Consider the following 51,378-nt stretch of genomic DNA (forward strand, 5'->3'; position numbering starts at 1 on the left):
CAATTTTATTGTAGGTTTGTTTACCATACAATAAAAAATTCAAACTTATATAATTTTCAAAGAGCGAGCAATTCTATGAAAAATCAAGCTATTTTTTCATATCAACTTAACAGATTCTGGTAATTATATCATAATTGTTAACTTCGAGAAAGAGTTAAATAAATTACAACTTAATTTAGCATTGCAAATAAAGGAAAGTGAGAGGCAATTTGGTTGAAGGTGGGCTGTGCAAAGGGGAAAATCAGTTAAAGCTGAAAGGAAAATATCACTGACGTAACAGAGAAACCATTGCCAACAGCAATAGAGAAAATATATATATATTGCTACTTTCACTGCAATGACACTAGCATTTTCTCTTTAACATAGTTACCTTTCCATATACGATAGTAGTATTTCCCCTTCGACACAGTCGACTTTTCACCTGTGAATTTCACTCATATTTTATTTAGTTGTATTTACATACATGTATTTCATCTACTGTGCTTCTTAGCATATCAAGTCCGCTGCTCCCACCTGTACCTTCTACAGTATCTTTACTTATTCTCTTTATCTGTCCATAGGATTTAGTTAGAGATAATTCTTCTTTACCTGTTAATACCCAAATTGTATTTTTATTTATTGGTCTTATTTCTAATTCTTTTTCCCCCACACCATCAGTAAAGTAAATTAATATTACATTTCTCATATTATTAGATTTAATGTACTTAAATACTGGAGAAAACTTTGTAGATCCGTTATTACTTTTCCTCTTTTTAATATCTTTAATAGAATTAATTTTATATATTCTTCTTATCTCATCATCACATTCTATAACAGTAATTATATTACCTCTTGATTTTGAAATTTCTAAAATTTCTATCATAATCTTATTTATTTCTTCATCAGTCATTGAAGCACTTATATCTATAGCCACTAATATTTCCGGTATATTATTAGGTAGCTCTCCCTTAAGGTCAAGTCTATCTGGCTGTCTTCTATTTCTTCTAGTTATACTCTTTTTTGCTCCTGCTCTAAGAGACGGAATCATTTTTTTTAATAACTTCTGCCACGATATTTCAGCTTTTTCTTCGTAGCCTAGTATAATTTGTCCTATTTCATCTGGAGCTTTTCCATTATAAGAGTTCGTTGCTACAGTTTTTGCTAAGTTTCTACTTATTTCCTGGGAAATTGATGATTGCCACCATAAATCATGTGCATTTTTTATATTTATCTCACTTTTATCTTTTGTATCTATCTTTAAAGGTTCTTTCTTGTCATTTATAGCTTTATGAAGTATCTCTGCATAATACTCGCAACTCATATTTTCTTTTAAGTCTAAATTATATTTCATATTTATATTATGAATTCTTGTATATTCCATAGGAATATTTTTTATAAATTGATTTATAGAAATATCTAAAGCTATATTAACAGCTAACTTATCATATCTTTGTCTTAAATCTCTTTCACGCTCATAATGATTAAACATAATATGATATATTTCATGTTTTATTAAAGCCTTCATTTCACTTTTATTATATGATAAAAAACTTTTAGGATTAAAACTCATTTTAAATCCATCGGTTACAGGTATTGTTACAATTGGCCATTCAATAGTAAAATCAACATTCCTCTTTGTCTGAACCATAAAAGAACCAAAAAAAGCATCTTCATTTTCCATCATTTCAATAACTAATACTTCTATTAAACTCAAAAATTTCTTATCAAAATCAGATTTAGTATTTAACTCTATACAATCTTTAATAAGCTCAGCTTTAAATGCATCATAGTTCATAATAATCCCTCTATTCGTAGATGTCGAAGAAAGCTTCTATAAATGTATCTTGTCTTAAAATTTCTTTATATAATCCACCATTATAATCTTCTTTTATATCCTTCATAACACCTAATCTTAAATCTTTAGGATAGCACATTAAAACTTCTCCTAATAACTTAATCTTATCTCTATTTTCTTCTTCATTTAATAATTGCACTAATCTCTTTGCTAACATATATAGTCTTGAATGATTTTCTTTTTGAATAATTTCCTTAATTTCATATGGTATAAAATCATAATCTAGAAGCTTTTCTGCTTTTATAAGTGGACTATTAAAGTTTCTAGCAAACCCAATAAAGTCTGTAGCTATTCCTCCACCTACATTACCTTTTACTACATTAAAAATAATAGATTCACTGTACTTATCTTTATTATTTTTGTACATTTTAAATGCTTTCGATACTCTCTCCCAGCTTCTAGGAGTTGGTTTTATATTTTCATTTGCATAAGGCATATGAAGATAATTTGGAAATTGTGATATAAACTCTATTACCTCTTCTTCAATATCAGCTTCATCAGTCATAGCCCACTTAATCCACTCTTTGCTATCTGAATCTACTTCAACCCATACAAATCTATCTTCTTGAGCCGCATCCATATCAATAACTTGGTAATCACTATTTTCAAAGTTATCATACTTATTTGATGGATTCATTGCTGCAATTATTTTTACTGATGAATCAAGCCTGTATCCATTTATTTCTCTGTTTAAAATTAAATTCATTAACTCTTGTTGAACTGCATGCTCACATCTATTTAATTCATCTATAAATAATATTACACCATTATATTTAGTATCTTCTAATAAAGACGATACTTCTGTCAACTTATAATGTGTAGCATATTCAGTTCTTCCATTATTAACAAATGGAAGTCCACCAATTTCTCCTTCTTTTAAAAGATTAGCATCTATATTTACTATAGCTAAGTTATTATTCTTAGCTATTTGTCTTACCATAGAAGTTTTACCTATACCACTTTCCCCTATTATTAGTGGAACATCATCAGTCATTGTTACTAATTCAATAGTATTCATCGCTTCTGTAAAATTCATATCTATCTGCTCCTTATTTACTTACTAAAGCCCTAATTTATAATCTATTAATATCATCTTTGCATTTTTACTTCCGTAGTTTTTAACAAAGTCTACCTTATCCATCTCTAAAACTTCTAACTCCAAGAAGTCTCTCATATATTTATTATCTATATCATCTTTACATATTTTTTCTTTTATAATTTCTAATATTGTATCTATATCTATTGAATCATAAACATACTTTACTATATTGATGTTATCACCGATAAATATCTTTAAATCATCAAAATCATAGTTCATAATATAATTTATTGATTCTTCATCTATTTTTATAGCACATCTTCTAGCTTCTAATGTAGGATTATCTATAAATCTTATAGCCCCCCAATATTTTTCTATAGCTCTTATTTGAACCTCTTCACTTGGATTCTTTATGTATTTTATTGCATCAAAATCTTTTTCTACTGCTAAAAGCTTAATCTCTTCTGATGGATTCTCTATAAATTGAATAGCCCATCCCTTAGATTTAACAGCTTCTCTCATAATATTATCATTTAAATTCTTTACATATTTTATAGAGTTCCATAAAAGCTGAACTGCTAATATTGCTAATTCCTCCGATAAATATTCTATATGTTCTATACATAATGGATTATTTAAAATTGCTTCTCTTTTAACATCTTCTGATGGATTATTTATAAACCTTATAACCATCCCATTTCTTTTTACCGCTTCAATTTGCTCATCCTTTGTAGGATTTTCAATATTTCTTATATATAGTGGATCATTATATAACTTTTTAATATTATTACTCATAACTTCACCTTCAAAATCTTAATATATAAACTATTATATATTATCTAATAATTATTATCAATTATAATTAAGTGTTTACTTAACCAAAATATGCATTCCACGTAGAGAAATGTTTTGCTTTGCAAAAAATAAAAATATGCCTTCGGCATAGATACTTCTATCTACCGAAGGCATACTCCTTTGTAGCTTTAGCTACACATCTCTCTTGATTTTGCCAATATTTATCTTAACGTAGTCAACATTTCTCCTACTAGCTTTGCTAGTAATAATTACTTTGCTTCTTTAAAACTAAACTTTTGCCAAGGCTTAATATAATCTAAGATAAATATCTCTTCTTCTCTTATATGTCCAACTACATTTGTTTTTCCGCTGTTAACCATATCTCTTAAAGCTATTTGAAGCTCTCCTGCATAATGACCATATTCACTACTTTCTATTATTACATCTCCTCTTCTTATTATTTCCGGAGCATTAAATAATGCAAAATAATGACCTTTATATTTAACACGACTTTGTGTTGATCTTAAGAAATTATCTGAATAGTCTCCTCTATGATAATGCATTTCTTCAAAAAGGATTTTTCTTTCTATTTCTGGTGTGTTTTCATTTAATATAATATCAAATGTTACCATGTCTTTTCTCATAGATCCTAAAGCTTCTAATTCTTGATCTGTAGGATAGCAATTAGAAATTATAATATCATTTATATTATCTAAAGCAATTAGATGCTTAGCCTGAACATCTACTGGTAAATTACGATGCATCTCTAAAGTTGGTAATCCATCAGTTACAGGCCATGGTCCAAATGTATTATCATTTTGACTTGTTATAAATGCTGCTGTTTTTAAGCCATATTTATTAAACTTTTCTGTACATCTCATAAAGTGTTCAAAATTTAATCCACTATAATTATGAGGATAGAAGTTATGACAAGCTATTAGCTTTTCTTTATTAGGCATATAATCCATTATTGTATCAATATAATGTGTGTAGTTACTCATATTAATTTCAATCTTTAGTCCTTCAGGATTAAATGTCATTATTGATTCTTGTGACCCACCAAAACCTTCATCTAATCTTACTCCATCAGCTCCTATTTCTTTAAAGAAGCTTAAGTCGTCATAGCTTATTCCTAACTTACTAAATACAGCTGGACTTACATCAACTATTATTTCAAAGCCTTTACTTTTTGCATATTCGTTAGTATTTTTAAACTTTTTAACTATCTCTTCCCTACTTTCATCTACTGATAGAAGACAAGAAAATATTCTAGAAAAACCATTTTCAGCAGCTTTATCTATATATCTTAAAATTTCCTCTTCTGTTGACTTCTCTTGATAAATAGAAATTCCTAATTTACCCATAATCACTACTCCCAACTTTAATTTCTTATATTATGATTCCCTATTTAAATAAAATTTATTTTAAAGTTCATCTTATTAACATATATACATTATATTATATATGTATATACATTCTAACTCAATATAATCTTTCATTACTTAATCTATTTTTTTATACCTTAACCTTATTATCTTTATCATTTTATCTTTGCTAGACTTCCCTAAAATTTAAGTAAATATCTCTTCTTAGTAAATAAAAAATATACCTATAGTAATTAATATCTATCTTCTACTAGATAAACATTTACTATAGGTATATTATAACAATTGGCTATTTTATTATTTATCGTATTGGCTCATTCTCTTAATAACTGTTTCAGTATATCCACTTCCACTTTCAATATAAGCTAATAGACACGCGCCTAAATGCGGTGGTAGTACCGGTGGTATAAGCCTCACGTTATACTCTTTTAATTCACTTCTTATCGGCTCTAAAACAAGCTCTCCAGACTTAAATACTCCTCCAGTATATGAAAGTAAAACTTCTTCATCCTTATTAAAGTTTTTTAAAAGAACTTTTGCAATTTCAGCTAATTCTTCTCCTGCTTCTTTAAATATATTTATAGCATTTTCATCACCCTTTAAAGCAGCCACTGAACAAATATATGCAAGCTTTGCAATTTCTCCTCTATCATTTTTAATTTCATCATTTAAAAAAGTAATTATTTTATTCTCATCTTCCAACTTAAGTTCCGTCATAAACATATCATAAAGAGCGCCTTTTTTAAATCTTCCATCACACTCTTTGCTAAATGCTTGAATTGCTTTTTTTCCGATCCAAAAAGCTGATCCTTCATCTCCTATAGAAGCTCCCCAGCCTCCACATCTGTTTATTTTATCACAATTTATAGAAAGTCCAATAGAACCCGTTCCTGAAATTATATTAATTCCGTCTCTCCCACTTAGTGCACCTGCTATAGCTACTCTAATATCACTATCTACAGTATAAGATAATTCATCAAAAACTTTTTTTGCAGCATTCTCTATTTTAGGTTTAGCTTCTTCAACTTTACCGTACCCTGCTAATCCTAAAAATGAATGTTTAATTTCTTCCTTTTTAATATTAGCTCCATATACTATTTCGCTTAATCCTTCTCTTAATAGAACTTCTAAATTTTCGAAACCTATTTGATTAAAATGACAAGTTCCTTTAGTCGTTGAATATACAATCTCTCCGTTTTTATTTATTAGAGTGAAGGTAGTTTTTGTACCTCCACCATCAACCCCTAAAAAATACATATTTATCTCCTTATTTAGCTTCTTTAAAGCTGAATTTTTGCCATGGCTTAATATAATCTAAAATGAAAATCTCTTCTTCTCTTACACGTCCAATTACATTTGATTTTCCGCTATTAATCATATCATTTAAAGCTATTTGAACCTCACCTGCATAATGGCCATACTCACTACTTTCAATTATTATATCCCCCTTTTTTATTATTTCTGGAGCATTAAATAAAGCAAAGTTATGTCCTTTATACTTAACACGGCTTTGTGTAGATCTTAAGAAGTTATCTGATACATCTCCTCTATTAAAATGCATTTCTTCAAAAAGAATCTTTCTTTCTACTTCTGGAGTATTTTCATTTACTACAACATCAAAAGTAACCATATCTTTTCTCATAGACCCTAAAGCATTTAACTCATCATCTGTTGGATAACAGTTAGAAATTATAATATCATTTATATTCCCTAAAGCTATCAGATGTTTAGCTTGAACATCTATTGGTAAATTTCTATGTAATTCTAACGTTGGTAGTCCATCTGTTACTGGCCATGGTCCAAATGTAACTTTATTTTGACTTGTTATAAATGCTGCAGTTCTTAATCCATATTTACTGAAATTCTCTGTACATTTCATAAAGTGATCAAAATTTAATCCACTATAATTATGAGGATAGAAGTTATGACAAGCTATTAAATTTTCTTTGTTTGGCATATAATCCATTATTGTATCTATATAACGAGTATTATTACTCATGTTTATTTCAATTTTTAGTCCTTCAGGATTAAATGTCATTAATGATTCTTCTGAACCGGTGAACCCCATATCTAATCTTAATCCATCAGCACCTATTTCTTTAAAAAAGCTTAAGTCTTTATAGCTAATTCCTAAGTCATTAAATACCTTTGGGCTTACATCTACTATAATTTCAAATCCCTTTGACTTTGCATATTCATTAGTAGCTTTAAACTTTTCAACTATTACTTCTTTACTTTCTTCAACTGATAAAAGGCAGGAGAATATTCTTGAAAATCCATTTTCTGCTGCCTTATCTATATAATTTTTAATTTCTTGCTCTGTTGATTTTTCTTGATAAATCGATATTCCTAACTTTCCCATTTTAAATCTCCTCTTTAAAATTAAATCTTTCAAAATTAACTTATATCTTCTAAGTTAATTTTAACTTTGATTTTTTTAGTAACTTAATTTTATCTTGTATATCTATAATCTATATAAATAAAGTGATGAATTTAAATTCATCACTTTATTTATGCTTAATAGTATTAATTACTTACCAAGTAATTCATTAACTTGTTTAAGTAGCTTTGGTCCACCTAGTGGGCTATAAGCTTGAGGTTGAATTAAAGCACATGGAACTCCTGCGTTTCCTGCTGCTTCCTTTAAATAGTCAAATCTATGTCTAATTTGTGGCGCAACCATTGATACGTCCCATCCATTTTTAACTTCTTGTTCGAATTCTTGAGTACTTACAGCAAGAACTTCCATTTCTATTCCGTTCTTCTCTGCTTCTTTCTTTAATGCATTTACAGCTATTGCACTTGACATTCCTTGTGAACAAACAAATAATACTTTCATTTTAACTCCTCCTAGGTTGTCCTGTTTTGAAACCATTTTCAACTTACTTAAATTATAATATTATCTTTTTACTTTTGCAATAGATTTTGAGTTTTTTTTTATATTTTTATTCGATTTTGCTGAAATTTTATTTCACAACTGTTTTCAAATTACATTTTTATTAAAAATAACCTCGAATCCTGTTCTTATTCCTTCTTCTACTACCTTGCTATCATGATTTCCATTTATAAAGAAATATTTTATATCTATATTATTATCTTCGCAATAATCAACAAACTTATAACAATTAGATACCTCCACTATTTCATCTTGCAATCCGTGAATTACAATATAATTATTCTTACTCAAGTTCTCTTCATTTCTAAACCAACTATTATTCATCCATATTTCTTCATTAAACGGCCTTCCAAAAGCACACATCTTTCTAACACTACAATCATCAGGTGGTACTGGATTCCAAATTGCTGGTGAAATTAATATTGTATTTTCAAATATATTAGGATATTTTAACGATAGTCTTAATGCTCCAAACGCCCCCATAGATACTCCACCTAAATTAAGGCTTCTAATATTAGTATTTTCTCTTAAAAAAGGAATAAGATCATTTATTATCGCATTCTCCACTTTATCTAAATAATATGAGTTAAACCCATTAGGTAATACTATTATCTTATCCTCATATTTTTTCATTATTTCTTCTAAGGGAACTCTATCTACTAATGTTCTATTATTCCCATTAGTTCCATGTAGTAATATTACAACATCATACTCCTTTTCATTATCATAATGATTAGGATAATATGCTGTAAAGCACCAATCCATTTCTAATGCGCTTGAATATATAAAATTAGTTGTAACCATAATTTAGACCCCTTTACTCTTTCAATTTTTATTATTTTATATATAAAAAAGAGGACTCACTCGTCCCCTTTTAATTATAACGTTTAAGCTACTTGACTTTCTTCTCCTTGTTCTTCAGCTAATAATTTCTTATCGTACATCTTGAAGAATGGATAGTATACTAAAACTGATACAAATATTAGAACAAATCCTAATATTGCAGCTTGCCAGCTACCACCAGTTGCCATGAATGCAAATAATGGTGCAGGTAATGTCCATGGTGCAGCTATGTACATTGCTGGTACTAGCCCAAAGTTAGTTGCTGCCCAAGCTATTATAATATTAATTATTGGAGCTAATATAAATGGTATTATTAGTATTGGATTTAATACTATTGGCGCACCAAACATGATTGGCTCATTTATGTTAAATATTGCTGGTATTACTGTAGTTTTACCTAACATCTTACCATATTGTGATTTAGCTCTTAATGCTAAAAGTATTGCTAGTCCTAATGTTGCACCTGCTCCACCTATCATAACAAATCCTTGGAAGAATTGTTCTGGGAATATGTGTGGTGCTGCTTGCCCTGCTGCAACTGCAGCTGAATTGTTATCTAATAATGTTAACCATAATGGTCTTGCTAATGATCCTACTATACTCATTCCGTGGATACCGAATGACCAGAAGAATCCAATTAATGTTGAAATAAATATTGCTGATGGTAATGTATCTGTAGCACTTACTAATGGTGATACTAACTTACCTATAATTCCATGCCAATCAATTCCTAAGAAGTATGTAAATACCGCAAAGAATATTATTATAATTGCTGCTGGTGTTAAAGCTTCAAAACTTCTTGATACTGAGGCTGGAACTTGATCTGGCATTTTTATTACTATATTTTTTGTTTTAGTGAATCTTAAAACTTCAACTGCAAATATAGAAGATAAAATTGCAACGAACATTCCGCCACCACCAAGGTTAGCCATAGGCATTGCCCATCCCATACCTTCAACAGTTTGTGGAACTAATGTTAATAAGAATGATGTAGCTGCTAAAGTACCTCCAGTAACTCCATCAAGATTATAAGATCTAGATAAGCTATATCCTATTCCCCATGCTGCATATAAAGACATTATGTACATTGTCATTCTATATGGTAAAAGTATTGTTCCTGAGTTTGCACTTAACCAAGTTTTAATAGCAGTTCCTTCTGGGAATGGGAATAAAGCTATTATTAAGAATAAACTTCCCACTATTATAAGTGGTAAAGTTGAAATTATACCGTCTCTTACAGCTCTTAAGTGACGTTGTTCGGCTAATTTAGCCATTGGTGTAGAAAGCTTTTCATCTAAAAATGTGCTTAACTTTTCTAACATCTTTTGTTTCCCCCTTATTTATATATATTTTTTATAAATTTGTTTTTGTGAAATTGTTTTCTTTGTTCTACAAATTTATTTTATCATCTTCTGAAATTGTTTGCAATATTTTTTTGGAATTTTTATTATTTTTTTGAAATATTATTTCTAAACTTTTTTAAGTTATATATATACACTCATAGTTAGCCATAGGAACCCTATTATAAAAAATGATACAGCAAATATTAAATACGTATACCAGAACCTTTTGCAAAATCCCTTTTTACTTTCAATGAAGTATCTTGAATATGCCACTGAGAAACTTGTAATAATAGTATTAGCTACTATAGCGGCCATTTCGAAATTAATACCAACATATTGTAAAAGGAATGGTATTAAAATCGTTGATACTACAGCTGCAATTACTATTAATATCGCACTTTTAAAACAAAAAGTAGGTATATCATAATCAGTTTTAGTCTTTCTCATGTCTCCCACTGGCATCTTAAATCCTGCATTAGTTACTTTTTCATTTGTTACTTTCTTTTTACTCATTTTTATCTCTCCTAATTGGACTTGGTGTTATATTCCCAAGAATAACTTTTTCTTTAGCTCCAGTAGCACTTGGTACATTAGAAAAACTTGAATGTAACGTCTCATTTCCTAATATAACAAAAGCTACAGCTTCTTTTGCATCAGATGAAAATCCTATATCATCTTGAGTTACTATCGTTATATTAGGTAGTTCTTCTCTTAAATATGCTAATAAAGTTTTATTATGGGCACCACCACCGCCAATAACAACTTTATTTAATTTAATTTTATCTAATATAAATTTTTTATAATTTTCAGCAATAGATTTCGCTGTAAACATTGTCACTGTCGATAATATGTCTTCCGAATTTCTTTTAGAATACTTTTTTAATACTTTATCTACAAATTGCTGACCAAAATCCTCCCTACCAGTAGTTTTTGGAGGAATAGAAGAAATATACGGATGAGACATTAAATCCTCAAGCATATCTGTTTGAATCTTACCAGTAGCTGCAATTTTACCATCTGCATCATAAGCTAAATTGAATAATCTTGAACAAACTTCATCTATTATCATATTTCCAGGACCAGTATCAAAGGCAAATATTCTATCTATATCGCCTCCTTTAGGGATAACTGTAACATTTCCTATTCCCCCAATGTTTTGTAAAGCTACATTTTCCTCATTACTTCCATAAATAACATATTCACTATATGGTACTAGTGGAGCGCCTTCTCCTCCCGATGCCATATCCATCACTCTGAAATTAGAAATAACTCTAATACCTGTTTCATAAGCAATTACTGCTGGTTCTCCAATTTGTAATGTAGAAGATACTAGGTTACCTTTATTTTTAGGTAAATGATATATAGTTTGTCCATGTGATGCTATAAAATCAAGTTTTTCTATATCCATACCTACTTTTTCACATACTTTTTTTGTTGCATTAGCAAATAAATAGCCTAATTTAAAATTTAAGCTACATATTAAATCTACTGATGACTTTTCTTCTGAGCAAGCTGCTTTAATTTCTTCCTTTACATCTAAAGGTAAAGATAAAGTCATAAATTCTATCAAGTTAACTTTAGTATTTTTTCCTTGTCCATCGATTTCTACTAATGCTACATCTATTCCATCTAAAGACGTTCCAGACATTAATCCTACTGCAAACATAATTCCCCTCCTATAAGTTTATTAGAAAACCTAATTTTCCACTAATTAACACTTTGTTTTCTATATATAAAAAGGATTGCATTAAACAATCCTTTTTAATTCATTCAAAATATATCTTATAAATTAGCTAATTTATCATTTATAAATTTGTACATTCTAATCATTTGTTCAATTAAATTTCTAGCTTCTATAGCTGTCATTAAGTGGTCTTGAGCATGAACGAAAAGAACTGAAACTTCTGTATGTTCTCCTCTAGCTTCTGCTTGGATTATATCTGTTTGAACTTTATGAGCTTGATTTAAACATTCATCTGCTTCCTTTAATAATCTATCAGCTTCTTCAAAATCTCCATTCTCAGCTGCTTTTAAAGCTTCATAAGCTAATCCCTTAGCAGTTCCACCTGTGCTTATTATTTCAAAAATTATTAATTCCATTTGTTCTGTCATTTTTATTTCCTCCTAAGTTATTTAAGACTTTCTAAAGCCTTTCTAATATTGTTATCATTTTCATCAAGAATATTAATGCTTTCTTCTTTATTCAGCTTTGATAATATCATAAATATTGAAAGACGTACATCATTTCCTGATAAGCTCATATACTCTTCAGCTACATCTCTTGTAACACCTGTACATTTCATTATTATTCCCTTAGCTCTTTCAACAAGTTTTTCATTTGTTGGTCTAACATCTATCATAAGATTCCCATAAACCTTACCAAGTTTAATCATAACCCCTGTAGAAATCATATTTAATACCATCTTTTGAGCTGTTCCTGATTTCATTCTTGTTGAACCAGTTACAACTTCTGCTCCTACTACTACCTCAATTGCAAATTCAGCAACATTTGAAACTTCTGAATTTTGTACACAAGAAACAGATCCTGTTCCGGCACCTATTTCCTTTGCATATTCAAGTCCACCAATAACATAAGGTGTTCTTCCTGAAGCGGCTAGTCCAATAACCATATCATTTTTAGTTAAGTTTATAGCTTTTAAATCCTCAACTGCTAATTCCTTAGAGTCTTCAGCTCCTTCTTTGGCTTTGAACATTGCATCTCTTCCACCAGCCATAATCCCTTGAACTAATTCAAAATCTACTCCATAAGTTGGAGGACATTCCGAAGCATCTAAAACTCCAAGTCTTCCTGAAGTCCCAGCACCTATATAAATTAATCTTCCGCCTGATTTTATTCTGTTATAAGTTTCATCAACAGCTTTTGCGATGCAAGGTATAACCTTTTCTACTTCTAGAGCAACTTTTTTATCTTCATTATTTATAGTAGTTATCATATCTATCGTTGATAAATTATCTATATTCTTAGTATTTTCATTTACTTGCTCAGTATCAAGCTTTTGTAAATTTATCTCCATTACCGACACCCCCGCTTTTATTATGACCTTATTATATAACCTTATAAATAAAATTTCAATACTTTTAATAATAAATAGAAATAATATTTCTGTAAACTCATTTTATTTTACATATATGTATTTTTTTAACTGTTAGTATAGTAAAATATATTACTAATGCTAATAACTTATTATCTCTAAATAATTTATTATATATAAAAAAGGTTAAATATACTTATATATCTAACCTTTTTAATCTAATTGTATTTTTATAAAAGAAATATTATTTTATACTATTTATAATATCTCTTGTTTTCTTTATATCACTCTTAGTTCTTTCAAAATCATTTTTAGCTACTCCAAGGTATAATATATCAACTATAGTTAACGCATCTATTCTTGAAGTTATAGCTCCAACTCTTAATTCCTTCTCATCATTAGGTAGGTATACGGTGTAATCTGCAATCTTTGATAATGAGTTTTTGTTATATCTTGTAATTGCTATAGTCTTTGCACCATTTTCTCTTGCTATCTTTAATGGAGTATTTACTTCCTTAGTCTCTCCACTATAACTTATCCCTATAGCAACATCCTCATTAGTTATATGAACAGATGATGATATTTGAGTATGAGGATCCATTTGGTATAATGAGTTCTTATTTATTCTAAGTAACTTTTGTTGCAAGTCCATTGCAACTATTCCCGAAGCGCCTATTCCAAATAAATATATTCTTTTTGCATTAACCATTGCTTCTACTATATTATTAATAGTATCAACATTTAAAAGCCCTATAGTTTCATCTATACTAGATGTATTAGATACCTTAACTTTTCTTATTATGTCATTAATTGAATCATCTTCACTTATTATAACACTAGTATCATTTTCTCTTTCATCTCTATCTTTAGCTAAATCAACCTTTAATGCAGTAAAACCCTTATATCCTAAAGTTTTCGAAAATCTTACCACTGCTGCTGGTGATATATCCGCCTTGTCTGATAGTTCTTGTGCAGATAAGTTCACAACCTCTTCCTTATTTTTAAGAATATAATTAGCTAACTTTTTTTCAGTATTAGTAAAGCTATTAAATCCCTCTTTTATCTTAAATATACAGCTCATAATCTCACCTTTCATTAGTTGTCTTTATACTTTTCAATATCCTTCTTTATCATTGCTAAAAGATTTGAGAATTCATAAACTTCTCCCTCTTCAATAAGTCTATTTAAAGCTACCTGATATCTACTTGCTTCAGCTACTTTCCCAGATGACATTAAAATTAAAATATTATTCATAATGTTAGAAATAATATCTGATTTAACCTCAAATAACTTTTGAGCATCTTTTATTTCATCTTTTATTTCCAGCATCTGTTCATCAAGGTCAAAAGCTGCATCTGCTGCTCTTTTTAATTTTACCTTAATCTCATCTGGAATGTGTTGTTTATATTTATAATTTAGAGAATGTTCAGTCGTAGCCCAAAAGTTCATAGCTAAAGTTCTTATCTGAAATTCAGCTAATATTTCTTTAGGTCCATCAGCCATATTAACTAAATACTTTATTATTACATGATAACTTCTATATCCACTTGCTTTTACATTTCTTACATAATCTTTTTCATAAAGTATTTGCATATCTTTTCTAGCTCTTAAAAGCTCTACAACCTTATCAATATCATCAACAAACTGGCACATTATTCTTATTCCAGCTATATCTTCCATCTCTTGAGCAACTCTATCTAAAGGTATTCCAAACTTATTAGCTTTTTCTAATAAACTAGATACTTCTTTTACTCTTCCTGTAACAAATTCAATAGGTGAATATTCATTTCTTTTTCTATATTCTTTTCTTAAACTTTTTAACTTTACTTTTAACTCTTCAACTGCCTGCTCATAAGGCAATAAAAAAGTTTTCCAACTTTGTATAGCCATTCGTAAACCACCCTTAATTTTACTCACTGTTCCATTATACCAAAATAATATGTTTATGTAATTATACTATCTTTTGTTACACATTCATAAAAATTTATTTTAAAGCAATCTTACTGGATCGAAATTTATAAAATCACAAGACGTATTCACATATTCTACTCCATCTACTGTATCATTTTTAATTTTTAAATTTGCTGGCCCATGAAGGTGTCCATATATAACCTTCTCCACTCCATACTCTTTAAAAACTTTAGTAAATTCTGTTTCATCATAATTTTCGTTTGTTGGTGGATAATGAACCATAACTATAAACTTAGAATATCCAGCATTCTTTGCCATATCTAATGATAATCTTAATCTTATAAGTTCTCTATCATATATTTTCCTATCATGCTGAGTAAATTTATCACTATCTGGCGAAGTCCATCCTCTAGTTCCACATACTGCATAATCCTCATAAGTATAAAAGTTATTTTGTATAAACTTAGTATTTTCGTACATCTTATTTAGTTTACTAATACTTTGCCACCAATAATCATGATTCCCTTTGGAAATAATCTTCTTTCCTGGTAAACTATCTATCCAATCTAAATCATACTTACTATCTTCAGCTCTCATCGACCAAGAAATATCTCCTGCTATAAGAACAGTATCTTCTTCGTTAATTTTACTTTCCCAATTCTTCTTTATCTTTTCATCATGATTTAACCATCTTTCACCAAAGATGTCCATAGGCTTATCAACATTAAAAGCCAAATGCAAATCTGATATCGCATATAAAGCCATTAAATTTTCTCCTTTAATAAAATCTTTATTTCATAATTTATATTATATTCTAATTACTTTGTCTGTAAAATTTTTATACTACATTTATAATTATTAACTAACATCAAATAATTAATAGATAATAATTAATAATTATTTTAGAAATTTCTACTCAATTTATAAAATATACTAAAAAAATACTTAATGATATTATCTTTGATTATTAATTTAAAAGAGTTGCCAAACTAGCAACTCTTTTTACAGCATTATTATTCTACTACTATTTTATTGTAGTTTTTCTTTCCTCTTTTAATTAAAGCTTCACCATCTTTTAAGTCAGCTTCTGTTAACACTGTTGCAATATCAGTAACTTTTTCTCCATTTAAAGATAATCCACCTTGTTGAATAAGTCTTCTACCTTCTGCTTTTGATGGTACTATCTTAGTTTGAGCCATTATATCTAATATTGAAGTTCCTAGAAGTTCTCTTGATATTGTAACAGTTGGAACGTTACTCATATCAGCTCCACCTGCAAATAATGCTCTTGCTGCAGCTTGAGCTTTTGTAGCTTCTTCTTCTCCATGAACAAGCTTAGTAACTTCAAATGCTAATACTTCTTTAGCTTTATTTATTTCTGAACCTTCTAAAGCTCCTAATCTTCTTACTTCATCCATTGGTACAAATGTTAGTAACGCTAAACACTTTTCAACGTCTGCATCATCAACGTTTCTCCAGTATTGGTAGAAATCAAATGGTGATGTCTTGTTTGGATCTAACCATAAAGCTCCACCTACTGTTTTACCCATTTTTTGTCCTTGGCTATTAGTTAAAAGAGTACATGTCATAGCCATTGCTTGCTTTTGACTCTTTCTTCTTATAAGGTCAGCTCCAGCTAACATATTTGACCATTGGTCATCTCCACCAAGTTGCATTTTACATCCATACTTTTCACTTAATACGTAGAAGTCATATCCTTGCATTAACATATAGTTAAATTCTAAGAATGAAAGACCTTTTTCTAATCTTTGCTTAAAGCACTCAGCTGTTAACATTCTATTTACAGAGAAATGCATTCCAACTTCTCTTAAGAAATCAACATAATTTAAGTTAAGTAACCAATCAGCGTTGTTTACTAATATAGCTTTATCATCAGAGAAGTCTATAAACTTTTCCATTTGCTTCTTGATGCATGAAACATTATGAGCTATTTGTTCTTTAGTAAGCATTGATCTCATATCTGTCTTTCCTGATGGATCTCCAACCATAGCTGTTCCTCCACCGATTAAAGCTATTGGTCTATGTCCAGCTCTTTGCATATGAGCCATAAACATCATAGCTATGAAGTGACCTACATGTAAACTATCTGCAGTTGGGTCAAAACCTATATAAAAAGTAACTTTTTCCTTTTCTAATAATTCTCTAGTCTCATCTTCATGAGTAAATTGTTTTATATATCCACGATCTAGTAATTCGTCTAAAACATTAGCCATTACAGTAACCTCCTACGTTTTTCTCTATATACAGTATATCTATAAAAACTTTCTTTATCAAGAAACTTTTCAAAAAACACCATTCATCATTACACTACAATTATATAATTTCAAGTTAGCTTCACTCACTATTACATAAGCAATGTATCATTAATATAATCCCTACTAAAAGAGGAGTTGCACCTGCAACTCCTCTTTATTTGTATATATCAAGTTAGTTTTTCCGTATTTATGCTACATATTCCTTTATGCAATCTGGTACTTCTTCTGTACTATCTACATTTACATTAATATAAACGTTAATTCCAAATTTCTCAGTTATACCTGCAATCTTTTTAAATAACTCAGTAGATTCTTTCATAGTGCATTTAACTATATTTGATAAGCCATCGATATAGATATTTTCTATATCGTAATTAGATGATATTATTCCACAAAGCATCCCATAAAAACTATCACAATCACAAACTCTAAACTCATTAGTTTCTACAAATCTTATTCCAGTGTGTAATTGAAACATCGGTCTGCAGTCATCATCGATATAAACCGAATCTCCTTTTGATTCTAAATATTGATTATTAGCTAATTCTATTAATCTTTTAGTCTTTCCTGAACCTCTTCTTGCACAAAAAACTTGAATCATTGGAATCACTCCTTCTATTAAATTATCATAGATGTTTATACATCTAATTATTGACCTATTAAAATTTTTTATTACGTTTATTTATTAACTTTTCCTTAACACTATTGTTCGCAAATAATCTTTTATTATTCATCTTTATAGTATGGCAAAATCACTTTGAAACAATTTTCAACAACTGAATTTATTAGTTTCACTGACCCTCTTCCTTTAAATGCGTTTTTCATTCTTTTAATACCGAAGCCATCATTGGTAAAGGTATTATCTTTATCTAAAGATATTAGTTTTTCATATATCCACATATTCCTACTGTTATATTTTATATTCTTTCCTTTATTATTTTTAATAATCATTTGACCTGGGCTTAAAATAATAACTGATTTTTTAGTTACTATTACTTCTATCATCTTATTGAAAATAGAATACTCCCTATATAGTACTGCATTTTTTACTGCTTCCATAACAGCATCTATAGGATAACCCACTTTTAATATATTTCTTAATTCTTTCTCTGTTTCGTGGATTATGTTTAAAAGATTCCCACCTATAGTGATAACGTTATCTTTAGGATCGTTACTCTTGTCTACTATTTTCACCATGTTTTGTGGGATGCATATATTATTTATATCTGAAAATACTAATAATCCCCCTAGAGTACATCTATAAACTTTATTACTTGTATCTAAATATATAATACCTGCACTTTCTAAGAGATATTTTTCATTCTCTTTATTTATATATATTCCTTTACTTTGAAAATATTTACTTACTAACTCCATATTTAAAAAATCTATTGTACTTTTCATTATAGGACATGTTTCAACTATCAAAAGTAGATTTTCTTCAAATGCTGCTACTAATTCCTCTTTTCTCATAGTATCAGTTGTTGACCCTCTACGTATATTAAAGGCACCTGTCTCTCTAATCTGATAAGGTTTTTGTCCTCCATCATAAATGACTATTATTCCAACCTTCTTATCTTTCACATCTACTATCTCTACCATTATTGGTATAGGTGGTTCACATCTACTAGATACTATTTGTTGTATCTTCTCTTCATTTAAAGAATTTAAATCTTTAACACCAACAATCTCTCTACTTTTATCTTCTACACCAACTATGATATATCCTCTTCCCCCTCGAGAATTTGCTATTGCACATACATCTTTAGCAAGCTCTTTCTTACAAGACTCATAATCTAAATATAGTTCTCTCTTAAAATCTACTTTTATTCCTTCACCTTTTGCAATTATAGATAATAATTTTTTTTCTTCCATACTTAAGCCCCAAAATATTGGTATACTATATAATATTCATTTAATTGTAAAAATGCCCTACTTTCAATTAATATTTAATAAAGAATAATTAATAATTTATGAATAAAATTAGCAGTATTGCTTTTAACACACAAAAAAAGAAACTGCCTAAACAGTTTCTTCAATAATTCTTAACTTTTAACTCTTAAATAAATCAAAGGCTATTTCTTGTAACTCCTGTACCTTTGATAGTTACTTTTGTATTAACTTCTATATCAGTATACTTTAACGGATTAGCTATCTCACTCTTCGGATAGTAAACCTCTACCATTCTTTTTATATCAAATAAATCTAAGTCCTTATCCTTATATTTATTAAAAATAAACTTTGCATATTCATTTACAAAAGCTTCTTCATTTTTAGTTATATAATTTAACACATCACTATCTACTACAAATTGTTCCTGTGCTTCTGCAACAGATACATCAATACCTATATCCTTAACTAATATAAACTTACCTCCTTCATATTTAAGACTATCTTTCACATTACTATCTAAAATTTGAAGTGTAATAAATCCATCATCACTTTGTGGATTAGGTATTTCTAAGTTTCCTTGCTTAATATTACGAGTTAAAAGATTATATGCAACAACATCTTCTGCTGGCATATTTTCCACTAACCTATTATTTTTAAATACTGCTCCTTCACCAATCTCTACTTTTTCATCTATAGCATCTTTCTTTAATTTCATAGCAGATAACATTAATGTATTGCTTCCCATTAGAGTATTGCTTAAATAATAGTTTATATTAGATTTAATAAATTTAGCATCATTATTATCTGTTTTAACTAATTCATTTAAAAATAACCCTAAATACTCCTCATCACTAGATGTTATTTTTAAAAGTTCTTGCACATCCCCATAATATACAAATGCGCTACTCTTCATTTGAAATTCGTTATTGTCATTTATTAAATCTAAAAACTTCTTTATACCTTTTTGCGCTGCTCTCTCAGTAAATATATAAGCCTTAGTTTGACTATAATTTAGCTTATATCCTGATATCATATTTATGTTACTTAAAGCTTCAACTACTGTTTTTCCTTCACCCTTATAAATAATTCTTTTCCCTTTGTCTGAACTGTCATTAGTACTTCTATAAGGTTTTATACAATCTAAATAAATTATAGTTCTTCCTAATTCGTCAACATCGAATATAATACTTGTGCTAAAGGTTACTCTATTAATATCTCTATAGTTAAAACACCCAGTTAATAAAAGAGGCAAAACAATTATAATTAAAAGACTTACTGCACTAAATTTTCTAATCAATTTTTTCCCTCCTAAGTATAACCTTCTTTGATATCCTATCTAATCTACCTCTAAAAAGTACATCTTTAAAACTATACTGCTCTGTACTTCCCATTGGGAATAAAAATGGATATCCAACTGAATCTAATTCACATATTTGAATTATAAATATCAATGAACCTGCAAAAAATCCTGGTAATCCAAAAGCTGCACTAGCTAAAGATATTACTATTGACCAAAAAGATAACGCTCCATGTATCTTAGGGATTAAGAAATAACTTAAAGTACTAAGAGCTATTACAATTATAGTTATCCTTGAAGCTATTCCTGCTCCTACAGCCGCATCACCTAAAATAAGTGCAGATACTATGCTCATTGCACTACCTATTGGGTGTGGTAGCCTTAAACCTGCTTCCTTTATAAATTGGAATGCAAACATCATTACTAATACTTCTATAAATGTTGGTATAGGAACCCCTGCTCTAGATACAGCTAATCTAAAAATAAATAACGTTGGTATCATTGAAAAATGATATGTGATTATTGCTACATATAATCCTGGTAAAAATGCAGCTATAAAAAACGCTATCCATCTTAACACACGATTAAAATTTGTATAATACCTATTTAAATAATAATCATCAGGCATTTGAAAATTTTCTAAAAAGAAATATGGTACTGTAATAACAAACGGTGTTCCATCAACTATTATACCAATTCTTCCTTCTACTAGCTTTGCCGCTATTTCATCAGGCTTTTCAGTATAACCTACAGTATCAAAGAAAGATTTTTGCTTCTTTAAATTAGCTTCTATATAGTTTGTATCTAAAATGAATCTTAAATCTAAATTTTTTATTTTTTCTTTTATTGAGTTAACTAATTCATCTGGTGCTATTCCTTTAATATATGTTATCGCAACAGCTGTGTTAGATTCTTCTCCTAATACTACAGCTTCAAATTTAAGATTAGGATTTTTAAGTTTTCTCCTTATTAGTGCTACATTATCTACAATAAGCTCATTAAATCCTTCTTTTGGCCCTTTCAATACTGACTCTGTTTCCGGTATACCAATACCTCTTCTAGGAAAATTCTTAGCTTCGCAATATATTATTTCTTCAAAGTTTTCATATATTAAAATTGCGTCTCCTTGTAGTACATGCGATATTGCATCATCTACATCCTTTGCCAAGCCAGCCATGTTCATATCAAGGACCTTATCTAAAAGGTCTTGAGGTGTAGTTATTTTACTATCTTTTAACTTTCCAAAACCTCTTAATGGAAGTATTGTATATTCCATTAGCCAAGTTCCATTACATAAGTCATCAATAAAAATTAAAGTTGCATCACCTAATATAGTTTTAATATCTCTATATTTTACATCAAAACAACCTTCAAAATTGTCTTTAATTTTCTTTAGTTTATCCATCTTCATCACCTAAAGATATTATTCCTCTAGCTAGGTTTAATATTCATTTTTTAGCTAATAATAAATAGAGTAAACTTTATATATTGAAAAAGAGAGGTTAAATATGAGTAAATTATCAGCAAAACACTTTGTACTTTTTATATTTGGAGTGACTTTCATATCCTTTAAAACATATTCTTCATTATTTATAGCTGAAGGGGGAAGGGATACATGGATTTATACAATAATAGCATACATAGTCTTTTTAGCTTTTGCTATGTACTTAATTTATATTATGGACTCAAGAAAGACTTATGATTTAACTCAAATTTTCACCTTAGGACTTTCAAAAACACTAGGTAACATACTATTATTTATATTTTCTATAGGACTTTTTTTAGCTGCACTTGAATCTGCAACAGTAGAAGCAAATGCTATAAAAACAAACTTCTTTATAGAAACCCCAGTTTGGTATATATTAATTTTTTTCCTATTACCATCATTTTTTATAATAGGAAAGAAATTTACTACACTACTAATCTTTGTTATATTAACTTCTGGTTCCTTAATACTTAACTTTATAAACCTTTCACTAGTAACAGAAAAATATAAACATATGAAATATATACTACCTGTGTTTGGTAACGGAATTGGAATAGAACTTATAAATACCTCATTATTGATAATTGGCTCTCTTTCTGCTTTTGTAATTGCATTGCCATTTTTAAAATATTTAAATAAAAATAATAAATTAAAAAAACATAGTTTAATAACCTTAGCTATTGTTGGATTTATATGTGTATATTCTATTATTGGAACTCTTGCTACCTTTGGTCCATTAAGAGCTAGCAATATCTTTTACCCTGAATATGTTCAAAGTCAACTTGTACAAATTGGTGGATTCTTAGAATTCGGAGAATTTTTCTTTGTATTTCAAACTGTAATCGGAATGTTTGTTAAATACATAATTGCTACATGTGGTATCTACCTAATTTACGAAAAGCAAATAAAAAGCAGAAAAGCTTTTATAACTATATATTCAATAGCTATATTTATATTTGCTTGCTTTTTATCCCGAAATAATTACACATTATTTAATGTATTAAAATATTATCAATACATTAACCTTGTAACCTTTGTATTAGTACCACTTATAGCATTTTTATCTTTCCAAATAAATGTGCATAAAATAGCTAAAAAATAATTAAAAATACCATATGTATTTTAATTGCATTTATACCATATTATGCTATAATGATAGTGTAATCAAAAATTTGGAAATTCTCTTATAATAAGATAACGTAGTCTTTACCCTTTAAATTCATTTGGGGTGTATAGGTAATTATGTAATTATGGAGATTAACCCAAAGAATTTCTAGGAGGTATTTTAAAATGGAAGATAAGAAGATTATCTGTAAAGATTGTGGAAAGGAATTTGTTTTCACAGTTGGAGAACAAGAATTCTACAAAGAAAAGGGATTTGAAAATGATCCAGTTAGATGTCCTGAATGTAGAAAAGCTAGAAAAGCTCAAAGACCTAACAGAGAAAGAAGATAATTGCATAAAATAAGCCCTAACCTTAATTGGTTAGGGTTTTTTATTATAACAATCTCTCAACTATTTTCTTTACTGATTCAAGCTCTTCAAGATTATCAATCTCAAAAATATCATCTTCATCTATTATATTTACATAAACATCAAGCTTATCTAAATTATCTTTAACTATATCATCCCAATATAAATCGCTGAAGTCTCCTTCTTCTATAACTTTTTCTAATTCCTCTGCTATAGCTTTTCCATCTTCTACACTCCAGTAAGATACTCCACTTAGAATATAACCTTCACCACTTATTATATCTATGCTTTGTACTTTTTTATTATCGTTAAAATTTAATCTCCATTCATTTTTAACATCTTTTTTGTAGGCAGTGAAATAAGTTGAATCTATAACGTTATTATCTATAAAATTTCTATTTATGTATACATCTGCATCTATAACATAAGAGTCTGCTAAATAGTCTTTAACTAAATACATAGTGTATACATTATTGTATACATTGTATTTATCATTATAAACTAACTTTACACCATACTTCTCTTTAAGATATTCAAATTTTTCATTTAGATATCCTGTTACTACTATTATTTCATTTATTCCTTTCTCCTTTAGAAACTCCACTTGTCTTTCTAATAGCGGCTTTTTATTTACCTCTATTAGAGATTTAGGTGTATCTAATGTTAATGGTCTTAATCTTGTTCCCATTCCTGCTGCTAATAAAATAGCTCTCATAATAATTATCTCCTCTTCAATCTATACATTTCCCTTTGTGGTTTTTTTCACCTTAAAAACTTCAAAAATTTCTTTTATATTGCCTGCTGCCATTACAGACCCAAGCATAATACATATACAACATACTATCATCTTTAAATCTAAAGCATTTTTTAATAATATAAATCCAAATATTATAGACCATGCTGAATAAGTTATATTTAAAGCCATAGCCTTTGTAGCTCCAATCTTATGAATTCCTTTATAATAGAATACATATGAGGCCGTTCCTGCTAAAGCTGTTAAAATTATAATAGCTGTTGCTGTTGTTGGAACTACTGACATAGTAAACTTAATACCTTTTACTATCGGTATTATAATTAATCCATAGGTAATTGCAGAAGTTAATTGCCTTATCTGTAGTGATTGCTCTGGTGTTATTTCATCTTCTTTCATTCCATATGCACAAATTACAGCTTCTGATGCCCAGCCTACAACACAAAGTATTGCAAAAGCAAATCCTAGGAGCATATTATTTACTTCTCCTCCTGGAGCATATCCTAAAGCTATAATTCCAGATATACTTATAAATAATCCTAATATTGATATTGGCTTCATCTTTTCCTTCAAGAAAATGTAAGATAATAAAGCTCCTACAGCTGGATATAATGAAGATATTATTGCAGTATATGCTGGTCCTATATACTTAATAGCTAAAAGGTACCCTGTCATTCCTACAGGACCACCTAAAAGTGCTCCTAAAACTATATACCTTCCACTTCTAGTCTTTGCTGCTTTAACTGTCTTTTTTATTCCTCTTTTAAACATCATATATATAGCCATCCATATAGATGAAAATATATCATGTAAAAAAGTACTTACAAAAGGAGCTAAAAATATAGCCTGCTCACTAGAAACAAATTGAGACATACTTAGTGCTATTCCTAATAATACTGTATCTACTCCCCATAATACTCCTGATAATAACCCATAAATCATAACTTTACCTCAATTCCTTAAATAATAAATCTAAATTAGATTTAGCTCTGTTAAATCTGTCTACTCCATAGCTTCCGAAATCATCACCTTCTGCTTCCTTAACCAAAGTCCATACTGCCCATAAAAAGTCTTGGCATATTTTATTCATTAATATTCTTAATCTGCCTTCTCTTCCTGGATTCCCATTAAAGTATAAATTTAAAAATAACTCTTCTTCATCGCTTGTAAAATTACATTCAATAGAATGAGCTGCTAAATCCCACATCTCATCATTTAATCCACTATATTCCCAGTCTATTAAATAAAGTCTTCCATTTATATCTTTTATGAAGTTTTCTGGAACCGTATCATTATGTGATGGTACTAATACCGAACCATGTTCTTTCATTAATTTTTCTAATTCAAAGAACTGTTCTCTTGTTTCTTTATATCCCTCATAATACTGTACAGTATTATCCTTTAATATTTCCTCATATTTTATCAATTCTTCAAACGGATTAAATCTATTAGTCATTTTCATATCTGAACTATGAAGTTCTCTTAAAATAGTAGTAACCAACTTCATATTTTCCTCTTTTTTTGCAGATGCGCCAGTTAATGTTTCTGCTCCTTCTATAAATTTAGTTATTTTTATACCACTATCTTGATTAAAATATAAAGTCTCAGCATTATATCCAAGAATAGATGCTAACTTAGAGTTCTCCATTTCATTGTGTCTACTTATCATTTCTTCTGTTCCTAATCCTGGAACTCTTAAAATATAGCTTTCTCCATTTATTAAAACTTTATAGTTCTTATTAGTCATTCCTCCTGCTGGAATAACATCATTAATATTATTTTTATCCATATCTAATACAGAAGAAACTATATTCTTTATTGTATCTTTTTCAAACTCTAAATCTTTTCTCTTTATTCTTGGGTATAAATAAGATTTAATATAGTTATATTGCTTCTCATTATCTATTTCTCCCCATAATAAATCATCTATCTTTAAACAGTAAACTTTATAATTCCTAGCCATATCTAAAAGCATATATTCATAATTTAAATATGGATTAATATTTTTTTGATATTCTTTAAGCATCATATTAAATAACTTAAATGAAATCTTACTTAGACCAATCATCTCTCCATCAATTCTATTAAACTGATGAACATCCTTTGCCATTTTAAATAAACAATTATTTTCTAACTGAACAAAAGCCTCATCTCCCGACCCACTTTCATTAGTTATCAATAAACAATCTCTATTAATATGATTCAATACTTGTGGAATAGCTATATTCTCGAGAATTAAATCATTTTCTATTAATATGAAATCATCCGTAATATATCCCTCTGCCATAGAAAGAGATTTCATTGTTCCAGTCCATTTATATTTATCATTCTTGACTAAAATAACTCCACTTTCATTTTTTAATTTTTCTTCAAATGCTTTACTATTATATCCAGTTATAATTACAATTTTATTTATTCCCCACTCTTTTAATACTTTAATATGCCTTTCTATTACTAGCATGTTATCTATTTCTAGTAATCCTATTGGAACATCAAATACAGTTTTCCCAGCTGCAAGAATAACAGCCTGTTTAACCTGATACTTTTCATCTTTATTTATTATTAATTTAGTCTCTTTCAATTCTTTTAATTCATTTATTAGTTCTTCATTGCCTTTTTCTGTTATTACATATCTATTGTCGTTTCCTTCACTAATCCTCTCTATTAATCCATTATCGATGGCATCCTTTATTAAACTATTAGCTTTACCTAAAGATACTCCAATTTCCTTAGCTAGTTGTCTTTGATTGATACTTGGTTTTTCACTTAATATCTTTATTACTATATACTTTTCATCCATACCTCTTCCCCCTTGTTCATTTTTTGAACTAATTATATATTAATATATTTTTACAATATATTCAAGTATTTTTAATTTGCTTTATATTAACCATTTTTTCTACTATTAGGAAGTAATAAGTTTTACTCTTAAACTCTATTAGTATTATTCTAACAGTTAACATAATTTTATAATAATATAAAAAACCATATAAACAGAAACTCCAATCAGTATCTGCCTATATGGCTTTTTATTAACTTTACTTTATTCTTTATTATCAGATACAGCTACTTCTGCATCTTTTTGTTGATTATATGTTGGAACAATTTCATGAAGCTTCTCTCTAAGCATCACTTTGTTTCCACTTTCAGCAATCTTCATTATTTCATCAATCTTTAATTTAAGAATATCTAAATCAAAAGTTGAAGGTTTCCCTATAAATATCTTTTTATGCTTTGTTTCTGTAAGACCTTCTTCACTCATTAACAATTCTTCATAAAGCTTTTCACCTGGTCTTAATCCAGTAACCTTTATTTCTATATCTTTACCTGGTTCATAACCTGATAACTTAATTAAATTAACAGCAAGGTCATAAATCTTAACAGGTTTACCCATATCTAATATAAATATTTCTCCACCTTTTGCATAAGCTCCTGCTTGAAGAACTAATTGCGCTGCTTCAGGTATTAACATGAAATAACGTATTATATCAGGATGAGTAAGAGTTACAGGGCCACCCTCTGATATTTGCTTTTGAAATAATGGAATAACTGATCCATTGCTTCCTAAAACATTACCAAATCTAACAGCAACAAAGTCTGTTTTACTTCTTGCATTTAAAGCTTGAACTATCATTTCACAGAATCTCTTAGTTGCTCCCATTACATTAGTTGGATTAACTGCCTTATCAGTGGATATTAATACAAACTTATCACATCCATATTTATCTGCACATTCTCCAACATTTAAAGTTCCTTTAACATTGTTCTTTATAGCTTCACTAGGGTTAAATTCCATTAGAGGTACATGCTTATGAGCAGCTGCATGGAATACAACATTTGGTCTATATTCGGCAAATATTTCTTCCAACTTCTTCTTATCTCTTACAGATGCAATAAGTACATCTTTATCAAGTTCTGGCATGTTTCTACTTAATTCATTTTGTAAATCATAAACAGAATTTTCGTATATATCAAGTATAACAAGCTTTCTAGGCTTGAAAGTTGCTATCTGTCTGCAAAGTTCAGATCCTATTGATCCACCTCCACCAGTAACTAATATAACTTTATCTTTAATATATTCATTTATTCCTTCTTTATCTAAGACAATTTCATCTCTTCCTAATAAATCCTTAAGATCAATATCTCTAACATGTCTTAAATCTATTTGCTCATCAATAGTTTCATAAAAGCTTGGAACTATCTTAACTTTAGCTTTACTTTCCTTACATATATCTAATATCTCACTTTTTGTTTTGGCATCTAAAGATGGCATAGCAAAAAATATAGTTTTTACTCTATTATCCTTAACAGCTTCTACTATTATATTTTTATTACCAATTACCTTTACGCCTTTTATATACTTACCTTTTTTATTAGGATTATCATCAATTAATCCAATAATTTTATACTTTTTATCAGTTGCTCTTCTAAGCTCTTCAATAAGTAAGCTTCCACAAGCTCCTGCTCCATAAATAAGGACTCTTTCTCCATTACCTAAATATATGTTTCCATATAAAGATATTCTTCTAATAAATCTATAAGAAAGTCTTATTCCTAATACAAACGCTGTTATAAAAAAGCAAGATAATATCGTAACTACTCTTGGGATTCTAAATGGCATAAACTCTAAAATTACAAAGTTTATTAATCCTGCAATAAAACACCCTGCAATTCCAAGAATAACTTCATCTATACCTGCTATTCTCCAAATACTTCTATACATCTTAAACAATGCTAGTATTCCGATATAAGAAATCAATATTAATGGTAAATACGTAACATATATATCATTATAAAGTTCATTATAAATTGATCCTAATCTTATATAAAAGCTTATCATATAAGCGATATTAATTAAAATAACATCCATTATTACTAACATAAAAACTTTTAATTTACTATTATTATGTTCCATAATTATTTTCCTTTCACAAAAAGTTTATGTTTTAAATATCAATATACAGATTATATCATATTGAAATATTAAATCAAATATTTATCTATTTTGCTTTTATTATAAACTTCTCTCTATATAACCTTTATTTTCTTCATATCTAGCAAATTTATCTATTTCATTGACATAAAATTATGCAAATTCTATAATTATAATTATGTAAATCATTTTCTAAAATATTGAAATGAGGTGTTTCCATTGGAAAATAATATAGAAAATAAAAAAGTCATATTTAGTGGAATTAAACCATCTGGTGACTTAACTTTAGGTAATTATCTTGGCGCAATTAAAAATTGGGTTAAATTACAAGATCAGTATGATTGTTATTATTGTGTTGTGGATTTACATGCTATCACAGTTAGACAAGAGCCAAAAGATTTAAGAAAAAGAACACTTGAAGTATTAGCAATATATATAGCTTCTGGTATTGATCCTGACAAAAATACTTTATTTATTCAATCTCATGTTCCAGCTCATTGCGAAGCTTCTTGGCTTTTAACATGTAATAGCTATATGGGTGAATTAAGTAGAATGACTCAATATAAAGATAAATCTCAAAAAATGGGTGAATCTATTGGTTCTGGGTTATTTAATTATCCAGTATTAATGGCTGCAGATATATTACTATACAACTCAAATCTTGTTCCTGTTGGAAAAGATCAGATGCAGCACTTAGAGTTAGCTAGGGATCTAGCAACAAGATTTAATAATACTTATAGTCCTACATTCACAATTCCCGATGGATATGTTCCTAAAGAAGGCGCAAAAATTATGGACTTACAGGATCCATCTAAAAAAATGTCAAAATCAGAAGAAAATCCAAATTGCTATATATTAATAATGGATCCCCCTGAAGTTATAAGAAAAAAGATTTCTAGAGCAGTTACGGATAGTATAGGTATAATAAAATACACAGATAATCAACCTGGTGTTAAAAATCTAATAAATATTATTTGCGCTATTAAAAATATAACTCCAGATGAAGTAGTAGAAAGCTATACTGGAAAAGGATATGCCGACTTAAAGAAGGATGTTGCGGATATAATAATAGAAGAGTTAACTCCAGTTCAGGAAAAAGTAAAATCCCTTTTATCTGATAAAAAGTATTTAGAAGATATTTATAAAACTGGTGCACAAAAAGCAAACTATTCAGCAAATAAAGTTCTTAGAAAAATGCAAAAGAAGATTGGTTTAATACCAAGATAGTTATAATAATAAGTAATCAATCTTTATTAATTAGATTGATTACTTATTCATTGAAAGGTGACTCTTATGAAAACATATAAAAAAATATTTAATATATTATTGTTACTTTATGTTATTACTTATCCTATTCTATCTACATATGGTTTATATAGTTCTGATATAATTTTATATTCACTTATACTATTACAAATATTTGGTTTTCTATTTATCTTCGAAGAAAGAAAGTCTATTTATACTATTATAAAAGGTATAACTAAAGATAAGTTGTTTTTGACACTTATTTTACTAAATCTATTAATGTATTTATCTACCATTGTATCTTTAGATATGAGAGTAACAATAACAAATAGTATTAGATTTACAATGTATATTTTTGTTTTTTACTCTATTTCATATAAAGTCAAAGATAAATTTGGAAAAATTATTTTTAATTCATTTATTTCTGTGGCAATCCTTTCCGGATTATATACAGTTGTACAATTATTATACACTAAATACTTAGGATATAAAATAGATAAGACTATAAGAATGCCTTCATTCTTAGAAAATCCAAATAACCTAGGTGCTTATAGTATATTAATATTCTTTATAGTTGTAATGCTCTTAATTTCTACAAAAAAAATAAAATATAAACTTTTTTATGGTGTATGTTCACTTTTATTATTGATAAATATAATGTTTTCACAATCAAGAAATGCATTAATTGCACTTATAATAGGAATTTTTATTATTGCCATTTTATATGATAAAAGATTTCTTATATTATCCTTTATTTTCCCAATAATATTTTTTATAATCCCTGCAATTCGTGCCAGAATTTTTCAGATTTTTGATATGTCGCAAAATAGCTCAAGATTTAATATATGGGATGTTGCCATTTCAATTATAAGAGATAATCCTATTTGTGGAGTTGGTTATGAAAACTTTAGCATTCAATATCCAAGATATATATCAACTAATCCTAATCTAATTGTTAGTGACGGTTATTTACCACTACATCCACATAATGTTTTTCTTAAGATGCAAGCTGAACTTGGAATTATAGGTACAATAATATTTATAGGTTTTGTAATTGTTACAATAATAACTCTCTATAAATTGATTAAATATACAAGTGATACTATCCATCGTTCAGTTATGATAGGTATTTTAGCAAGTTATTTAACATTCTTATTTATGAATCTATTGGACTGTTACTTTAATACTCCTAAAGTGATAACAACAATGTTTATTATCTTAGCATTCGCAAATCATTATAAACTTAATTCAATTAGTTCAAAAAAAAATATATAAAGTATTATAACTACAAATAATGCGAAGCAATATTCTTCACTGAAAAATATTGCTTCGCATTATTTTTTATCTTTATTCAAAATATAATTATTTAGATACATACTGTATCCTAAACATATCCAAAAAATTGTTGCTGCAAAAGAGTTTTGATAAAATATCTCGGTTAAAAACATACTAGTTATTAATAAAACTCCTATAATTACAGAAATAATATTTGTAGTATAAAAATCTTTATTATACTTATCACCTTTAAAGAATACCTTAACTGCTCCATAAGCTAGTGATATTATTAATACACACATTATAATAACTGCTATAATACCACCACTTAATAACATATGTATAAATCCATTATGAACAGTTTTTTTAGCTAAGGAAGATCCTGGTGTTAATTCATTAGCTTTAACAGGTATATTTCTATCACCAAATCCAAAAACAGGTGAAAACCTACCTAATCTTAAGCCATCTTTCCATAAAACCATTCTTCCATTAGATGAAGTTAAGTCATTTCTTTCTATATCAATACTCTCGCTTTCATTCCCTACTTCATCTTTTAATTTATTTATAGAGTTTGGAATAATAGATAACACTTTTCTAGTTGGCGCTTCAGATATTAGTAATAATCCAGATACAACAATTGATATAAGAATTGCTGTGCACCTTCTCAATATGTCTTTAGTAATTTTATTTCTTAATAGGTAATCAAGTAGTAGATATCCTAATACTATACTGCTAAATAAAAAACCTATCATTCCTCCTCTTGATGCTGTTAATATCATAAAAATATATTGTATTACAATATTAGATATTATAAAACTTAAACTTTTATATTTTTTATTTATTAATACAATTACTGAAGCTAACATTGAAATTATAGATATTACAGCTGCTTGATTTGGATCAACATATATTCCCCAAAGTCTTGCATAATAATATCCTATAGGAATAACTGCTCCGTCAACCCTTTTAACCCAATACACTATATTTAGTAAAAATATAATTAAAGAAGTTAATGATAATATAATTGTTAAAACTATAATTAACTTGCTTATTTTAATTATATCTGAATCAACTTCATCTTTACTTTTCCATGACTCACTCCTAAACAACACAAACATCATAATTATTTGCCATATTAAAGTCTTTGTATTTCCTATTAAATTTGAATTACTATTTATAAAAATAGTAATAATATATGATATTAAAAAAGCATATATAGAAAACTGTGTAACTTTATTTATATATCCTCTCTTATCAAATATATTCTTTAATACCAATACTCCTCCCCAAAGTATTATAGGTAAAGAGAAATAACCTGTTATATATTGTCCAAATGTTAGTGAATGAAGTAATGTCCAAAGAATAAATACTAACTTATAATAAATACTATCTTTAAAATTTTTCAAATTCAATACCCTATTGATGACATTCATCCATATACTCCTTTAATTTATAAAATTGTGAGTTTACTAACTAAAGACAACTAAATAAACTTAGTTGTCCTTGCTGATTTTAGTTCTCATATTTAAAAGCTTTGAAGTCTGAGATACTCCAATAATTTTTAAGGCTACCCTTACCATTGAAGCTTTTTTGCTTTTAATTCCTTCTAATAAGTATTTATTTGCTTTTAATTCAGCAATTAAATCTTTTCTAGCAATTCCTTTATACATAGCACATTCATTTAATGCTGCAATATAATTATGAGCTATACGTGTTCTAAGAAAGTTTTTAATATCTTGTGAATAATTATTGTTTCTAATTCTATCATAAATACATTTACTAATAATAATCTTATCTAATACTTTTTTACTATTTAACATTCCAGTTATAGATTCTGGATTTCCTACTCTATAATTATATAGTGGATTCATTATTGTTGTAAAACTTTTTGCTGAACATAAAATTCTTGGAGTCCAATCCTCATCTTCATGATATATTCCCTCAGTAAAAAATATATCGTTATTAATTATAAGCTCTCGCTTAGCAATAAATCTTACCGCAGCATAGCTTACATCCCCTAAATTTTCAACGTATTTATATGGTTTAATTGTTAAATCATCCTCTTTTTTGAACCCCTGATAAAAAGAAATATTTCCATCTGGTGACACTTTTTTATAATTTCCTATTATTATATCTTTATCTTCTTTAATTTTATTTAGAATTACTTCTATACTATCATTTTCTATATAATCATCACTATCTATAAACCATATGTATTCCCCTCTAGCTAATCTCAATCCAGTATTTCTAGCTGCTGATAAACCACCATTTTCCCTATGCTTAACACTTATATATTCATATTCTTTTGAATACTTATCACAGATTTCTCCACTATTATCTTTAGAACCATCATCTACTAAAATAACTTCTATCCCATCCCTATAGGCAAATATAATACTTTGTATGCATTCGTCTAAATATTTTTCAACGTTATATACTGGTACTATAATAGAAAGCTTAATATTACTATTCATATTTCCTCCATATAAATTATCTATTATATTGTTTTAAACTATTACTTAGTATAGATATATATCCTAAGAATACCCAATAAGTTGTTGCTATAAATGAATTTTGATAGAAAATTTCTGTTAAGAACATAGATGCTATCAATAAAGATACAATTAATAATGAAATAATACTAAATATATAATAATTCTGCTTATATCTATTTTTCCCAAAGAAAATTACAATTGCTTTTATAGCAATTATTCCTATAAATATCATCATTATTATTGTTGCCATCAATCCACCAGATAATAACATATGGATAAATCCATTATGAACATATTGTTTTTCTAATGAAGATCCTGGTGTTAATTCTGCAGCTTTTAAAGGTATATTCCTATCTCCAAATCCAAATATAGGTGAAAATTTACTTAATCTTAGTCCATCTTTCCATAAAGTTAATCTTCCATTTGATGATGTTGCATCAGGTCTTTCAACCGTTACATTACCTAAATGCTCTCCACTCTGTATCCCCGTTGTTTGATGTATATATTGCTGTGTCTTAACAGTAGCTTTTGGAATATAGCTTAATAGCTTTCTTGATCCATCAAAACTTATTACAATTCCAGCAGTAATTATTATACCTATTATTAAAGATATAATAGCTCTTATAGCATCATTTCTAAAACTATTTCTTAATATATAATCAAATAATAAATATCCTAATCCTATTAAAACAAATATTAAGGCTATTTCGCCTCCTCTTGAACCAGTTAAAATTATAAATATATATTGAATAATAATACTAATTGTAAGAAATATCTTATTAAATACTTTTCTTTGAACAATTAATACTACCGAAAGAATTAACGCTATTAACGCAACACTACTAGCTTGATTCGGATCAACATAAATTCCCCATAACCTCGCAGCGTAATATCCTTGTGGAATTAACTTTCCATCAACTCTTTCTGTAAAATATGAAATATCTAAACAGAACATTACTATAGCTGATATAGAAATAATAAATATTATAACAACTAGAACCTTAGATATAATATTAATATCTCTATAAACCTTCTTATCTTTATCTGAGTATTCAGTTATAAATAGTACTAATGTCATTATAGAAGCCCAAATTAATGTTTTAGTATTTCCAACTAAATTTAAGTTTCTATTAAATATAATAGTTATAACATAAGAAGCTAAAAATGCATAAATTAGATACATAAGTATTTTAGATATTCTAGCTTTATCATTAAATATATTTCTTATAAGTAATATACCACCCCATAATAATACTATAGGAGATAAATACCCTGTATATCTTTGTCCAAAACTAAAGTTATGTACTAGTGCCCATAATAAAAAGAAAATTTTAAAATAAACACTATCTCTTAATATTCCTATATTATAAATATCCTTTATTTTATTCATATGTTTACTCTCCTCTTTAGACTTATCTATATAATAAATTCCTATATTTAACTTTAATAATATACATCATTCTACTAATAATTAAAACTATTGAAGGATACTTTAATGATAGTTTTAATAGTCTCATCATTAAGCTTAAATTATTTGTTGAAGTAATAATATTATTGTATTTGTAAATTGAGTTCTTCAAGTATCTAATTTTCTCTTTATGAGTTAAATTACATCCATTATTGTTTAAGTCTATAAAACACGAATACATCCATTTTATAAATAAATTATTTAATTCTATATATTCATTTTTATTTAATCCACTTAATTTAAAATACTCTACACTTTTTTTATACATTAAATGCATTAAATCTAGCTTATTTTCTCTAAATCTAAACGTAAGATTATTTTCTATTTTCATCCAATAGTGATAATAACATTTATTACTAAATATAACTTTATCACAATACCTCAAATACATTAAATTAAATATTAAATCTTCTCCTAAGCTAATATCTTTATCCATAAAAATATTATTATCAGTTATTATACTTCTTTTATATAACTTATTTATTGGAGAATTTATATATGTTCCATTTAATCTATTTAAAACATTTATAGCAATATTCTTTTTATCTTTGGCTTCACAATAATCAAAAGTTTGTATGCTAGTATTTATATTTCCATCTCTCTCAATATCTAAATATAAACCTGTAATAACCATATCTACATTATGTTCTTCTAATAATTTCAAAGTATCTTTCAACATATTTTCATCAATAAAATCATCTGAATCAACAAACTGTATATATTCACCTTTTGCATTTCTAATTCCAATATTTCTACTCTCTGATACCCCATAATTCTTATTATCTATAAAAATTATTCTACTGTCGTTCTCAGCATATTTTCTAATAATTTCTGCGCTACCATCACTAGAACCATCATTTATAACAATCACTTCTAATTCTTTATAACTTTGATTTAATATGCTTTCTATACATCTCCCAATATACTTTTCAGTATTGTAAACAGGAACTATTACACTTATCTTTGGCATTTCACTCTCACCCCATATAAAATATGATCGACTATTTATTTCTTATTTAAATCAAATTCTTTTATATTTTTTATTATCATATATCCTGAAATCCCTAGAATTATTAGGATTATTCCCCATCTTACAAAGAAATTATTAATAAATATATAGGTAATTAAACTTGTAATAGCTATTGCTCCTATTCCTATTAAATTAAATGTAAATGGAAAATCTGTATGTTTATACTTAACTTTTACTAAAATAAAATGCATAAAGAATAATACTATATATGCACATAATGTAGACACAGCTGCTGCATACATTCCATACTTAGGTATAAATAACCAATTTATAGCTACATTTATAATCGCAGCTGTTATAGTTCCCACTGCAATAAATTTAGTTTGTTTTATATAAAATTGATAATTTGCTGGGAATGTATATAAAAACACAAAATAGTATCCTGCTATTATTATTGGTAATAAAGCCATTCCACTCCAATATTCTTTTGGTGAAAATAACCTTAGTATATCTGGATACCCCAAGATAAACATTATAGTTAACGCTGTAAATACAGCTATATAAATTGCAGATACCTTTTTCATTTCTTTTTTATTTCCTGATTTTAAAGTATCATAATACCAAGGTACCCATGCACTATTAAGTGCTAGTTGTATTGTATTTATTAAAGCTCCAATAGTGTATGTAAACCCATATATACCAACTACGGCTTCTGTAGTAACTTTTTGTAGCATTAACTTATCAGCTTGATTTAATATTAAGTGAGATAAATTATGAAAAATTAGTGGTAATGCTATTGGTAAACAGAATTTCCAATGCTTTAAGCTAACAAGCTTCTTACCTTTTCTCATAATTCCTATATAAAGTATTATTCCCACAGATACAGTTGCAATTGCACCACCAAATATTCTTCCTGCATACTTATCACTATCCATAGAAAGTATTAAAACAATTGATAAAACAATATTTATTACTGTAGTAACTGCTGAAGTAAATAGATATGCCTTATGATTTCTTTCAAAAGTAAATACTGAGGTTACAAAGCTTATTACAAAAGAGAAGAAACTTTCAAATAATAAAACTATTATTATAGGTACACTAAGTCCTAATAATGATTCTAGTCCATTTCTAAATATTAAAGTACTAATTCCAATAAAAAAGAAACTTATAGTACCTAGAAATAAAGTACTAGATAAATACTCTTCATACTCTTCTTTGCTCAAATTAGCTTTTGCACTTCCTATTGTCCCATTTATTCCTATACCTATTACTATTGCAAATATAGCGCTCCATGTTGAATAAATAGTAATTATACCAAATTCATTTGTTGTTAATAAATTCGTAAATATTGGTGTTGTAAAGAAATTTACACCTTTCAAAATAAATGTACCTATTGTGTACCATATAGCTGAATTTAACAACGTGTTACCTTTTAGCCATTCTTTTACTCTCATTTTTACTCTCCTAATTTAATCTTAAATAAAAGGCTGTTGCAAAATTTAGTGCACAGCCTCTCTTTTACTTTTATTAATTACAATCTATATACATTAAAATTCAACCTTAATTATTATAATTTTAATAGCACTATAACTTTAGATAATAATATTATTCCTTAAGTATGTATAACTTATTATATTATTTTAAAATTCCCTGCCTCTTCAACTCATCTTTTATCTGAGTTGTTGAAACACCTTCTGTTCTTGGCAGATACACAACTTCACAGTAATCCTTTAAAAAGTCAAACTTTCCTTCCCAGTCATCTCCCATAACAAATACATCTATATTATGTTCTTTTACATCTTCTATTTTCTGTTCCCAAGTATTTTCTGGAATTACTTCATCTACATATCTTATAGCTTCAACCATAAGCTTTCTTTCCTCATAACTAAAATAAGCCTTTTTATTTTTAAGCTTATTAAATTCATCACTTGAAATTGCAACTACTAAATAATCTCCTAATTCTCTAGCTCTTTTTAATATATTTATATGACCATAGTGTAATAAATCAAAAGTACCGTAAGTTATAACCTTTTTCATCTAGTTAACACCTCTTTAATTTTTTATTATGTAAATGACCTTACATATTGTTTTCTATCCAATCTACTACTCTGCTACTTGCATTTCCATCATCTACGCAACCTTGCTCTTTTAAAAACTTATCAACCTTATCTAAATATATTTCTTTATCAAACCCTTCAATGTTTTTAATAATTTCTTCTTTTGACTTCGAAATTAGAAAAGGTAACTTTTCTAATTCAAAATAAAAACCTCTATCATCTCTATAATTTCTTATATCACTAGCATATATAAAGCATGGCTTTTTAGTTAGCATAAAGTCAAACATAGATGAAGAGTAGTCAGTTATTAATATATCTGTAGCGACTAATAACTCCTGCATATCTGGATAGAATGATGCATTTAATACGTTATCAGAATTAAAGTTTAACTCTGTTGATTTATGAAAAACATTTGGGTGAAGCCTTATTAGCATAACATATTTTTCAGAAAATCTTTTATTAAATTCTTGTACGCACTTTTCATAATCAAATTTATAGACCTCTATATTATTGTCTTTTCTAAAGGTCGGTGCATACATAATAATTTTTTTGTCACTCTCAATATTAAAGAAGGATTTAACCTTTTTTGAAGTTTCTTTAATATTATTAAAGAGTAAATCATTCCTTGGTACTCCACACTCTAACACTTCTCCATCATACCAAAAAGCATTTCTATACATATTCGTGTTAAACTTAGAATTAGATATAAAAATATCTGCATTTTCAGAGTCTTTTTTTGCATACTTTACATAACTCTTATTTAATGCATACTCGGCATCCTTTTCTATCTTCTTAAGAGCTATTCCTCCATGCCACGTCTGGATATATAACTGATTTTTCCTTTTTCTAGTATAATAGTTTTTTCTTGAGTTATCAATCCATATTTTAGCTGTAGCTAACTCTTTTATAGCGTCAAATGTTCCATACTTAACCAATCTTATCTCTGTAGGAAATTCTCCACTTTTTTTCATATCGCTAACAAGCCAAACTATATCATAATCAAGTTTTCTCTTTATGCATTCCATTGCTATATACTTAGCATTATCAGAAAACCCTCTTCCATAATAACTACAAATAACTATCTTATTTTCACTTATTGGAGATATGGAAGACATCATCCAATAAATTCTATTTATTGTATTATCGTATGCCCATTTAGAGCCATCAATTATCATTTCAGCAATTTTAGAAATTCCTTTATTCCTCTTTATGAGGTTTTTTAGCTTACTCATATCACTCCTCCTAGAGCTCTCTGTTTATGCTATTATCTATAAAGATACCAATATTAATTTATTATACGTTTAAGCTATAACTATTGTCAAGAAACCTCAGTTATTATGGATTCTCTCCTAACATTGGATAGTATAATTATAAAAAGCCTAGAGAGTTTTATCAACTATCTCTAAGCTTTAATGATATGATTAAACCTATTCTCAAAATAAACTTAAGGTTTAATTTATATTATTCCTTAAATACAACCTTTTTATATAAAATAAAATTCCAACAAGTAATTAATATCATTGATATAAACTTAGCTACAATACTTTTAACTCCTACATTAGATAAAATCACAATAAACTGAGAAGAAAAAGTTATATTAAAAATAAATAAACCTATATATAAAACTAAGCTCTTAATAGATCTTGTTTGTGATTTAAAAGCCCAAAATTTATTTAATAAATAATTAATAATTGTAGAGATAATTACTGATGAAATATTTGATATAAATATACTCATTCCTATAATCTGAAAAATAGTAAATAACATTAATTCACAAAGAGCACTTGTACCTCCAATAATTATATATTTACTAAATTGAATAATGTTACTTTTACCTTCAATAATCTTTTTTAACATTTTACTCTCTCCCTATTTATCGTATAAGTTACATTAATTCTAAAACCCTTTCTAACAATAAAAAGCTCCTATTATTAATCTAAACTACTTTTAACTATATATATCGGCCTATTCTTTGTTTCAGTAAATGTTCTAGCAACATATTGACCTAATATTCCCATAAAAAACATTTGTAATCCAGATGTTAATAATATTACACATATAAGTGTTGGAAATCCTGCAACAGCTTCTCCGAATATAAGAGTCTTTATTACTATTATTATCATATAAATGAATGCTATCATACAAAGAATTATTCCAGTAAAAGATGAAATTTTTAATGGTAAATCTGAAAAAGATATTATTCCATTTAATGCATATGTGAATAACTTCCAAAAACTCCATTTAGATTCACCGCTATTTCTATCTTCTACTTCATATTCAATATAATGAGTCTTAAACCCAACCCAGGAAAATATTCCTTTAGAAAATCTACAACGTTCTGGTAGCTGAATAATTGAATCAACAACATTTCTCCTAAGAGTTCTAAAATCACTTGCTGATTTTACAAACTCAATCTCTGAAATACGATTAATTAAATTATAAAAACTATTTTTAAAAAATGTTAGTACTTTACCTTCTTTACGCATTTGTTGATAAGCTGCAACCATATCATAATCTTTATTGCTTTCTAAAAATTCAATCATTTTTGTTAAATATTTAGGATTTTGTTGTAAATCTGCATCTATTATGCTTACATAATCACCAACACTTTTTTTCAGCCCTGCTAATAATGCTGCTTCCTTACCAAAATTTCTTGAAAAGTTAATAACCTTAACGTGTTTTTTATCCTCATTATAAATCTGTTCTAATTTATAAAATGTATTATCAGAACTTCCATCATTAATAAATATTAATTCTATGTTATCCCAAAAATTTATCATTGTTTTCTTAATAGTATTATAAAAAATATCTAAATTATTTTCCTCATTAAAGCAAGGAACCACTATAGATATCACCATAATATTCACCTCTTTTTTAGCTACTAAATTATTAATTAGATAGTCTATACTACTTATGGTAATTTAAACTTAATTTCTTATTCCAACCTTACAAATATTTTGCCATTTATAATTTTTATTGAGTTTCCATTAGGGTACTTATCCATTTCTTCTATAGCTTCTTTATTTTCTATATAAATTTCACTATTAGTGTCAATTTCCTCATATGAATATCCAAGATAATTTGAAATAGTTTGAGCTCGTGAATAAGAATAAGTATTTAAATGTGAAGAATTCCCACCATATCTAAATCCTAGATCAGACCACCTAGATTTAAATGTTTTATCCGAAATTACTCTACCAACAAAATATATATCCATATCTTGATTATAATTATCTATTGATTTTATTCTAGTATACATAGTTTCATAATAATTCTCTAAAATTCTATTTTCATAATATACTGCTCTATAGTTTACATTACTTTGCCAAGAATAATTTAATATAGCCACTAAAATAATTACTATTCCTAAAAAGTTTAATAATTTATTAATATACGAAGATGAATTAATTTCTAAGTTATAATCACTTGTAATAATGGCTAAATAAAATATACAAACAAATGCCATTTGCATCAGCGTATATATTCGTCCATTTGGAACTAATATTACTATAGAATCTATAGATATTGGTAATATTATTAATAATACTAATACTAATCCTATTAAACTTAAATTTTTCTTTTGAAAATTCTTTTTAGTTATCAATAAAAAATTAACAAATGTAATTATATACATACCCAAAAACGAATATCTTATTATTCTTGTTCCATTTATTTCGTTATAATTACTAAAAGGCATTTTAATTAATGTTTTATATATATTTTTTATTTGTTCTGGCAATAACGTTAAATCTATTTTTCCCATTTCATCTATTCCCTCATAGGAACTAAGACTTATGTTATTTGTAAATAAAAAATATTCTAAAAACAATCTATATAATACATATCCTACCAGTAAAGCTGAAAAGAATTTAATTCCCTTTAAAACTACTTCTTTAAATGTAAACTTTTGATTTATACACATTTTTATTAGTATTATCACAAATATAGATGCAGTTAATGGATAATACCCTTGATAAATCCCTAATGAAAATGCAAATAAAAATGTACCTAAAAAATACCCTATAATTTTATATTTATAAATAAGGTAAATTCCTAGAACAGCAAAAAATATAGCTAATGCATAATATCCTACTGTAAACGTAAATAGCATCGTACTTGCTATAGCAGGAAAAACTACAGTAATTCCACCTATTAAGATACAATTCCATTTGTTTTTTATATCAAAAATTTTAATTATTATACATGATGTAACTGCTAATGTTAACACAGAAAATAGTCCAATAAATATTGGCACATTATAATTTCCCCATATTTCTCCTACAAAGTTTCCAAACTCCTGTAAAAACCATCTTCCACTACTCGTTCCTGTTCCATATCCCCAAGGTGTCATAGCAATATTATCAAAAATATTTAAATTATTTGTGAATAGATATATATATGAAAGTATTCCAAAAAATATTGATGATAAAAAACAAGCAACTGTATTTTTATTACTTACAAAAGAATTTAATTCACAAATAAAAGTTTTTATTTTAAATTCTAGTTTATTTATCATTTTTTCCTCCTAAATTTAATTTCTATAAGCTTTTAAGTAATTTCTTTAAATTCAATTTATATTCTGTAAATTAAGTAATCCTAGTAAATCTCTTTAAAAAAGCTTTACTAGGATGTTTAAAACTATTTTTGAAGCTTATAAAAGATGTAAAACCTTTTAGGTTTCTCTTTAAACTAATTATTTTATTATTGGGTAGTTGAATTTCTTATTTTTTCTTATCCAAAACGGTAATTTTATTAACCCATATAGAGTTCCCCATCCGTATGATATATGAAGCAAAAAGAATATTATAGGTAATAATAAATATGAAATATGTTTTTTCTCTTTTAAAATAGAGAAGATAGTATTAACTATATTAAAAGCAAAATAAACTACTAACAATAATACTAATGGTAGTGAACTAATTGTAAAACTTCCAATTACAGTTACTATAAGTGCTAATACAAATAATAACGGAATAAAGTGATATATTGAGAAACACTTAGGCGATACCCCCATAGTTAATCCTATCCAATAACCATTTAAGTATTTTTGTTTCATCATCTTTGATAAACTATTTCTAGCATGATGATAAGATTTTATAGTTGGATCTAATAAAAACTTATATCCTGCTTCCTTCATTCTATAATGCATCTCATTATCTTCAGTTCTGGCTAATCTTTCATCATAGCCACCAACTTTTTTAAATGTCTCTCTTGAATAAGCAGCATGAGCAAGCGTACTTACATACTCTTCAGTTTCTTGTCTTCTATAGCTGGCTATACCACTTCCAAAGATAGATTTTTCAGCTATAAGAAGAGTCTTCTGCCAAGAATTATCTTCATCTATTATACTTATTCTATGTCCTCCAACAACCTTTTCACCAGCTGCTATTCTCTTAACATTCTTACTTATAAAATCTATAGGTAATGATGAGTGAGCATCTACTCTTAATATTATATCACCAGTACTTTCCTCTAAAGCAACATTCCACCCACAAGGTAATATCTTCTTTGGATTGTCTAATACGCTTATTTTTGAAAAGCTCTTAGATGAATTTTTAAACTTCATCATTACATCTTTTGTATTATCACTTGAATTGCTATCAACTAAAATTATCTCTATATCATCATGGTTATAATCCTGCTTTTCAAGGTCTTTCAAAAGATTTTCTAGTTTATTTCCTGCATTATATGCTACAACTATAAAAGAAACCTTCATCTGTTTTTCCCCTCTCTACTAACTGTCTGCTGAATTTGAGCTACGGTTTTCACCTAACCCTAAAACAGCTCCAACAGTTCTTAACATAATTTTAAAATCATATAAAGCTGTAAAATGCTTAATATAATTCAAATTATATTTCATCTTTAAAGGTAATACCTTATAAATATAATCATTATCAACATTGCTGCTATTGTCTAGTATCTTTTCTTCATCTTTAAACTCTATACTAGCTTCTGATGTTACTCCAGCAGGTAATAATAATGTTGCTATCATTTCATTAGTATACTCCTTAACAAACTTTGGAACTTCTGGTCTAGTTCCTACAAAGCTTAAATCACCTTTTAAGATATTAATTATTTGAGGTAGTTCATCCAATCTATATTTTCTCAAAAACCTTCCTACCTTTGTAACTCTAGGATCATTTTTAGATGTAACTTGAGTTCCTAATTTTTCAGCATTTACAACCATAGTTCTAAACTTTAATATTTTAAATTCTCTTCCGTATTGAGTCACTCGTACTTGCTTAAATAATGCAGGTCCTTCAGACTCACTCTTAATAATTATAGCTAATACAGCCATTATAGGTAAAAGTACTATAGTTCCAATAGCTCCGCCAACAATGTCAAAAAGCCTTTTTAAAATTAATTGACCTTTTCTTTCTGATAGAATATCATAATATTCCTTTACCTCTGGATTTTTCATAAATTCAGGCAAGCTGTCGTATTTTTTCAATGACATATTCTATCCTCTTTCTACTTCATTAAATTTATCTATAACATATTTTACTTGCTCTTCAGTCATAACACTATTTAGAGGTAATGTTATTTCATTTTTATACATGTCATAAGCATTTGGATAGTCTTCCATTTTAAATCCTAAGTTTTTATATGCAGTTAGCATTGGTAATGGCTTATAATGTACATTAGTAGCTATACCAAATTCGGCTATCTTTCTAATAAATTCATTTCTATATTCTACATCTTTTCCTAATAATCTAAGTAAGTATAAATGTCCACTTGAATTTTTGTCATTATCATAATGATTTAAAACAGCAACATTAGGATTATTTTCAAAAGCTTTATTATACATCTCTATAAGCTTTCTTCTATAAGCTAATATATCTCCATATCTAGATAATTGAGCAAGACCTATAGCTGCATTTATATCAGTCATATTACATTTATAAGCAGGCTCTAAAATATCATACTCCCATGCTCCTACTTTATTTTTAGATAAAGCATCCTTTGTTTGACCATGTAAAGATAATATCATATATTTTCTATAAATTTCTTCATTATCTATACCTTTAATATTTCTCCAAGTAACCGCTCCACCTTCAGATGTTGTAAGATTTTTTACTGCATGAAAAGAAAAGCTAGTAAAGTCAGCTACTTCTCCACTCATCTTACCTCTGTAGTTAGCTCCAAAAGAATGTGCTCCATCAGCTAAAACAACTACTCTTCCAATAGCTTCTTGAATCTCATTATTTGCTTTAAATAAATGCTTTTTACTATTTACTACTTGGAATAATTTATCATAATCACACATTACTCCAGCTAAATCTACTGGAATAATAGCTTTTGTTCTCTCATTTATTAAACTTCCTAAATTTTCATAGTCCATCTCAAAAGAATCTTTTGCAGTATCCACTAATACTATCTTTGCCCCAACATGATGGATAACACTAGCTGATGCAGTATAAGTATAAGCACAGGTTATTACTTCATCGCCTTCTTTTATACCTAACAATCTCAGTGTCATTTCCATTGCGGCAGTAGCAGAATTTAAACAAACAGCCTTTTCAGTATTACAATACTGTGCAATTTTATCTTCAAATTCCTTTGTTTTAGGTCCTGTTGTTATCCAACCAGATTTTAATACTTCAACTACATTGTCTATCTCTAATTGAGTTATATCCGGTGGTGAAAAAGGTACGTTCATAATATTTCCTCCTATATTATTGATTAATTAAATAATCTATAATATTTTATTATTCAAATTAATTACTATATTAAATACTTTTATTTTAGTATTAAAACCGTACTTTTACAATATGTAGTTTGAAAATATACTGTAAATATTGAATATACCTTTAATAATTTATATATCTATCCTATATTCTATATATGATTTTTCAAAATCCACTATAATATCTCCATGTCCACACCTTTCTGACTCCTCAGGAAGCTTATTGTAATCTCCATAAATATAACTTAAATATTGGTGATACTCCTTAGGTATTGGTATACTAACGTTTTCAAAGTCTATATTTATACTCTCTTTAAATATTTCCTTTTTATATACTCTTCTATCATAAGGTCCTGTTAATATTTCTCCACAATAATCACAATTATTAAAATCATATTTATTAATTTCTCTAGCGAGATATTTCTTGAATTTATTTACAGTTCTATTTCCAATTAATCTTTTTCTAAGAAAGCCCTTAATACTACTAGTTAAAAATCTATTAATTATTTCTCCTTTATTACTCCTATCATTTGGACTAATATATAATACATATGGAATATAACATAGCCCCTTATATATATTAATTAATATCTTTTGTTTTATTTTAGATAACTTTAAATTTGGAATTGGCGTGATGGGGAATATATCCATACATATTCCATAATGACACTTCATATGCATTAAATTCTTATCCATAGATGTAGTATTATTTAATCTTATTTTGCTATATGGATTCCAATAATACTTATCTGTTTCTGAGTTTTGCAAAAAAAACCTTTCATCAAGCTCATTTTTACATACCTCTTCAAACCTTTTAAAATCATTCCACCTCATAGATATATCTATATCATCATCCCAAGGAATAAAACCACCATGCCTAATTGCACCTAGAGCCGTTCCCCATGTTGCAAAATATTCTATATTATATTTTTTACAAATTATATCTATTTCCTTATATATTTCCAACTGTGTATATTGTAATCTTTTCAAGTCAAAATCTCTTTCCATAACTATAAACTACTCCTTTAATATATTACTATCTATAAAATTACTATATTAATATGAAGTTAGTCTGTATATAATGTGCATTAGCCCTGCAGTTAAAAATTGGAAATACGTTCAAAGAATATTATCTTAAACTATTATTATTTATTTTATGTTAGTTTTATATATCTCATATGATTTATCAAAGTCTACTATAGTATCACCATGTCCACCTCTTTGTGATTCATCAGGCATCTTCATATAATCACCATAACATTGACTTAGATACTTATCATACTCTTTAGGAATAGGTATCTTAACATTTTCAAAAGGTACTAAAATACTCTCATCGAAAATTTCTTTCTTATATATCCCAGTATTTCCAGCTTCAGAAAATATCTCTTCATAATATTCAGATTTATTAAGATCATACTTAGTTATTTCCTTTAACAAATATCTTTTTATACCTGTAATTCCTTTGTTAGGTATAAGCCATTTCTTTAAAGCTTCTAACATTCCCTTAGGAATTATTCTTATTATCTTTGCAACTTTAGAATCTTCATTTGGATTTACATATAATATATATGGAATAAATCCCAACCAAATATAAATAGACCTATATGTCTTTTGCTTAAATCTTGATAATTTTGAATTAGGTACCGCTACTATCGGAAAGATATCCATACATATACCCCAATGACATTTTAAGTGAGTTAATCTTTTATCCATAGAGGTTGTATTATTTATTCTCAATTTATTGTACGGATTCCAAAAGTATTTATCCGTCTCAGCATTTTGTAAAAAGAATTTTTTATCTAATTCACTTTTACAAACTTCCTCAAATTTTACATAATCATCCCATTTCATAGATATATCAATATCATCATCCCATGGAATAAAGCCTTTATGTCTAATAGCTCCTAGGGCTGTTCCCCATGTTCCAAAATATTCTATATTATATTTCCTACAAATACGATCTATTTCTTTAAGTATTTCTAACTGTGTATTTTGTAATCTCTTCAAATCAAAATCTCTCACTTTTTAAAACTCCTTATACTTAAATATATTTCATTAACTATTTCACATTATATTACAATATTTATAATAGTAAAATATATTTTAAAAATAGTTTATTATATATTAATTCTTATAAGTAATTGATAAAAATAAAATTCAAATATATTATTTAACAAATAAAAAAGGTGGATTATCCACCTTTTTATTATCCTCTCCAAGAACCATCAGCTTCTAAGAAATATTGCTTTCCATCAACAGTAATCCATCCAGTAGCCATAACTCCATTAGAATATAGGTAATACCAAGTTCCATTTACTAATGTCCATCCTGTTGCCATGCTTCCACTACTTGGGTACATATAATACCATTCATCTCCAACCAATGTCCATCCTGACGCCATACTTCCACTACTTGGATACATATAGTACCATTTACCACCATCAGAAACCCAGCCATACATAGTTTCTCCATTATTATCTAAGTAATACCATTTACTATCTGCTAAAGTCCATCCTGTTGCCATTGATCCACTACTTGGATACATATAGTACCATTTTCCATCAACTAATGTCCATCCTGTTGACATTCCTCCACTACTTGGATACATATAGTACCATTTTCCATCAACTAATGTCCATCCTGTTACCATAATGCCTGTTGTTGTATCAAAATAATACCAATATCCATCAATAAATTTCCACCCTTTACATACAGCACCGTTTCCATCGTAATAGTGCCACTTATTATCAATAATTTCCCATTGATTTATAAATCTTGGAACTACCTCAAATTTACCAGTATTAATAAAACTAATATTATTAGCCTTTATATATGCTCTATTAGCCCATTCATAACTACCATGGAATGTTACTAAGTTTCCATTTGAATCATAAATAGATGTATTTCTTTCTGGATATATCTCTAATGTATTTACACCATTAATAACCTTTTGTGTTTTATTAGTTACAATTGCAGTTGTGCCTGGATATCCTCCATAACCACTAACTGAGCCATTAACTTTATAAAGTAAATTATTATTATAATCTCTTACTTCATTATCTCCAGTAAACATTATAATTTGATAAGCATTAAAATCCTTCAAATTATTTATATTCTCTCCAGATAAATACATATCAGCTCTGAATGCATAAGAAGCTGCTTTTTCTCCCCAGAAAGGATCTGATGCATATTTTATATTAGCACCCATATTTTTATTACCTAAGAATCCACCAAAATATCTCCAGTCAGATGGATCAGCATATCCTTTTGAAATATAATAATTACAAAACTCTATTATGCTATCTCCAACAGTCTTAAAATAGTTAGCAGATTGACCTGGACTTGAGTCAACAGCATTCATACCAAAAATATTATTTTTTGTATGAGCTATACTAGATTCACCCCATCTTGATTCATTAATACCTACACCTAACGCAAGTAATGCATTTACTCCATAAGAGTTTTGTGCATTAATAAACGCATCTCCTGTACCTCTTAATTTACTTGTACTACTAGTATTAGCTTCAATAAATCTATTAAGATCATTTGCTGTATACATAGTTTTACTTCTAAAAGGTAAATAATTATAGTAGTTATAATATGCATTATTTGCATTTATAGAATTATTTTTATGTCCTGCTTGTAAGTCACTTATAAGAACATCTAATCCAGCTGCAATGTTACTGCCATTATAGAAATATATTCCATCATAACTTAAATATCTAACACCTTCTTGTAGATATTCTGGTGAAGGACCTATCTTTAGGGTAGTTCCTCTTTGACTTCCAGCTCTTAAATCACTTGAAATAAAGTGATATAATATTCCACCTTCAACTTTATAATAACTAGGATTAGTAACTTGATTTATCGGAACTAATACTAAGTCATAGTTTCCAGATGATACATTTTTGTTAATCCAAGCTTCATGTCCACTTACTTGAATTTTAGCAGAAATATCATTAAACTCAATTACTGGAACATCATCTACATATCCTTGGTTAATGTAATTATAGGAATTCTTTAAACCTGGATCAGTATAGAGAGTTGTATTTTTATCAAAACTTGGATAAGATTGTCCATTTATATGTTTCCATATTCTACCCATAGTTCTAGTAGAATAAACAACTTGTCCCTCTCTGTTGATTACTGTAGGCAAAACCATATCATTACTATATGGTACTGGTGAGTTTTCAGCTACTAGTTTAGCTTCCTCAAAACTATCACTTGAACCAATATATGTATAGCTACCATCACTATGAGCTAATGCTATCTCATATTCATCATTTGTTTTCTTTTTTAAAGATGTTGATTCAATTAAAGTAGGATATTTAAGATTAAATTCTTCTCTTTCAAACATCTCAACTGAATAAATAGCTCTAGCAACATTACCTTCGACTACTTCATATTTTTCTCCCACACTTACTTCGTTTGTAATATCTGCCCCTTCATTAAGTTCACTTTCATCTATTGAATTTAATTCATTTTCAGTGGATTCTGATTCTATTGTTTCTGAAGTTGAAGGTTCAGTTACAATCTTATCTTCTGTATTATCGTTCTTATCAATTGACTCCTCTTTTACTTCTAATTGCCCATCTTCAATAATGATTTCTTCCTTATTATCATTGCTTGCCTCAACAGTTTGTCCTCCAAAGTCATTTATTAACTCAGTCGCTGCTGTTGCAAAAGATGGAAATAAAAGCATCATAGAAAGCGTTAATGATAATAACGATTTTACACTTTTCTTCATGTAATCCCCCCTTATTACAATTTTCGATCTGTTAAGTTATATGAACATTGCTCTTCTCAGCCCAAGGAAATACAATAGGTTTGCGATACTAAATAATACCCCCTTCGAAAAGGAGAGAAGAACAATGAGCAAAACTAATATAAAATGCCCACGCTGTAATTCTGATAAACTATACAAGTTTGGTATGAATAAGCAGGCTAAACAAAAGTATCAATGTAAGCAGTGT

46 protein-coding genes are annotated in these 51,378 nt (G+C 27.8%); 5 read left to right on the forward strand and 41 right to left on the reverse strand.

Annotated elements, in window-relative coordinates; all coding sequences use genetic code 11:
- Positions 1-445 precede the first annotated feature (445 nt).
- The 21 genes from H8S10_RS10595 to H8S10_RS10695 all read right to left on the reverse strand — a co-directional run bounded on the left by H8S10_RS10595 (position 446) and on the right by H8S10_RS10695 (position 21,970).
- Positions 446-1,774, reverse strand: a complete 1,329-nt coding sequence (locus tag H8S10_RS10595) for a VWA-like domain-containing protein (protein WP_186838842.1) — start codon at positions 1,772-1,774, stop codon at positions 446-448.
- Between the two features lie 10 nt (positions 1,775-1,784).
- Positions 1,785-2,870 carry an AAA family ATPase gene (locus tag H8S10_RS10600; RefSeq protein WP_186838843.1) on the reverse strand — a complete coding sequence of 362 codons (1,086 nt, stop codon included), beginning with the start codon at positions 2,868-2,870 and terminating at the stop codon, positions 1,785-1,787.
- 24 nt (positions 2,871-2,894) lie between these two features.
- On the reverse strand, positions 2,895-3,668 hold the full coding sequence (locus H8S10_RS10605; RefSeq protein ID WP_186838844.1) for a hypothetical protein: 774 nt from the start codon (positions 3,666-3,668) through the stop codon (positions 2,895-2,897).
- A 269-nt stretch (positions 3,669-3,937) separates the two neighbouring features.
- Positions 3,938-5,032 carry a MupG family TIM beta-alpha barrel fold protein gene (locus H8S10_RS10610; protein WP_186838845.1) on the reverse strand — a complete coding sequence of 365 codons (1,095 nt, stop codon included), beginning with the start codon at positions 5,030-5,032 and terminating at the stop codon, positions 3,938-3,940.
- Between the two features lie 318 nt (positions 5,033-5,350).
- Positions 5,351-6,310 (reverse strand): BadF/BadG/BcrA/BcrD ATPase family protein, encoded by a 960-nt coding sequence (locus tag H8S10_RS10615; RefSeq protein ID WP_186838846.1) that lies wholly within the window; start codon positions 6,308-6,310, stop codon positions 5,351-5,353.
- A 10-nt stretch (positions 6,311-6,320) separates the two neighbouring features.
- Positions 6,321-7,415 carry a MupG family TIM beta-alpha barrel fold protein gene (locus H8S10_RS10620; protein WP_186838847.1) on the reverse strand — a complete coding sequence of 365 codons (1,095 nt, stop codon included), beginning with the start codon at positions 7,413-7,415 and terminating at the stop codon, positions 6,321-6,323.
- A 168-nt stretch (positions 7,416-7,583) separates the two neighbouring features.
- A complete protein-coding gene (locus H8S10_RS10625) occupies positions 7,584-7,892 on the reverse strand; it encodes a PTS sugar transporter subunit IIB (RefSeq protein WP_032120025.1) in 309 nt (102 codons plus the stop codon).
- Between the two features lie 144 nt (positions 7,893-8,036).
- Entirely contained in the window at positions 8,037-8,753 is a 717-nt protein-coding gene (locus H8S10_RS10630; RefSeq protein WP_186838848.1) for an alpha/beta hydrolase-fold protein, read from the reverse strand.
- A gap of 83 nt (positions 8,754-8,836) precedes the next feature.
- The gene (locus H8S10_RS10635; protein ID WP_032120027.1) at positions 8,837-10,114 is read right to left on the reverse strand and encodes a PTS sugar transporter subunit IIC; all 1,278 of its coding nucleotides are present in this window, start codon (positions 10,112-10,114) and stop codon (positions 8,837-8,839) included.
- Between the two features lie 162 nt (positions 10,115-10,276).
- Positions 10,277-10,648 carry a hypothetical protein gene (locus tag H8S10_RS10640; RefSeq protein WP_186838849.1) on the reverse strand — a complete coding sequence of 124 codons (372 nt, stop codon included), beginning with the start codon at positions 10,646-10,648 and terminating at the stop codon, positions 10,277-10,279.
- Positions 10,641-11,801 carry an anhydro-N-acetylmuramic acid kinase AnmK gene (gene anmK / locus H8S10_RS10645; RefSeq protein WP_186838850.1) on the reverse strand — a complete coding sequence of 387 codons (1,161 nt, stop codon included), beginning with the start codon at positions 11,799-11,801 and terminating at the stop codon, positions 10,641-10,643. The genes H8S10_RS10640 and anmK overlap by 8 nt, the downstream gene beginning before the upstream one ends.
- A gap of 116 nt (positions 11,802-11,917) precedes the next feature.
- The gene (locus tag H8S10_RS10650) at positions 11,918-12,247 is read right to left on the reverse strand and encodes a PTS lactose/cellobiose transporter subunit IIA (RefSeq protein ID WP_032120030.1); all 330 of its coding nucleotides are present in this window, start codon (positions 12,245-12,247) and stop codon (positions 11,918-11,920) included.
- A 17-nt stretch (positions 12,248-12,264) separates the two neighbouring features.
- Entirely contained in the window at positions 12,265-13,170 is a 906-nt protein-coding gene (gene murQ / locus H8S10_RS10655; protein ID WP_186838851.1) for an N-acetylmuramic acid 6-phosphate etherase, read from the reverse strand.
- A 262-nt stretch (positions 13,171-13,432) separates the two neighbouring features.
- Positions 13,433-14,269: a MurR/RpiR family transcriptional regulator gene (locus H8S10_RS10660; protein WP_186838852.1), complete on the reverse strand. Its 837-nt coding sequence runs from the start codon at positions 14,267-14,269 to the stop codon at positions 13,433-13,435.
- Positions 14,270-14,283: 14 nt separating this feature from the next.
- Positions 14,284-15,078 (reverse strand): GTP pyrophosphokinase family protein, encoded by a 795-nt coding sequence (locus H8S10_RS10665; protein ID WP_186838853.1) that lies wholly within the window; start codon positions 15,076-15,078, stop codon positions 14,284-14,286.
- A 99-nt stretch (positions 15,079-15,177) separates the two neighbouring features.
- Entirely contained in the window at positions 15,178-15,864 is a 687-nt protein-coding gene (locus H8S10_RS10670; RefSeq protein ID WP_055265278.1) for a metallophosphoesterase, read from the reverse strand.
- 248 nt (positions 15,865-16,112) lie between these two features.
- Positions 16,113-17,333: a tyrosine--tRNA ligase gene (tyrS, locus tag H8S10_RS10675; RefSeq protein WP_186838854.1), complete on the reverse strand. Its 1,221-nt coding sequence runs from the start codon at positions 17,331-17,333 to the stop codon at positions 16,113-16,115.
- 229 nt (positions 17,334-17,562) lie between these two features.
- Complete coding sequence (locus tag H8S10_RS10680) at positions 17,563-17,976, reverse strand: hypothetical protein (RefSeq protein WP_055265282.1); 414 nt, start codon at positions 17,974-17,976, stop codon at positions 17,563-17,565.
- 125 nt (positions 17,977-18,101) lie between these two features.
- Positions 18,102-19,250 carry an RNA-binding domain-containing protein gene (locus H8S10_RS10685; RefSeq protein WP_186838855.1) on the reverse strand — a complete coding sequence of 383 codons (1,149 nt, stop codon included), beginning with the start codon at positions 19,248-19,250 and terminating at the stop codon, positions 18,102-18,104.
- 193 nt (positions 19,251-19,443) lie between these two features.
- On the reverse strand, positions 19,444-20,565 hold the full coding sequence (locus tag H8S10_RS10690) for a Ger(x)C family spore germination protein (RefSeq protein WP_148315751.1): 1,122 nt from the start codon (positions 20,563-20,565) through the stop codon (positions 19,444-19,446).
- Complete coding sequence (locus H8S10_RS10695; RefSeq protein ID WP_186838856.1) at positions 20,558-21,970, reverse strand: spore germination protein; 1,413 nt, start codon at positions 21,968-21,970, stop codon at positions 20,558-20,560. Before H8S10_RS10695 ends, H8S10_RS10690 begins: the two co-directional genes overlap by 8 nt.
- A 103-nt stretch (positions 21,971-22,073) precedes the next feature.
- Here H8S10_RS10695 and H8S10_RS10700 point away from each other — a divergent pair, with 103 nt between their 5' ends.
- Positions 22,074-23,153, forward strand: coding sequence for an endospore germination permease (locus H8S10_RS10700; protein WP_186838857.1), 1,080 nt, complete (start codon positions 22,074-22,076; stop codon positions 23,151-23,153).
- Between the two features lie 188 nt (positions 23,154-23,341).
- Positions 23,342-23,506, forward strand: a complete 165-nt coding sequence (locus H8S10_RS10705; protein WP_055265290.1) for a zinc-ribbon domain-containing protein — start codon at positions 23,342-23,344, stop codon at positions 23,504-23,506.
- 43 nt (positions 23,507-23,549) lie between these two features.
- On the opposite strand, the gene H8S10_RS10710 is transcribed toward H8S10_RS10705, so the two are convergent.
- The 4 genes from H8S10_RS10710 to H8S10_RS10725 all read right to left on the reverse strand — a co-directional run bounded on the left by H8S10_RS10710 (position 23,550) and on the right by H8S10_RS10725 (position 29,190).
- Positions 23,550-24,239, reverse strand: coding sequence for a sugar phosphate nucleotidyltransferase (locus H8S10_RS10710; protein ID WP_186838858.1), 690 nt, complete (start codon positions 24,237-24,239; stop codon positions 23,550-23,552).
- A 21-nt stretch (positions 24,240-24,260) separates the two neighbouring features.
- Complete coding sequence (locus H8S10_RS10715; RefSeq protein WP_186838859.1) at positions 24,261-25,217, reverse strand: DMT family transporter; 957 nt, start codon at positions 25,215-25,217, stop codon at positions 24,261-24,263.
- 4 nt (positions 25,218-25,221) lie between these two features.
- Positions 25,222-27,075, reverse strand: a complete 1,854-nt coding sequence (locus H8S10_RS10720) for a phosphotransferase (RefSeq protein WP_186838860.1) — start codon at positions 27,073-27,075, stop codon at positions 25,222-25,224.
- Positions 27,076-27,318: 243 nt separating this feature from the next.
- Positions 27,319-29,190 carry a nucleoside-diphosphate sugar epimerase/dehydratase gene (locus tag H8S10_RS10725; RefSeq protein ID WP_186838861.1) on the reverse strand — a complete coding sequence of 624 codons (1,872 nt, stop codon included), beginning with the start codon at positions 29,188-29,190 and terminating at the stop codon, positions 27,319-27,321.
- Between the two features lie 237 nt (positions 29,191-29,427).
- Here H8S10_RS10725 and trpS point away from each other — a divergent pair, with 237 nt between their 5' ends.
- Together trpS and H8S10_RS10735 are read left to right on the forward strand one after the other, a co-directional pair.
- Complete coding sequence (gene trpS / locus H8S10_RS10730; protein ID WP_186838862.1) at positions 29,428-30,435, forward strand: tryptophan--tRNA ligase; 1,008 nt, start codon at positions 29,428-29,430, stop codon at positions 30,433-30,435.
- Between the two features lie 66 nt (positions 30,436-30,501).
- Positions 30,502-31,728, forward strand: coding sequence for an O-antigen ligase family protein (locus H8S10_RS10735; RefSeq protein ID WP_186838863.1), 1,227 nt, complete (start codon positions 30,502-30,504; stop codon positions 31,726-31,728).
- A gap of 59 nt (positions 31,729-31,787) precedes the next feature.
- Here the strand turns inward: H8S10_RS10735 and H8S10_RS10740 are convergent, their stop codons facing one another.
- The 16 genes from H8S10_RS10740 to H8S10_RS10815 form a co-directional block, all read right to left on the reverse strand.
- Positions 31,788-33,161 carry an O-antigen ligase family protein gene (locus H8S10_RS10740; protein ID WP_186838864.1) on the reverse strand — a complete coding sequence of 458 codons (1,374 nt, stop codon included), beginning with the start codon at positions 33,159-33,161 and terminating at the stop codon, positions 31,788-31,790.
- Between the two features lie 60 nt (positions 33,162-33,221).
- Complete coding sequence (locus tag H8S10_RS10745) at positions 33,222-34,202, reverse strand: glycosyltransferase (protein WP_186838865.1); 981 nt, start codon at positions 34,200-34,202, stop codon at positions 33,222-33,224.
- A 16-nt stretch (positions 34,203-34,218) separates the two neighbouring features.
- Positions 34,219-35,613 carry an O-antigen ligase family protein gene (locus H8S10_RS10750; protein WP_186838866.1) on the reverse strand — a complete coding sequence of 465 codons (1,395 nt, stop codon included), beginning with the start codon at positions 35,611-35,613 and terminating at the stop codon, positions 34,219-34,221.
- 22 nt (positions 35,614-35,635) lie between these two features.
- On the reverse strand, positions 35,636-36,661 hold the full coding sequence (locus H8S10_RS10755) for a glycosyltransferase family 2 protein (RefSeq protein WP_186838867.1): 1,026 nt from the start codon (positions 36,659-36,661) through the stop codon (positions 35,636-35,638).
- A 35-nt stretch (positions 36,662-36,696) separates the two neighbouring features.
- A complete protein-coding gene (locus tag H8S10_RS10760; protein ID WP_186838868.1) occupies positions 36,697-38,115 on the reverse strand; it encodes an oligosaccharide flippase family protein in 1,419 nt (472 codons plus the stop codon).
- A gap of 181 nt (positions 38,116-38,296) precedes the next feature.
- The gene (tagD, locus tag H8S10_RS10765; protein ID WP_186838869.1) at positions 38,297-38,698 is read right to left on the reverse strand and encodes a glycerol-3-phosphate cytidylyltransferase; all 402 of its coding nucleotides are present in this window, start codon (positions 38,696-38,698) and stop codon (positions 38,297-38,299) included.
- 40 nt (positions 38,699-38,738) lie between these two features.
- On the reverse strand, positions 38,739-39,950 hold the full coding sequence (locus H8S10_RS10770) for a CDP-glycerol glycerophosphotransferase family protein (protein ID WP_186838870.1): 1,212 nt from the start codon (positions 39,948-39,950) through the stop codon (positions 38,739-38,741).
- 229 nt (positions 39,951-40,179) lie between these two features.
- Positions 40,180-40,575, reverse strand: a complete 396-nt coding sequence (locus H8S10_RS10775) for a GtrA family protein (protein ID WP_186838871.1) — start codon at positions 40,573-40,575, stop codon at positions 40,180-40,182.
- A gap of 74 nt (positions 40,576-40,649) precedes the next feature.
- Entirely contained in the window at positions 40,650-41,576 is a 927-nt protein-coding gene (locus H8S10_RS10780; RefSeq protein ID WP_186838872.1) for a glycosyltransferase family 2 protein, read from the reverse strand.
- A gap of 77 nt (positions 41,577-41,653) precedes the next feature.
- The gene (locus H8S10_RS10785; protein WP_186838873.1) at positions 41,654-43,234 is read right to left on the reverse strand and encodes a glucosyltransferase domain-containing protein; all 1,581 of its coding nucleotides are present in this window, start codon (positions 43,232-43,234) and stop codon (positions 41,654-41,656) included.
- Positions 43,235-43,411: 177 nt separating this feature from the next.
- Complete coding sequence (locus H8S10_RS10790) at positions 43,412-44,434, reverse strand: glycosyltransferase family 2 protein (protein WP_186838874.1); 1,023 nt, start codon at positions 44,432-44,434, stop codon at positions 43,412-43,414.
- Positions 44,435-44,452: 18 nt separating this feature from the next.
- Positions 44,453-45,169: a sugar transferase gene (locus H8S10_RS10795; RefSeq protein ID WP_347707677.1), complete on the reverse strand. Its 717-nt coding sequence runs from the start codon at positions 45,167-45,169 to the stop codon at positions 44,453-44,455.
- Positions 45,170-45,178: 9 nt separating this feature from the next.
- A complete protein-coding gene (locus H8S10_RS10800; RefSeq protein WP_186838876.1) occupies positions 45,179-46,378 on the reverse strand; it encodes a DegT/DnrJ/EryC1/StrS family aminotransferase in 1,200 nt (399 codons plus the stop codon).
- Between the two features lie 159 nt (positions 46,379-46,537).
- On the reverse strand, positions 46,538-47,413 hold the full coding sequence (locus H8S10_RS10805) for a LicD family protein (RefSeq protein ID WP_186838877.1): 876 nt from the start codon (positions 47,411-47,413) through the stop codon (positions 46,538-46,540).
- Between the two features lie 141 nt (positions 47,414-47,554).
- Positions 47,555-48,427, reverse strand: a complete 873-nt coding sequence (locus H8S10_RS10810) for a LicD family protein (protein WP_186838878.1) — start codon at positions 48,425-48,427, stop codon at positions 47,555-47,557.
- Positions 48,428-48,611: 184 nt separating this feature from the next.
- A complete protein-coding gene (locus H8S10_RS10815; RefSeq protein WP_186838879.1) occupies positions 48,612-51,152 on the reverse strand; it encodes a glucosaminidase domain-containing protein in 2,541 nt (846 codons plus the stop codon).
- 124 nt (positions 51,153-51,276) lie between these two features.
- Between H8S10_RS10815 and H8S10_RS10820 the strand changes: the two genes are divergently transcribed.
- A partial coding sequence (locus tag H8S10_RS10820) for an IS1 family transposase (protein WP_347707662.1) occupies positions 51,277-51,378 on the forward strand: 102 nt, incomplete at its 3' end.

It is taken from the genome of Clostridium sp. NSJ-49 (genome assembly GCF_014287725.1).
GTDB lineage: Bacteria > Bacillota > Clostridia > Clostridiales > Clostridiaceae > Clostridium > Clostridium disporicum_B.

Coding starts and splice junctions, on each gene's coding strand:
- tagD (WP_186838869.1), bottom strand. CDS start 38,698: ATGAAAAAGGTTATAACTTACGGTACTTTTGATTTATTACACTATGGT.
- H8S10_RS10700 (WP_186838857.1), top strand. CDS start 22,074: ATGAGTAAATTATCAGCAAAACACTTTGTACTTTTTATATTTGGAGTG.
- H8S10_RS10670 (WP_055265278.1), bottom strand. CDS start 15,864: ATGGCTTTATATGCGATATCAGATTTGCATTTGGCTTTTAATGTTGAT.
- H8S10_RS10605 (WP_186838844.1), bottom strand. CDS start 3,668: ATGAGTAATAATATTAAAAAGTTATATAATGATCCACTATATATAAGA.
- H8S10_RS10650 (WP_032120030.1), bottom strand. CDS start 12,247: ATGACAGAACAAATGGAATTAATAATTTTTGAAATAATAAGCACAGGT.
- H8S10_RS10760 (WP_186838868.1), bottom strand. CDS start 38,115: ATGAGAGTAAAAGAATGGCTAAAAGGTAACACGTTGTTAAATTCAGCT.
- H8S10_RS10620 (WP_186838847.1), bottom strand. CDS start 7,415: ATGGGAAAGTTAGGAATATCGATTTATCAAGAAAAATCAACAGAGCAA.
- H8S10_RS10665 (WP_186838853.1), bottom strand. CDS start 15,078: ATGGCTATACAAAGTTGGAAAACTTTTTTATTGCCTTATGAGCAGGCA.
- H8S10_RS10660 (WP_186838852.1), bottom strand. CDS start 14,269: ATGAGCTGTATATTTAAGATAAAAGAGGGATTTAATAGCTTTACTAAT.
- H8S10_RS10600 (WP_186838843.1), bottom strand. CDS start 2,870: ATGAATTTTACAGAAGCGATGAATACTATTGAATTAGTAACAATGACT.
- H8S10_RS10780 (WP_186838872.1), bottom strand. CDS start 41,576: ATGGTGATATCTATAGTGGTTCCTTGCTTTAATGAGGAAAATAATTTA.
- H8S10_RS10750 (WP_186838866.1), bottom strand. CDS start 35,613: ATGAATAAAATAAAGGATATTTATAATATAGGAATATTAAGAGATAGT.
- H8S10_RS10720 (WP_186838860.1), bottom strand. CDS start 27,075: ATGGATGAAAAGTATATAGTAATAAAGATATTAAGTGAAAAACCAAGT.
- H8S10_RS10680 (WP_055265282.1), bottom strand. CDS start 17,976: ATGATTCAAGTTTTTTGTGCAAGAAGAGGTTCAGGAAAGACTAAAAGA.
- H8S10_RS10710 (WP_186838858.1), bottom strand. CDS start 24,239: ATGAGAGCTATTTTATTAGCAGCAGGAATGGGAACAAGATTAAGACCA.
- H8S10_RS10805 (WP_186838877.1), bottom strand. CDS start 47,413: ATGGAAAGAGATTTTGACTTGAAAAGATTACAATATACACAGTTGGAA.
- H8S10_RS10775 (WP_186838871.1), bottom strand. CDS start 40,575: ATGTTAAAAAAGATTATTGAAGGTAAAAGTAACATTATTCAATTTAGT.
- H8S10_RS10695 (WP_186838856.1), bottom strand. CDS start 21,970: ATGGATAAACTAAAGAAAATTAAAGACAATTTTGAAGGTTGTTTTGAT.
- H8S10_RS10815 (WP_186838879.1), bottom strand. CDS start 51,152: ATGAAGAAAAGTGTAAAATCGTTATTATCATTAACGCTTTCTATGATG.
- H8S10_RS10640 (WP_186838849.1), bottom strand. CDS start 10,648: ATGAGTAAAAAGAAAGTAACAAATGAAAAAGTAACTAATGCAGGATTT.
- H8S10_RS10630 (WP_186838848.1), bottom strand. CDS start 8,753: ATGGTTACAACTAATTTTATATATTCAAGCGCATTAGAAATGGATTGG.
- H8S10_RS10800 (WP_186838876.1), bottom strand. CDS start 46,378: ATGAACGTACCTTTTTCACCACCGGATATAACTCAATTAGAGATAGAC.
- H8S10_RS10785 (WP_186838873.1), bottom strand. CDS start 43,234: ATGATAAATAAACTAGAATTTAAAATAAAAACTTTTATTTGTGAATTA.
- H8S10_RS10715 (WP_186838859.1), bottom strand. CDS start 25,217: ATGATTTATGGGTTATTATCAGGAGTATTATGGGGAGTAGATACAGTA.
- H8S10_RS10790 (WP_186838874.1), bottom strand. CDS start 44,434: ATGAAGGTTTCTTTTATAGTTGTAGCATATAATGCAGGAAATAAACTA.
- H8S10_RS10685 (WP_186838855.1), bottom strand. CDS start 19,250: ATGGAAGAAAAAAAATTATTATCTATAATTGCAAAAGGTGAAGGAATA.
- H8S10_RS10615 (WP_186838846.1), bottom strand. CDS start 6,310: ATGTATTTTTTAGGGGTTGATGGTGGAGGTACAAAAACTACCTTCACT.
- H8S10_RS10755 (WP_186838867.1), bottom strand. CDS start 36,661: ATGCCAAAGATAAGTGTAATAGTTCCTGTTTACAATACTGAAAAGTAT.
- H8S10_RS10725 (WP_186838861.1), bottom strand. CDS start 29,190: ATGGAACATAATAATAGTAAATTAAAAGTTTTTATGTTAGTAATAATG.
- murQ (WP_186838851.1), bottom strand. CDS start 13,170: ATGGAGATAAATTTACAAAAGCTTGATACTGAGCAAGTAAATGAAAAT.
- H8S10_RS10610 (WP_186838845.1), bottom strand. CDS start 5,032: ATGGGTAAATTAGGAATTTCTATTTATCAAGAGAAGTCAACAGAAGAG.
- H8S10_RS10745 (WP_186838865.1), bottom strand. CDS start 34,202: ATGAATAGTAATATTAAGCTTTCTATTATAGTACCAGTATATAACGTT.
- H8S10_RS10625 (WP_032120025.1), bottom strand. CDS start 7,892: ATGAAAGTATTATTTGTTTGTTCACAAGGAATGTCAAGTGCAATAGCT.
- H8S10_RS10705 (WP_055265290.1), top strand. CDS start 23,342: ATGGAAGATAAGAAGATTATCTGTAAAGATTGTGGAAAGGAATTTGTT.
- anmK (WP_186838850.1), bottom strand. CDS start 11,801: ATGTTTGCAGTAGGATTAATGTCTGGAACGTCTTTAGATGGAATAGAT.
- H8S10_RS10735 (WP_186838863.1), top strand. CDS start 30,502: ATGAAAACATATAAAAAAATATTTAATATATTATTGTTACTTTATGTT.
- tyrS (WP_186838854.1), bottom strand. CDS start 17,333: ATGGCTAATGTTTTAGACGAATTACTAGATCGTGGATATATAAAACAA.
- H8S10_RS10740 (WP_186838864.1), bottom strand. CDS start 33,161: ATGAATGTCATCAATAGGGTATTGAATTTGAAAAATTTTAAAGATAGT.
- H8S10_RS10770 (WP_186838870.1), bottom strand. CDS start 39,950: ATGAGTAAGCTAAAAAACCTCATAAAGAGGAATAAAGGAATTTCTAAA.
- H8S10_RS10635 (WP_032120027.1), bottom strand. CDS start 10,114: ATGTTAGAAAAGTTAAGCACATTTTTAGATGAAAAGCTTTCTACACCA.
- H8S10_RS10595 (WP_186838842.1), bottom strand. CDS start 1,774: ATGAACTATGATGCATTTAAAGCTGAGCTTATTAAAGATTGTATAGAG.